General features: G+C 62.0%; 56 protein-coding genes (2 of these 56 only partly in view). 32 read left to right on the top strand and 24 right to left on the bottom strand.

Annotated elements, in window-relative coordinates; all coding sequences use genetic code 11:
* Positions 1–761, top strand: partial view of a KpsF/GutQ family sugar-phosphate isomerase gene (locus BW975_RS16510; RefSeq protein WP_244512623.1) — the 3' portion only. The gene continues 229 nt to the left of window position 1, outside the view; 761 of the gene's 990 nt are visible here — the last part of the coding sequence; its start codon lies beyond the left edge, outside the window; its stop codon occupies positions 759–761.
* 10 nt (positions 762–771) lie between these two features.
* On the opposite strand, the gene BW975_RS16505 is transcribed toward BW975_RS16510, so the two are convergent.
* A complete protein-coding gene (locus tag BW975_RS16505; protein ID WP_076535452.1) occupies positions 772–1,548 on the bottom strand; it encodes an IclR family transcriptional regulator in 777 nt (258 codons plus the stop codon).
* 211 nt (positions 1,549–1,759) lie between these two features.
* Between BW975_RS16505 and BW975_RS16500 the strand changes: the two genes are divergently transcribed.
* The 12 genes from BW975_RS16500 to BW975_RS16445 all read left to right on the top strand — a co-directional run bounded on the left by BW975_RS16500 (position 1,760) and on the right by BW975_RS16445 (position 17,467).
* A complete protein-coding gene (locus BW975_RS16500) occupies positions 1,760–3,250 on the top strand; it encodes an ABC transporter substrate-binding protein (protein WP_244512625.1) in 1,491 nt (496 codons plus the stop codon).
* Positions 3,251–3,349: 99 nt separating this feature from the next.
* Positions 3,350–4,267 (top strand): ABC transporter permease, encoded by a 918-nt coding sequence (locus BW975_RS16495; RefSeq protein ID WP_076535450.1) that lies wholly within the window; start codon positions 3,350–3,352, stop codon positions 4,265–4,267.
* Between the two features lies 1 nt (position 4,268).
* On the top strand, positions 4,269–5,171 hold the full coding sequence (locus BW975_RS16490) for an ABC transporter permease (protein ID WP_076535449.1): 903 nt from the start codon (positions 4,269–4,271) through the stop codon (positions 5,169–5,171).
* Positions 5,172–5,175: 4 nt separating this feature from the next.
* Positions 5,176–6,183, top strand: a complete 1,008-nt coding sequence (locus BW975_RS16485) for an ABC transporter ATP-binding protein (protein WP_076535448.1) — start codon at positions 5,176–5,178, stop codon at positions 6,181–6,183.
* A complete protein-coding gene (locus BW975_RS16480) occupies positions 6,180–7,169 on the top strand; it encodes an ABC transporter ATP-binding protein (protein ID WP_076535447.1) in 990 nt (329 codons plus the stop codon). The genes BW975_RS16485 and BW975_RS16480 overlap by 4 nt, the downstream gene beginning before the upstream one ends.
* 18 nt (positions 7,170–7,187) lie before the next feature.
* Entirely contained in the window at positions 7,188–8,756 is a 1,569-nt protein-coding gene (locus BW975_RS16475; RefSeq protein ID WP_076535446.1) for a gamma-glutamyltransferase, read from the top strand.
* A 3-nt stretch (positions 8,757–8,759) separates the two neighbouring features.
* Complete coding sequence (locus BW975_RS16470; RefSeq protein WP_076535445.1) at positions 8,760–10,148, top strand: M20 family metallopeptidase; 1,389 nt, start codon at positions 8,760–8,762, stop codon at positions 10,146–10,148.
* A gap of 67 nt (positions 10,149–10,215) precedes the next feature.
* Entirely contained in the window at positions 10,216–11,991 is a 1,776-nt protein-coding gene (locus tag BW975_RS16465; RefSeq protein WP_076535498.1) for an ATP-binding protein, read from the top strand.
* A complete protein-coding gene (locus tag BW975_RS16460; RefSeq protein ID WP_076535444.1) occupies positions 11,988–13,319 on the top strand; it encodes a sigma-54-dependent transcriptional regulator in 1,332 nt (443 codons plus the stop codon). The genes BW975_RS16465 and BW975_RS16460 overlap by 4 nt, the downstream gene beginning before the upstream one ends.
* Positions 13,320–13,527: 208 nt before the next feature.
* Entirely contained in the window at positions 13,528–14,511 is a 984-nt protein-coding gene (locus BW975_RS16455; protein ID WP_076535443.1) for a TAXI family TRAP transporter solute-binding subunit, read from the top strand.
* Between the two features lie 99 nt (positions 14,512–14,610).
* Entirely contained in the window at positions 14,611–16,872 is a 2,262-nt protein-coding gene (locus tag BW975_RS16450; RefSeq protein WP_076535442.1) for a TRAP transporter permease, read from the top strand.
* 121 nt (positions 16,873–16,993) lie between these two features.
* Entirely contained in the window at positions 16,994–17,467 is a 474-nt protein-coding gene (locus BW975_RS16445) for a flavin reductase family protein (RefSeq protein ID WP_076535441.1), read from the top strand.
* Positions 17,468–17,469: 2 nt separating this feature from the next.
* Here the strand turns inward: BW975_RS16445 and BW975_RS16440 are convergent, their stop codons facing one another.
* The 3 genes from BW975_RS16440 to BW975_RS16430 form a co-directional block, all read right to left on the bottom strand.
* Positions 17,470–18,840: a glutamate--cysteine ligase gene (locus tag BW975_RS16440; RefSeq protein ID WP_076535440.1), complete on the bottom strand. Its 1,371-nt coding sequence runs from the start codon at positions 18,838–18,840 to the stop codon at positions 17,470–17,472.
* A 77-nt stretch (positions 18,841–18,917) separates the two neighbouring features.
* Positions 18,918–19,448: a hypothetical protein gene (locus BW975_RS16435; protein ID WP_076535439.1), complete on the bottom strand. Its 531-nt coding sequence runs from the start codon at positions 19,446–19,448 to the stop codon at positions 18,918–18,920.
* On the bottom strand, positions 19,445–20,170 hold the full coding sequence (locus BW975_RS16430; protein ID WP_076535497.1) for a 16S rRNA (uracil(1498)-N(3))-methyltransferase: 726 nt from the start codon (positions 20,168–20,170) through the stop codon (positions 19,445–19,447). Before BW975_RS16430 ends, BW975_RS16435 begins: the two co-directional genes overlap by 4 nt.
* 12 nt (positions 20,171–20,182) lie before the next feature.
* Between BW975_RS16430 and ubiA the strand changes: the two genes are divergently transcribed.
* The 8 genes from ubiA (at position 20,183) to BW975_RS16390 (ending at position 29,675) form a co-directional block, all read left to right on the top strand.
* Positions 20,183–21,154 (top strand): 4-hydroxybenzoate octaprenyltransferase, encoded by a 972-nt coding sequence (ubiA, locus tag BW975_RS16425; RefSeq protein WP_076535438.1) that lies wholly within the window; start codon positions 20,183–20,185, stop codon positions 21,152–21,154.
* A 60-nt stretch (positions 21,155–21,214) separates the two neighbouring features.
* A complete protein-coding gene (locus BW975_RS16420; protein ID WP_076535496.1) occupies positions 21,215–23,131 on the top strand; it encodes an OmpA family protein in 1,917 nt (638 codons plus the stop codon).
* Positions 23,118–23,435 carry a hypothetical protein gene (locus BW975_RS16415; RefSeq protein WP_076535437.1) on the top strand — a complete coding sequence of 106 codons (318 nt, stop codon included), beginning with the start codon at positions 23,118–23,120 and terminating at the stop codon, positions 23,433–23,435. The genes BW975_RS16420 and BW975_RS16415 overlap by 14 nt, the downstream gene beginning before the upstream one ends.
* A gap of 344 nt (positions 23,436–23,779) precedes the next feature.
* Positions 23,780–24,613: a flagellar motor protein MotB gene (locus BW975_RS16410; RefSeq protein ID WP_076535436.1), complete on the top strand. Its 834-nt coding sequence runs from the start codon at positions 23,780–23,782 to the stop codon at positions 24,611–24,613.
* A 117-nt stretch (positions 24,614–24,730) separates the two neighbouring features.
* A complete protein-coding gene (locus BW975_RS16405; RefSeq protein ID WP_244512621.1) occupies positions 24,731–26,035 on the top strand; it encodes a flagellar hook protein FlgE in 1,305 nt (434 codons plus the stop codon).
* 63 nt (positions 26,036–26,098) lie between these two features.
* A complete protein-coding gene (gene flgK / locus BW975_RS16400; RefSeq protein ID WP_076535434.1) occupies positions 26,099–27,556 on the top strand; it encodes a flagellar hook-associated protein FlgK in 1,458 nt (485 codons plus the stop codon).
* Positions 27,556–28,563, top strand: a complete 1,008-nt coding sequence (locus BW975_RS16395) for a flagellin (protein ID WP_076535495.1) — start codon at positions 27,556–27,558, stop codon at positions 28,561–28,563. Before flgK ends, BW975_RS16395 begins: the two co-directional genes overlap by 1 nt.
* 62 nt (positions 28,564–28,625) lie before the next feature.
* Entirely contained in the window at positions 28,626–29,675 is a 1,050-nt protein-coding gene (locus BW975_RS16390; protein WP_092746271.1) for a flagellar basal body P-ring protein FlgI, read from the top strand.
* Positions 29,676–29,730: 55 nt separating this feature from the next.
* Here the strand turns inward: BW975_RS16390 and glpK are convergent, their stop codons facing one another.
* The 8 genes from glpK to glpD form a co-directional block, all read right to left on the bottom strand.
* On the bottom strand, positions 29,731–31,230 hold the full coding sequence (glpK, locus tag BW975_RS16385; protein ID WP_076535433.1) for a glycerol kinase GlpK: 1,500 nt from the start codon (positions 31,228–31,230) through the stop codon (positions 29,731–29,733).
* A gap of 67 nt (positions 31,231–31,297) precedes the next feature.
* A complete protein-coding gene (locus BW975_RS16380) occupies positions 31,298–33,022 on the bottom strand; it encodes an ABC transporter substrate-binding protein (RefSeq protein WP_076535432.1) in 1,725 nt (574 codons plus the stop codon).
* A 64-nt stretch (positions 33,023–33,086) separates the two neighbouring features.
* Positions 33,087–33,362, bottom strand: coding sequence for a DUF2160 domain-containing protein (locus BW975_RS16375; protein WP_076535431.1), 276 nt, complete (start codon positions 33,360–33,362; stop codon positions 33,087–33,089).
* A gap of 1 nt (position 33,363) precedes the next feature.
* Positions 33,364–34,161, bottom strand: coding sequence for a carbohydrate ABC transporter permease (locus BW975_RS16370; protein WP_076535493.1), 798 nt, complete (start codon positions 34,159–34,161; stop codon positions 33,364–33,366).
* 71 nt (positions 34,162–34,232) lie between these two features.
* Positions 34,233–35,105 carry a carbohydrate ABC transporter permease gene (locus BW975_RS16365; RefSeq protein WP_076535430.1) on the bottom strand — a complete coding sequence of 291 codons (873 nt, stop codon included), beginning with the start codon at positions 35,103–35,105 and terminating at the stop codon, positions 34,233–34,235.
* Positions 35,102–36,187, bottom strand: coding sequence for an ABC transporter ATP-binding protein (locus tag BW975_RS16360; RefSeq protein WP_076535429.1), 1,086 nt, complete (start codon positions 36,185–36,187; stop codon positions 35,102–35,104). The genes BW975_RS16365 and BW975_RS16360 overlap by 4 nt, the downstream gene beginning before the upstream one ends.
* Positions 36,188–37,270 carry an ABC transporter ATP-binding protein gene (locus tag BW975_RS16355; protein WP_076535428.1) on the bottom strand — a complete coding sequence of 361 codons (1,083 nt, stop codon included), beginning with the start codon at positions 37,268–37,270 and terminating at the stop codon, positions 36,188–36,190.
* A gap of 18 nt (positions 37,271–37,288) precedes the next feature.
* Positions 37,289–38,884, bottom strand: a complete 1,596-nt coding sequence (glpD, locus tag BW975_RS16350) for a glycerol-3-phosphate dehydrogenase (protein WP_076535427.1) — start codon at positions 38,882–38,884, stop codon at positions 37,289–37,291.
* Between the two features lie 256 nt (positions 38,885–39,140).
* Between glpD and BW975_RS16345 the strand changes: the two genes are divergently transcribed.
* Complete coding sequence (locus BW975_RS16345) at positions 39,141–39,926, top strand: DeoR/GlpR family DNA-binding transcription regulator (RefSeq protein WP_076535492.1); 786 nt, start codon at positions 39,141–39,143, stop codon at positions 39,924–39,926.
* Here BW975_RS16345 and fliP read toward each other — a convergent pair.
* The 4 genes from fliP to fliF are packed head-to-tail and all read right to left on the bottom strand — an operon-like array spanning position 39,917 to position 43,141.
* A complete protein-coding gene (fliP, locus tag BW975_RS16340; RefSeq protein ID WP_076535426.1) occupies positions 39,917–40,645 on the bottom strand; it encodes a flagellar type III secretion system pore protein FliP in 729 nt (242 codons plus the stop codon). The genes BW975_RS16345 and fliP overlap by 10 nt on opposite strands.
* Entirely contained in the window at positions 40,642–40,938 is a 297-nt protein-coding gene (locus tag BW975_RS16335; RefSeq protein WP_076535425.1) for a FliM/FliN family flagellar motor switch protein, read from the bottom strand. The genes fliP and BW975_RS16335 overlap by 4 nt, the downstream gene beginning before the upstream one ends.
* The gene (locus tag BW975_RS16330; RefSeq protein ID WP_139194258.1) at positions 40,938–41,528 is read right to left on the bottom strand and encodes a FliH/SctL family protein; all 591 of its coding nucleotides are present in this window, start codon (positions 41,526–41,528) and stop codon (positions 40,938–40,940) included. Before BW975_RS16330 ends, BW975_RS16335 begins: the two co-directional genes overlap by 1 nt.
* On the bottom strand, positions 41,525–43,141 hold the full coding sequence (gene fliF, locus BW975_RS16325; RefSeq protein ID WP_076535423.1) for a flagellar basal-body MS-ring/collar protein FliF: 1,617 nt from the start codon (positions 43,139–43,141) through the stop codon (positions 41,525–41,527). The genes BW975_RS16330 and fliF overlap by 4 nt, the downstream gene beginning before the upstream one ends.
* Positions 43,142–43,263: 122 nt before the next feature.
* On the opposite strand from fliF, the gene BW975_RS16320 reads away from it, so the two are divergent.
* From BW975_RS16320 to BW975_RS16275, 10 genes are all read left to right on the top strand, one after another.
* A complete protein-coding gene (locus tag BW975_RS16320; protein WP_076535422.1) occupies positions 43,264–43,764 on the top strand; it encodes a flagellar basal body-associated FliL family protein in 501 nt (166 codons plus the stop codon).
* A 9-nt stretch (positions 43,765–43,773) separates the two neighbouring features.
* The gene (locus tag BW975_RS16315; protein ID WP_076535421.1) at positions 43,774–44,139 is read left to right on the top strand and encodes a hypothetical protein; all 366 of its coding nucleotides are present in this window, start codon (positions 43,774–43,776) and stop codon (positions 44,137–44,139) included.
* The gene (locus BW975_RS16310; RefSeq protein WP_076535420.1) at positions 44,136–44,726 is read left to right on the top strand and encodes a MotE family protein; all 591 of its coding nucleotides are present in this window, start codon (positions 44,136–44,138) and stop codon (positions 44,724–44,726) included. The genes BW975_RS16315 and BW975_RS16310 overlap by 4 nt, the downstream gene beginning before the upstream one ends.
* Before the next feature lie 72 nt (positions 44,727–44,798).
* Positions 44,799–45,668, top strand: a complete 870-nt coding sequence (gene motA / locus BW975_RS16305; protein WP_076535419.1) for a flagellar motor stator protein MotA — start codon at positions 44,799–44,801, stop codon at positions 45,666–45,668.
* Positions 45,665–47,932 carry a hypothetical protein gene (locus BW975_RS16300; protein ID WP_076535418.1) on the top strand — a complete coding sequence of 756 codons (2,268 nt, stop codon included), beginning with the start codon at positions 45,665–45,667 and terminating at the stop codon, positions 47,930–47,932. The genes motA and BW975_RS16300 overlap by 4 nt, the downstream gene beginning before the upstream one ends.
* Positions 47,933–48,010: 78 nt before the next feature.
* Positions 48,011–48,799: a transglycosylase SLT domain-containing protein gene (locus tag BW975_RS16295; protein WP_244512620.1), complete on the top strand. Its 789-nt coding sequence runs from the start codon at positions 48,011–48,013 to the stop codon at positions 48,797–48,799.
* Entirely contained in the window at positions 48,796–50,880 is a 2,085-nt protein-coding gene (gene flhA, locus BW975_RS16290) for a flagellar biosynthesis protein FlhA (protein WP_076535416.1), read from the top strand. Before BW975_RS16295 ends, flhA begins: the two co-directional genes overlap by 4 nt.
* On the top strand, positions 50,877–51,650 hold the full coding sequence (locus tag BW975_RS16285; RefSeq protein ID WP_076535415.1) for a flagellar biosynthetic protein FliR: 774 nt from the start codon (positions 50,877–50,879) through the stop codon (positions 51,648–51,650). The genes flhA and BW975_RS16285 overlap by 4 nt, the downstream gene beginning before the upstream one ends.
* Positions 51,650–52,735 (top strand): EscU/YscU/HrcU family type III secretion system export apparatus switch protein, encoded by a 1,086-nt coding sequence (locus BW975_RS16280; protein WP_076535414.1) that lies wholly within the window; start codon positions 51,650–51,652, stop codon positions 52,733–52,735. The genes BW975_RS16285 and BW975_RS16280 overlap by 1 nt, the downstream gene beginning before the upstream one ends.
* Positions 52,732–53,169: a hypothetical protein gene (locus BW975_RS16275; RefSeq protein ID WP_076535413.1), complete on the top strand. Its 438-nt coding sequence runs from the start codon at positions 52,732–52,734 to the stop codon at positions 53,167–53,169. Before BW975_RS16280 ends, BW975_RS16275 begins: the two co-directional genes overlap by 4 nt.
* On the opposite strand, the gene BW975_RS16270 is transcribed toward BW975_RS16275, so the two are convergent.
* The 8 genes in view from BW975_RS16270 to flgC are tightly spaced (at most 39 nt apart) and all read right to left on the bottom strand, a layout consistent with a single transcriptional unit that may run on beyond the window.
* Positions 53,141–53,698, bottom strand: coding sequence for a flagellar basal body-associated FliL family protein (locus BW975_RS16270; protein ID WP_335743507.1), 558 nt, complete (start codon positions 53,696–53,698; stop codon positions 53,141–53,143). The genes BW975_RS16275 and BW975_RS16270 overlap by 29 nt on opposite strands.
* A gap of 5 nt (positions 53,699–53,703) precedes the next feature.
* Entirely contained in the window at positions 53,704–54,432 is a 729-nt protein-coding gene (flgH, locus tag BW975_RS16265; RefSeq protein ID WP_076535411.1) for a flagellar basal body L-ring protein FlgH, read from the bottom strand.
* Positions 54,433–54,443: 11 nt separating this feature from the next.
* Entirely contained in the window at positions 54,444–54,860 is a 417-nt protein-coding gene (flgA, locus tag BW975_RS16260) for a flagellar basal body P-ring formation chaperone FlgA (protein WP_092746270.1), read from the bottom strand.
* A complete protein-coding gene (gene flgG, locus BW975_RS16255) occupies positions 54,860–55,645 on the bottom strand; it encodes a flagellar basal-body rod protein FlgG (protein WP_076535409.1) in 786 nt (261 codons plus the stop codon). Before flgG ends, flgA begins: the two co-directional genes overlap by 1 nt.
* A gap of 10 nt (positions 55,646–55,655) precedes the next feature.
* Positions 55,656–56,375: a flagellar hook-basal body complex protein gene (locus tag BW975_RS16250; protein ID WP_076535408.1), complete on the bottom strand. Its 720-nt coding sequence runs from the start codon at positions 56,373–56,375 to the stop codon at positions 55,656–55,658.
* 2 nt (positions 56,376–56,377) lie between these two features.
* Complete coding sequence (locus tag BW975_RS16245; RefSeq protein ID WP_076535407.1) at positions 56,378–56,647, bottom strand: flagellar biosynthetic protein FliQ; 270 nt, start codon at positions 56,645–56,647, stop codon at positions 56,378–56,380.
* 4 nt (positions 56,648–56,651) lie between these two features.
* Positions 56,652–56,942: a flagellar hook-basal body complex protein FliE gene (gene fliE / locus BW975_RS16240; protein ID WP_076535406.1), complete on the bottom strand. Its 291-nt coding sequence runs from the start codon at positions 56,940–56,942 to the stop codon at positions 56,652–56,654.
* 39 nt (positions 56,943–56,981) lie between these two features.
* Positions 56,982–57,065: the 3' end of a flagellar basal body rod protein FlgC gene (gene flgC, locus BW975_RS16235; protein WP_076535405.1), read on the bottom strand. 306 nt of this gene lie beyond the right edge of the window; only the last 84 of its 390 coding nucleotides appear in the window; the start codon falls outside the window, past its right edge; its stop codon occupies positions 56,982–56,984.

Raw genomic sequence — 57,065 nt, 5'->3', positions numbered from 1 at the left:
CTTCCACCGGGACGCCAGCCTATTTCGTTCACGCGACCGAGGCGAGCCACGGCGATCTTGGCATGATCGGCTCGGATGACGCCTGCCTTCTGATCTCGAACTCGGGCGAGACGGCCGAGCTGCGCGATATCGTCTATCACACGCAGCGGTTTTCAATTCCGATGATCGGCATCTCGTCCAAGGCGGATAGCACCTTGATGAAAGCGGCAGATCACCGCCTGACCTTGCCGGCCTGTCCCGAGGCCTGCCCCATCGGCCTTGCGCCGACAACCTCGACCACGCTGACGCTGGCGCTGGGCGACGCGCTGGCCGTGGCGCTGATGGAGCGGCGCGGCTTTGCCCCGAAGGATTTCGGGGTCTATCACCCGGGCGGCAAGCTGGGCGCGCAGATGCGCAGCGTGGCTGATCTGATGCATTCTGGTGATGCGCTGCCGGCGCTGGACGAAAACGCACCGATGGCGGACGTGCTGCTGGCGATGACGTCCAAGGGGTTCGGCGTCTGCGTCCTGACGCGGGACGGCATCATCAGTGGCATCATCACTGACGGCGATCTGCGCCGCAATATGGATGGGTTGATGGAGCGCCGCGCCCTTGACGTCGCCACCAAGCAGCCGATCACGGTCGCGCCCGATTGCTCGGCGCCCGAGGCGCTGGCGATTTTGAATGGACGCAAGCGGACGGTGCTCATCGTGGCGGAAGAAGGCAATCGCCTCGTTGGCGTCCTGCACCTTCACGATCTGTTGCGCGCGGGCGTCGTCTAACGGTTCTGTCCTAACCGCGCATCTGCGGCGATATGGCATTGGCCGTATCCTGCAGCCACGGCAGGATTTCAGCGCGAATGCGCGTATCGTCCCAATGATGCGCCGAGACCGAGCAGTGCACCGCCGCCCAAGCGCGCCCGTCCGGGCCGCGGATCGCGCAGGCGATACCGACCTCGCCATGGATCATCTGGCTGTGGGTAATGGCGTATCCCGCCCGGCGTGCGGCCTCGACCTGATCCGCGATGACGGCGCGGTCCAGCGTCGTCTGGGGCGTATGCGGCGCGATATGCCAATCGCGGATTGCGGCGGCCCGCATGTCTTCGGGGTATGTCGCAAGGATTGTCTGACCCGCAGAAGTGATAAGGGCGGGCACCTGCCGCCCCGGTACAGAGGCGGCAAAGATCGTGCGCGTGCAAGGCAGGCGGGCGGCGTAAATGATGTGCTCACCCGACAGCTCGGCCAGGTTGACCGTCTCGCCCAGGCGCTGCGACAGATCTATCAGCTTGGGCATGGCGCGGGCGACCAGAGGGTCGGACCAATAGTAGGCATAAGCGAGGCGCAGCCATGCGTGGCTGGGCCGATAGCGGCGCGTGACGGGATCCTTGTCCAGCATTCCTTCGATGTGCAACGTATTGGCAAGGCGCTGAACGGCGCTTTTGTCGAGGCCAGTCGCATCGGCCAGAGCGCCCAGCGACATTTCGGTTCGTGTCTCATCGAAGGCGCGCAGGATGCGCAGACCTTTGGCCAATGATCCGACGAACAGCGTGTTTTGCTTGGGTTTGGTCATCAAATCTCGGGCCGTATAAAAGGCTTAGGTCGAAGGAGCGAAATTCGCGCTTGATTTCCGCGCAGGCGCAGGGTTCAAATAATTACATCGTGATCTAGTGTATTGCTATATGATATGCACTGGATTGCAAATGAAAACAGGAGACCGCAGCGCGCTGCGGCAGGGAGAGGTCCAAATGAAAGCCACGTTTTTGAAATCCACCGCACTTGCCATGGTGCTGGCAGTGGGCGCCGGCGGCGTTGCACTCGCCGACAAGGCCAGCGGCACGCTGAATGTCGCCTTCACCAAAGAGCTCGAGAACGTCGACAGCTTCTTCAACTCGTCGCGCGAAGGCGTTGTGATGCAGCGCGCTGTCTGGGACGGGCTAATCTACCGCGACCCCGAGACGAACGAGTACAAGGGCAACCTTGCGACGAGCTGGGAGTGGATCGACGACAAGACGCTGGAATTCAAGCTGCGCGAGGGCGTAAAATTCCATGATGGCTCGGATTTCACTGCCGATGACGTGGTCGCCACCGTCAATTTCGTCGCCAAGGAAGAAAGCGGCGTCAAGACGCAGCGCAATGTGAACTGGATGGAGAGCGCCGAGAAGATCGACGACTATACCGTGCGCATCACCACCAAGGACGTGTTCCCGGCGGCGATCGAATTCCTGTCCGGCCCCGTGTCGATGTACCCGTCCGACTATTACGAAGAGGTCGGCCCCTCGGGCATGGGCCTCAAGCCCGTCGGCACCGGACCTTACAAGGTCGTCTCGGTCGAGCCGGGCCAGCATTTCGTGCTGGAGAAATACGAAGACTATCACGACAGCCCCAAGGGCCAGCCTTCGATTGAGAAAATCGACATTCGCACGATTCCCGACGTCAACACGCAGCTGGCCGAGCTTTTCTCGGGCTCGCTTGATCTGATCTGGCAGGTGCCGGCGGATCAGGCCGAGAAGATGGCCTCGATGGATGATCGCTTTACCGTGTCGAACGAGTCGACCATGCGCGTCGGCTATCTGTCGATGGACGCCGCGGGTCGGTCCAGCATGGACCCCAACCCCTTCACCGACGTCAAGGTGCGCCAAGCCGTCAACCACGCCATCGACCGTCAGGCACTTGTCGACAACCTGCTCAAGGGCAAATCCAAGGTGGTCTCGACCGCATGCTTCCCCAGCCAGTTTGGCTGCGCGCAGGACGTGACCAGCTATGAGTACGACCCCGAGAAGGCGCGCGCTCTGTTGGCTGAGGCGGGTTATCCCGATGGCTTCACGACGGATTTCTACGCGTATCGCGACCGTGAATATGCCGAGGCGGTCAGCAGCTATCTGAACGCCGCTGGTATTCAGACCAACTTCAAACTGCTGCAGTATTCGGCCCTGCGCGAGCTGAACATGAAGGGCGAAGTGCCGCTGGCCTTCCTGACCTGGGGCAGCTACTCGATCAACGACGCCTCGGCGATGGTCAGCCAGTTCTTCAAGCATGGCAGCCTCGACGATGCCCAGGACGATCAGGTGCTGGAGTATCTGACTGTCGCCGACAGCTCGACCGACCCGGAAGAGCGCAAGGAGTTCTACCGCAAGGCGCTGCAGCGTATCGCGGATCAGGCCTACTGGGCGCCGATGTTCAGCTACAACACCAACTACGTCATGACCAAAGAGGTGGCCTATACCCCGACGGCGGATGAGGTGCTGCGCTTTACGGACATGACCTGGAACTGATCCGGTCCCATCGGCCCGGCGGGCGTGCGCGTCCGCCGGGCCATTGCCTTTTTCACTGATCGCCAACCAACCGCAATTCCGGCAGGGAGGTCGCAGCGCATGCTGCCATTCATACTCAAGAGGCTTGGCCTTGCCATCCTCGTGGCCTTCACGGTCAGCTTCATCAGTTTTTCGCTGCTTTTCCTGTCGGGCGATCCGGCTGCGGCCCTTGCCGGCGAGACGGCAAGTGGCGAGGATATCGAGGCACTGCGCCGCCTTTACGGCTTTGACCGGCCCATGCTGGTGCAATACGCGGAATGGCTTTGGAACGCGCTGCGCGGCGATTTCGGCGAGAGTTACTATTTCAAACTTCCCGTCGCCTCGCTGATCGGGGACCGGCTGTCGGTGACGATGACGCTCGGCGTCTGCGGCATTACATTTGCCCTCGTGACCGCCGTGCCGCTGGGCGTGGCCGCCGCGATCCGCCCCAATTCGATCATCGACCGTGTCGCGCTGTTCCTATCGGTCGCAGGTCAGGCGATGCCCAGTTTCTGGTTTGGCCTGATCCTGATCGTGCTCTTTGGTATCACGCTGGGCTGGCTGCCGCCCTCGGGCGCGTCCAGCTGGCGGCATTTCATCATGCCCACCATCGTGCTGGGCTATTACGCCATGCCGGCGATCATGCGCCTGACGCGGGCCGGTATGCTGGAGGTTCTGAATTCTGACTATATCCGCACCGCGCGCGCCAAGGGCGCGGGGGAATGGCGCGTCCTGTTCAAGCATGCCCTGCGCAACGCGATCATACCGGTCGTCAGCCTTGCCGCGGTTCAGATGGGCTTCATGCTGGGCGGCTCGATCGTGGTCGAGTCGGTCTTTGCGCTGCATGGCGCGGGCTATCTGGCGTGGGAGAGCATCGCGCGCAATGATCTGCCGACGGTGCAGGCGCTGATCCTGATCTTCTCGATGTTCTACATCATCTTCACCTTCTTGGCGGACGTGCTGAACGCATGGCTCGACCCCCGCATGAGGAGCTCGTAACATGGCCGTTCACAAGACAGTCGATCCTCTGCTGGAGGAAATCAGCGGCCCGACCCCGCGCCAGATTCTGCGCAAGCGGGTGACGGGGCATACCGGCCTTCTCTTTGGTCTGGGCGTTGTTTTCCTTCTGGTTCTGGTGGCGATCCTCGCCCCCGTTCTGGCCCCGCACGATCCCTATGCCCAAGAACTGACCAAGCGGATGATCAAGCCCGTCTTCATGGGCGGCACGTGGGAGCATCCGCTGGGCACCGACCATCTGGGCCGCGATTACCTGTCGCGCCTCATCTACGGTGCGCGTGTGTCGCTGTTGATTGGCGCGGTGGCCGCGCTGATTTCGGGCGTGATCGGCACCGCGATGGGCGTCGCCGCGGGGTATTTCGGCGGCAAGGTGGATGCGGTCGTGACCTTTCTGATCAACGTGCGCCTCGCCATGCCTGTTGTGCTCGTGGCGCTGGCGGTCGTCGCTATCCTGGGCGGCTCACTTCAGGTGGTGATCGGCGTGCTGGGCCTGTTGCTATGGGATCGCTTTGCAGTTGTCATGCGCGCCTCTACGCTTCAGGTGCGGCGGCGCGAATACGTGCATGCAGCACAGGCAATCGGCGCCTCGACCACCCGTGTCGTGCTGTCCGAGATCATGCCGAACATCGTCAACAACCTGATCGTGATCGTCACGCTGGAGATGGCCCACGCGATCCTTCTGGAGGCCGCGCTGTCGTTCCTGGGCCTCGGCGTGCAGCCGCCCACGCCCAGCTGGGGCCTCATGGTCTCCGAGGGCAAGAACATGATGCTGTTCGAGCCGTGGCTGGTGCTGATCCCCGGCGTTGTCCTCTTCGTGCTGGTACTGGCGATCAACCTCATGGGCGACGGTCTGCGAGACGTCACCGCCCCCGAAAACCGGAGCTGACGCGATGAGCCAAGACACTGCAAAACCGCTCCTGTCGGTGCGGGGCCTGACACTCGACATTCCGCTGTCCAGCGGGATGCTGCACGCCGTGCGCGGCATCGACTTCGATCTGCACCGAGGCGAGACGCTCTGCATCGTCGGCGAGAGCGGGTCGGGCAAGTCGCTCACCTCGCTCGCGATCATGGGTCTGCTGGACAAGAATATCCGCCGCTCGGCAGAGCGCATGGATTTCGACGGGACAGAGCTGACCACCGCCTCGCGGCGCAAGATGCGCAGCCTGCGCGGCGACCGGATCGCGATGATCTTTCAGGAGCCGATGACATCGCTCAACCCGGCCTACACGATCGGCGACCAGCTGATCGAGGCGCTGCAACTGCACCGCAATGTCAGCCGCGACACTGCGCGCAATCGGGCGATCGACCTGCTGGAGAAGGTCGGCATCACCGCCGCCGCCAGCCGCCTTGGCCAGTATCCGCACCAGCTTTCGGGTGGTTTGCGCCAGCGCGTGGTGATCGCCATGGCCCTCATGTGCGAGCCGGAACTGATCATCGCGGACGAGCCGACAACAGCGCTCGACGTGACCATTCAGGCGCAGATCCTCCGCCTTCTGGTGGATCTGACCAAGGAGATGAACGTCGCGATGATCCTGATCACGCATGATCTGGGTGTCGTGGCCCGCGTCGCCGATCATGTCGGCGTCATGTATGCGGGCGAGCTGGTCGAGACCGGGCCGGCGAGTGACGTGTTCGGCAGGCCGCTGCACCCCTATACGCGCGGGCTGCTGCATTGCATCCCGCAGCCCGGCAAGACCGAGCGCGGTGCCGAGCTGGGCACCATTCCCGGTATCGTGCCGTCGTTGGTGGGCGACGTACAGGGCTGCGCGTTTCGCACCCGCTGCCCCCACGCGGTGGATGCCTGTCGCGACGCGATCCCCGAGCGGGGCGAGGCGCCCCATCAATTTCTGTGCGTGCATCCCGATGGTGCCCGCGCCGCCGAAGGAGAGCCCGCATGAGCGCGCCCGTATTGGAGCTGAAAAACGTTGCCAAGACCTACCGCGTCAAGCAGGGTCTTTTCGGCAAGGCCAAGCCTCTGACGGCCGTTAATGATGTGTCGCTGACGCTGGGCCGCGGCGAGGTACTGGGCCTTGTCGGCGAGAGCGGTTGCGGCAAGTCCACGCTGGCCAAGATTCTGCTGGGCCTTGAGGCGCCGACATCGGGCAAGGTTCTGGTCGATGGCGAGGAGATTGGCGGTCAGAACCGCCTCGCCCTCGCCCGGCGTATTCAGCCGATCTTTCAGGATCCCTATTCGTCGCTCAACCCGCGCAAGACCATCGCGGACATCGTGTCGCTGCCCTTGCGCGTGCATGGCATCGGCGATGCCGCCAGCCGCGCCAAATCCGTGCGCGAGACGCTGGAACTGGTCGGTCTGCCCGCGCGCGTCCTGAACACCTATCCCAGTCAGATGTCCGGCGGTCAGCGCCAGCGCGTCGCCATTGCCCGCGCTCTGATCATGCGCCCCGAGATCGTCATCTGCGACGAGCCGACCTCGGCGCTCGATGTGTCGGTGCAAAGCCAGATCTTGAACCTTCTGAATGATCTGCGCGAAGAGTTTGGCCTGACCTATCTTTTCATCAGCCACGATCTTGCGGTGGTCGAACACCTCGCCACGCGCGTCGCCGTGATGTATCTGGGCCGTATCGTCGAGGAGGCGCCAGTGGGCGGGCTTTTCGATGCGCCGCGCCATCCCTATGCGCGTGCGCTGCTCAACTCTGTGTTGACGCCCGACCCAAGCCTGGGCGTGCCCGACACACAGCTGGGTGCGGCCTATCCCAACCCGATCGCGCCGCCCTCCGGATGCCATTTCCACCCGCGCTGCCCCTTTGCCGAGGATGAGTGCAAGGCCAAGGCGCCGCGCGCCGTAGAGCGTGATGGCGGTCTGGTCGAGTGTCATCTGCACGACCCGGATAGCAAGATGTATCGCCCTGATTTCACTGTCTAATCGTTAAGGAGCGCCCTCATGGCCTCGTCTTTGTCGCGCACCGCGCACACCCGCAAGCACGTTGTCGAGACCAAAGGCGGCGTCGTCGCGTCCCAGCACCGCCTCGCCGCCGAGGCGGGGGCCGAGGTGCTGCGCGCGGGCGGTGATGCGGTGGATGCTGCCATCGCCACGTCTTTTGTCGTCGGCGTGCTTGAACCATGGATGAGCGGCCCCGCGGGCGGCGGCGCCATGATGCTGTGGCGTGCGGGCGAGGAGAAGGCCGTGGCGGTCAATCACGGCATGCGCTCGCCCAAGGGCCTGCGTGTCGAGGATTATCCGCTGTCGGGCCGGGGCGTTGCCGGAGATCTTTTCCCGTGGGAGCATGTGACCGGCGACGTCAACGTGCAGGGCGCCAAGGCGATTGCCGTGCCGGGCGTCGTCGACGGGCTGGGGCAGGTGCATGAGGCCTATGGCCGGATGCCTTGGTCCGATCTATTGGCCCCCGCGATTGCCCACGCCCGGCAGGGCATGCTGGTCGATTGGTACGCTGCGCTGGTCATCGCCTCGACAACCCGTGCGCTGGCCGAAGATGCGGATGCGGCGGCCCTCTTTCTGGAAGACGGGCAATGGCCGACTATTTCGGGCTGGACTGCGCTGGCCGAGAAACGTTTGGACCAAGCCAGCATGGCCGCAAGCCTCGATATCATCGCACGAGACGGCGCGCGCGCGCTCTATGACGGCGATCTGGGCGCGGCGCTGGCGAAGGACGTGCAGGACAAGGGCGGGTACCTCAGCCATGATGATCTGCGCAGCTACCGCGCCTCGATGCAGAAACCGCTCAGCATCTCCTACCGGGATGCCCGCTTTCACCTCGTGGACGGGCTGACCGCCGGGCCGACCTTTGCCCATGCGATGGGTGATCTGGAGGGCCGCGATCTGAGCGCCAAGCCCGATGCGTTCGCCGCCTATGCCGAGGCGCTGAATGGCGCATATGCCGCGCGCCTGGGCACGATGGGCGACACTGGCGAGAGCCCCGAGGCCCCCGGCTGTACGACGCATTTTTCGGTCGTCGACCGGGAGGGCAACATGGTCAGCCAGACGCAGACGCTGCTCTCGATCTTCGGCAGCCGGGTCGTCTCGCCTTCGACCGGTTTTTTGATGAACAACGGCATCATGTGGTTTGACCCGGTGCAGGGCCGGCCCAATTCGCTTGGCCCGGACAAGCGGTGCTTGATGAATGTCTGCCCCGTATTGGGCGAGCAGGGTGACCGCCGCTTTGCCTTCGGCGCCTCCGGTGGCCGCAAGATCGTTTCGGCCATGACCCAAATGGCCTCTTTCGTGACCGATTTCGGCATGGATATCGAAGAGGCGTTTCACCATCCGCGCATCGACGTGTCGGGCGGGCCGAAAGTGGTCGCAGACGAGGCGCACGGCAATGACGTCCTCGCCCGCCTGCGCGAGGGCAACGATGTCGCGCTCGCCCCGCGCACCGTCTTTCCCTTTGCCTTCGCCTGCCCGGCGGGCGTGATGCGCAAGGGCGATACCAACACCGGATGCACCGAGATCATGTCGCCCTGGGGCGATGCCGCGCTGGAAGAAGAGGACTGAGCCATGAGCCGCGAGACCGCCATCGACACCATTACGGCCTATTTCGACAAGGGCGTTTTCCAATCCGAGCTGGCCGACCTGGTCAGCTACCGCACCGAAAGCCAGAAGGAAGGCACCGGTCCCGAGCTGCGCCGCTATCTTGCCGAGGCGATGGAGCCGCGGCTGGCCAAGATGGGCTTCGTTTGCGAGATCATCGACAATCCCGACCCGCGCGGCGGCCCGCTGCTGATCGGCGAGCGGCGCGAGGGCGACGATCTGCCGACCGTGCTGACCTACGGCCATGGCGACGTGATCCGCGCGCAGGAGCGCATGTGGCGCGAGGGGCTGGCGCCTTTCGATCTGGTCGAGGAGGGCGACCGCCTCTACGGGCGCGGCACGGCCGACAACAAAGGCCAGCATCTGATCAACATCGCCGCTTTGGAAGCGGTTCTGGACGCGCGCGGCAGCCTCGGCTTCAACACCCGCATCGTGCTGGAGATGAGCGAGGAAGTCGGCTCGAGCGGGCTGGCCGAGGTCTTCCATAGCCACAAGGACCGGCTGACCGCCGACGTGCTGATCGCCTCGGACGGCCCGCGTCTTCAGCCCGAAGTGCCCACGGTTTTCATGGGCTCGCGCGGGGGCGTGACGTTTGATCTGACACTGACCTTGCGCGAAGGTGCGCATCATTCGGGCAACTGGGGCGGGCTTCTGGCCGACCCGGCGATGATCATGGCACATGCGCTGGCCACCATATGCGACCGGCGGGGACAGATCCAGATTCCCGAATGGCGTCCCGACAGCCTGACCGATGACGTGCGCGCGGCGCTGGACGGCCTGCCGGTCACCGGAGGCGAGGGCCCCGAGGTGAACGAGGATTGGGGCGAGGAAAGCCTGACCCCCGCCGAGCGGGTCTACGGCTGGAACAGCTTTGCGGTGCTCGCCATGACCAGCGGCGTGCCCGAAGCGCCGGTCAACGCCATTTCCGCATCGGCCCGCGCCACCTGCCAGCTGCGCTATGTCGTCGGCACCGATCCCGAGGACATCATCCCCGCGCTGCGCCGCCATCTCGACAAGCACGGATATGAGCAGATCGAGATCGTCCCGCATGATCGCGGTTTTTTCGCCGCGACGCGGCTGGATCCGGGGCATCCCTGGGTGCAGTTCGTCACCGGCTCGATCGAGAAGACAGCCGGGAAGGCGCCCCATATCCTGCCCAACCTGGCCGGATCGCTGCCGAATGACAGCTTTGCTGATATCCTGGGCCTGCCTACTGTCTGGGTGCCGCATTCCTATCGCGGCTGCTCGCAGCATGCGCCGGATGAGCATGTGCTGAAATCGCTGAGCCGTGATGCGCTGCGGGTCATGGCGGGCGTCTTCTGGGATGTGGGCGCGGGTGGCACGCCAGCAAGCTAACGCGTGTCGCTGACCCATCTGGCGCAGCGTCCCGACGCGCGCTAACCTCTGCGGCATGTTCGCGCGCATGTCACAGATTTCGGCCGGATGGCGGCTGGCCCTGCAACTGGGGCTGGCCGCGCTTATCCTTGCGACGCTTGTCTGGCCCCGGGTCGAGCGGTATTTCCTGCGCGACGCCGCCCAGCAAAACCGTGTGACGCTGCAATTGGTCAGCGATGGCCTGCGCGCCGCGCTGGACCGGTATGCGCCGTTGCCCAATCTGATCGCGGCCAAGCCAGAATTGGCGCGCCTCTTGCAAGATCCGGATGACGCGCGGCTGACGGAGCGGGTCAATGACCTGCTGCTGAATACGGCGATTTCGGTGACCGCCTCGGATGTCTACCTTATGGACATGGACGGGCTGACGCTCGCCGCCAGTTCCTATCGCAAGGAGCGGTCCTTCGTCGGGCGCAACTTCAGCTTTCGGCCCTATTTCACTCAGGCTGCCGCTGGCGGGCTGGGGCGTTACTTTGCACTCGGGATCACATCGGGCGAGCGGGGGTATTTCTTTGCGGCGCCGGTGCGGGACGGACCGCGCATCCTGGGCGTGGTTGCCGTGAAGTTCACCGTCGAGCCGTTCGAGGCGGGGTGGCAAGCCGCGTCGTCCAACATCCTGGTCACGGACAATGCAGGCATCGTCTTCATGGCAAGCCGCCCCGATTGGCGTCTGCGCGCGACTGTGCCGCTGACGCCTCGCGCGCTGAGTGTGATCCGCGCGAACCAGCAATATCCAGCGGATCGGCTGGCCCTGCTCGACATCGGGCGCCGTGATGAGGCAGGTGTCGATATGGCGGTGATTAACGGCACTGAATACATCGCGTCGTCCGGTGACGCGCTGGCCAGCGCGGGTTGGACCGTGACGGCACTGCGCCGGGCTGCCCCCGCGCGGCTGCAGGCGGGCATGCTCTTTGCCGCCATCGCGCTGCTGGTCATCCTTGCGATTTGCGTCGCCTCGTATCTGCGCCACCGCGCCGCGCAGCGGGTGCAGGTGCACAAGATGCTGGAACAGCGTGTGGAGCAGCGCACATCGGCCCTGCGTCATGAGATAGAGGAGCGCCGCCGCACCGAAGAGAAGCTGCGCCGCACGCAGGCGGGGCTGGTGCAGGCAGGCAAGCTGTCGGCGCTTGGCCAGATGTCGGCGGCGCTCAGCCACGAGTTCAACCAGCCTTTGCAGGCGGTCAAGGCCTATGCCGAGAACGCGCAGACCTTCCTCGACCGGGGCGAGACGGGCGAGGTGCGCGACAATATCGGGCGTATCAGCCGCATGGCAGACCGCATGGCCGCCATCTCGCGCCATCTGCGCAATTTCGCGCGCCGCCCCGGCGAGGCCATTGGACCAGTGCCGCTGAACATTGTCATCGACGATGCGCTGGCCGTCAGCGCGCCCAAACTGAAATCGAGCGATGTGGTGCTGGATTACACGCCAGCCGCGGATGCGCCCTGGGTCATTGGCGGGCATGTTCGGCTGCAACAGGTTGCAGTCAATTTGATCTCGAATGCCGTTGATGCGGTGGGTGGCAGGGGCCGCATCGAGCTGCGCGCCGCGCGGCACGGCGAAGGCTGGCGCGTCACGGTCCGGGACAACGGCCCCGGACTGCCCGAAAATGCGAGTGAGCAGATGTTCGATCCCTTCTTTACGACAAAGCCGATGGGGCAGGGGCTGGGCCTTGGGCTGAGCATTTCCTACAACATCGTGCGCGATTTCGGTGGCACCCTATGGGGTGAGACCCACCCCGACGGCGGAGCGATCTTTGGCATCGATCTGATCGCGGCCGAGGTTCCGATGACTGAGGCGGCGGAATGAAGGACGAGGTACTTTTTGTCGACGACGAGGAGGAGCTACGCTTCTCCGCCGCGCAAACGCTCAAGCTGGCCGGGCTGACCGCCTCGGCGGTGGGCGACGCCGAATTGGCGCTGGCGCGTCTGGCCCGTGATTTTCCCGGCGTTCTGATTACAGACATCCGCATGCCCGGCATGGATGGCATGACCCTGATGCGCCGCGCGCTGGAAATCGATCCGTCGCTGCCCGTAATCATCGTGACCGGTAATGGCGACGTCGAGCTTGCCGTCCAAGCGATGCGGGACGGCGCCTATGATTTTCTGGAAAAGCCATATGATCCCGCGCATCTGGTGCACGTGGTGCGCCGTGCGCTGGAGAAACGCCGCCTGACACTGGAGAACCGAAGCCTGCGCAATCAGGTGGGCGGGCGCGATGTGATCGAGGCGCGGCTGATCGGGCGCTCGGACGTCATGGTACGCCTGCGCGAGCAGCTGCGCGCGGTTTCTGCCACCGAGGCGGATGTATTGATCACCGGCGAGACGGGCACCGGCAAGGAGGTCATCGCGCGCGCGCTGCACCGTGCCTCTGCACGCCAGGGTAAGCCCTTCGTGCATATCAACTGCGCCGCCCTGCCGCGCGATCTGGTCGAGATCGAGCTCTTTGGCCACGTCGCCGGCGCCTTTGCGGGCGCGCATCGCACGCGATACGGCAAGTTGGAGCATGGGCGCGGCGGCACGGTTTTCCTCGATGAAATCGACAGCCTTGATACAGGCGTGCAGGCGAAGTTCTTGCAAGCGATCCAGAGCCGCCAGATCACGCCGCTGGGCTCGAACGATCCGGTCGATTTGGACGTACGCTTTGTCGCGGCGTCCAAGGACCGGCTGGAGGATGCGGTCGAAGAGGGACGGTTTCGCAGTGATCTGTTTTATCGATTGAATGTCGTCACACTGCGCGCGCCCGCCTTGGCCGAGAGGCGCGCGGATATTCCGCTGCTTTTCGTTCACCTCGTCGGCGAAGCGGCGGCGCGTTACAAACGGCCCGTGCCAGATGTGGACCCCGCCATGCTGGCGGCCGCCGCGGCGCGCGACTGGTCTGGAAATGTGCGCGAACTGCGCAACGCCGCCGACCGCTACGTTCTGGGCCTGCCCGCCGAAACCGCGCCCGGCGCGGCCTCGGCGCCCGCGGGATCTCTGCCTGCACAGATGGCGGCGCATGAGCGGGCGCTTATCGCCGCGGCCCTTGGCGCCAACAACGGCGCGCTCAAGCCGACCTATGAGGCACTGGGGATCAGCCGCAAGGCGCTTTATGAAAAGATGCAAAAGCACGGTCTGGATCGGGGCACATATTCATAAGGGCGGATGCCGCCACTGAAATGTGCATCAATCGATACACGCATCGCGGCAGATGTACCCTTTTCGACCCATTGCGCGCCGTTTTCCGGGGGCTGCGGCACTTGGCCCGTTTAATTTACTTGCCGAATTGCACCGCGCCCCGGTCTAGTCGCGCATGGTCGCGGCGCCGGGAGGGGCCGTACTCAAATCATGACTTAGGGAGAGAGACATGAAACTTACTGCAATCCTTGCATCCACAACGATCATCGCAGCAGGCGCGGCCTTCGCGCAGGATGTTGATAAATCCGATTGGCCCAGCAGCTTTACCGTCGGCACAGCCAGCCAGGGCGGCACGTATTTCGCCTATGGCTCGGGCTGGGCGAACCTGGTGGCCGAAGAGCTGGGCATCACCGGTGGCGGCGAAGTCACGGGCGGCCCGATGCAGAACATGGCCCTGGTGCACACCGGCGAGGCCGCGTTCGGCATGACGACGATGGGCCCGGCGGCAGAATCCCTGGCCGGCACGAACCCCATCGCACCCGGCCTGGAAATGACGCAGGCTTGCGCGATGTTCCCGATGTATCAGACGCCCTTCTCGGTGACGGCGCTCGCGTCCTCGGGGATCGAAAGCGTCAGCGATATTCCCGATGGCGCCAAGATCGGCTTTGGCCCCGCAGGCTCGACCTCGGACACCTATTTCCCGCGCATGATGGACACGCTGGGCGTCAACTACGAGCGCCGCAATGGTGGTTGGAGCGATCTGGGCGGTCAGCTTCAGGATGGCCTGCTCGATGTGATCGCCTTTGCGGCGGGTGTGCCCGTGCCCGCCGTCAGCCAGCTGGAAGTGCAGACCGACGTGAACATCATCGAGTTCACCGAAGAAGAGCAGGCCAAGCTGATCGAAGCCTTCCCGGTGTCGGATTTCTCGATCAAGGCCAGCACCTACAGCACGCTGGAGGAGGATGCACGCTCGGTCTCGATGTGGAACTTCTCGATCGCGAATTGCGATCTGCCGGCTTCCTTCGTCAAGGCCGCCGTAGATGTCGTCATGTCCGATAACGAGCGCATGACCGGCATCCACAAGGCAGCAGCCTCGACCCTGCCCGAGAACTGGGACAAGAACAAAGTCCTCAAGTGGCATCCCGGTGCCGCCGAGTGGTTCATGGAAAATGCTGGCGCGGATATTCCGGCCGACATGATCTACGGCAACTGATCGCGCACCACTGACACGCATGCCGCCCCCAAAAGCCGGGGCGGCATGATATACTTGGGCGCCGCAGGTTTGCGGTGACACTCCGGGGAGGGGGTTTCAATGTCGGACCAACTGAAAAGCGAAGCCGAAGAGATCGATCCGCAAGGTCCGATCGTTGTCGAGGGTGTCGATGAAGAGCCGATAGAGGCCAACCGCCGCCTTTTTTCAGGACGCGGCTATCTGGTCGTCGCGGCCTTGTCTGCGATCTACGCTTTCTTTCACGTGGCTGCGCTCAACGGCATGTCGATCGAGGCCTGGACCGGGATCAGCATCCCCTTCCTGCCGACCTTCCCGATGGAGACCTGGAATTTCCGCATCGTCCACGTTGCGGGTGCGCTGATCCTTGGCTTCACGCTCTATTCCGCGCGGGCCTTTCTGGACGAGGGTCAGGGCGGCAGGGCGTTGCGTCATCCGCTCGACCTTCTGACCTTGGTATTGATCCTGCCCGCGCTGTATTCGATCTACATCGCGTTCGACATCGCCGCCCAGATTTCCAGCGGCGTGATGTGGAATGGCATGAGCCCCGAGTTCAAGACGCTCGAGATTTACCACTACGGCCTGCCTCTGATCGTGGCGACCGCCGCGGGCATTGTCATCGGCTGGGTGCGCGGACGCGAGCGCGGGCAGGTGGCCATCGCTGATCTGCTGCTATCGCTTTGCGCCATTTCGGTAGCGGTCTATCTGATCACCATGTACGGCACGCTCATGCGCAACTCGACCGGCACGCCGTTCGCGCCCATCGGGATCTCGCTGGCGGCGGTTGCGGGCACCGCACTGATCATGGAGATGACGCGCCGTGTCGCGGGTCTTGCCCTGATCGTGATCGCCGGAATTTTCCTTGTCTACGTTTTTGTCGGTGACTTGCTGCCCGGTTTCCTGAATGCGCCCAATATCCAGTGGACGCGTTTCTTCAGCCAAGTCTACACCGACGCGGGTATTCTTGGGCCGACAACGGCGGTTTCGTCCACCTACATCATCCTCTTCATCATCTTTGCGGCCTTCCTGCAGGCGTCGAAAGTGGGCGATTATTTCGTCAATTTCGCCTTCGCGGCCGCGGGCCGCGCGCGTGGTGGCCCGGCCAAGGTCTCCATCTTCGCGTCGGGCCTCATGGGCATGATCAACGGCACGTCGGCCGGCAACGTCGTGGCCACCGGATCGCTGACGATCCCGCTGATGAAAAAGGTGGGCTATCACAAGAAGACGGCAGGCGCGGTCGAGGCCGCAGCCTCGACGGGTGGGCAGATCATGCCGCCCATCATGGGCGCGGGCGCCTTTATCATGGCCGAGATCACGGGTATTCCCTATACGGATATCGCCATCGCGGCGATCATCCCGGCCATCCTCTACTTCGTCTCGATCTACTTCATGGTCGATTTCGAGGCGGCCAAGCTGGGCATGCGCGGCATGCGCGAGGATGAGTTGCCGAAATTCCGCGACATGGTGCGGCGCATCTTCCTTTTCCTGCCGATCGTCATTCTGATCGTCGCGCTTTTCATGGGCTATTCCGTGATCCGCGCAGGTACGCTGGCAACGGCTGCGGCGGCGGTCGTGTCGTGGCTGACGCCCTACCGCATGGGCATCCGCAGCATCGCCCGCGCGTTCGAGCTGGCCGGGATCATGTCGATCCAGATCATCGCCGTTTGCGCCTGCGCGGGTATCATCGTGGGCGTGATCAGCCTGACCGGCGTCGGCGCGCGCTTCTCCTCGGTCCTGCTCAACCTTGCCGATGCAAGCCAGCTCTTGGCGCTCTTCTTTGCGATGTGCATCTCGATCCTTCTGGGGATGGGCATGCCGACCACGGCTGCCTATGCGGTGGCCGCGTCGGTTGTCGCGCCGGGCTTGGTGCAGCTGGGCATTCCGCAGCTGACGGCGCATTTCTTTGTCTTCTACTTCGCGGTCGTGTCGGCCATCACGCCGCCTGTGGCGCTGGCCAGTTACGCGGCGGCGGGAATATCGGGCGCGAACCCGATGGAGACATCGGTGGCGTCGTTCAAGATCGGTATCTCTGCCTTCATCGTGCCGTTCATGTTCTTCTACAACGGGGCGATCCTGATGGACGGCACCTGGGTCGAGGTGATCCGGGCAGGCGCGACGGCGATCTTCGGAGTGTACCTGCTATCCTCGGGCGTGCAGGGGTGGTTCGCGGGGACGATGGTGGCGTGGTTCATGCGATTGGGCCTGATCCTGGCGGCGCTCTGCATGATTTCGGGCGGATTGATCACCGATCTGGTGGGCATTGGCCTGACTGTGTTGCTCTACTTTGTGCAGCGCCAATTCAGCCCTGCGGCGGATGCGCAGATCGCGGTACGCGGCAGCGACTGAGCTTGCTGACTGCGCGCTCTTGCAAGGGGGTGCACCCTCGGGCATGGAAAGGTAGACAGGGCGCGTGCCAATCGCGGTGCGCGCCCTACCTTTGTGCCAAGATCCAAACGCCGGAGCGTTCATGACCGTTACAGATACCCGCGCCCTGCGTGATGCGTTTGGCCGCTTTGCCACCGGCGTCACCGTGATGACGACGCGCGAGGGCGATGGCACACCGCGCGGCTTCACCGCCAACTCGTTCAGCTCGGTGTCCCTGGACCCGCCTTTGGTGCTGGTCTGCATCGGCAACAATGCCCATAGCGGGCCTGCCTTTCGCGCGGCGCCGCACTTTGCCGTCAATGTGCTGGCGGATGCGCAGCGGGACGTGGCCAAACTCTTTGCCTCGCGCAGCGAAGATCGATTTGACCGAACGGAGTGGCACGCAGGCCCGCATGATCTGCCGCTGCTGCCAGGATCGCTGGCAACACTGATATGCGCCCAGCACAAGCTGGTCGAGGCGGGCGATCATGTCGTCCTCATCGGTGAGGTTCTGGAGACGCAGATCAGTGACGGACCCGCCCTCGGTTATCACCGGGGCGAATTCATCACCATCTAGGCCTAGTAAGAATACTCGGCGTAGATACGGCTCAGATCGCCGTTCCAGTCGCCGTTATAGTGCGCCAAGAGCTCGTCCGCTGGCGTCTGGCCCGACTGGACACTTTCGCGCAAGGCGTTCAGAAAATGCGTCTCGTCCGGTATAAGCCCTTCGGCGCCGGGGCGCGCGCGTGCCTTGAGGCCCGCCTCGGAGATATCAAGGACTTGGCGCGCCAGCTCGTGCATGTCGATCCCGTCCACGCGTGCCTGAAGGGCATCGACGCTGGCAGCGACGCGAAGCGCCTCGCGCTGCTCGGCGCTCCAGCCCTTGACCAGATCCCATGCTGCATCAAGGCTGCTGGCGTCATACATGATGCCGGTCCAGAAGGCTGGCAGCGCACAAAGGCGGCGCCACGGGCCACCATCGGCGCCGCGCATCTCCATGAATTTCTTGATGCGCGCCTCGGGAAAGGCGGTGGTCAGGTGATCCGCCCAATCGGACAGCGTGGCCTTTTCACCCGGCAGTGCCGGCAACTCACCGCGCAGGAAATCGCGGAACGACATCCCCAGCGCGTCGATATATTTGCCGTCGCGGTAGACGAAGTACATCGGCACATCGAGTGCGTAATCGACATACCGCTCGAACCCCATACCGTCCTCGAAAACGAAGGGCAGCATGCCGGTGCGGTCGGGGTCGAGATCGCGCCAGACGCGGCTGCGCCATGACTTATGGCCGTTCGGCTTGCCTTCGAAGAAGGGCGAGTTGGCGAAAAGCGCGGTCGCGACCGGCTGAAGCGCCAGGGCCACGCGAAATTTCTGCACCATGTCCGCCTCGGACGAGAAGTCCAGATTGACCTGCACGGTGCAGGTGCGGCGCATCATGACCCGGCCCATCGTGCCGACCTTCTGCATGTAGCTGTCCATCAGCTTGTAGCGGCCCTTGGGCATCAGGGGCATGTCCTCATGCGTCCACTCGGGCGCCGCGCCGAGGCCGATGAACCCGACGCCGACCTTGTCGGCGACATCCTTGACCTCGCGCAGATGCGCGTTCACCTCGTCGCAGGTGGCGTGAATCGTCTCAAGCGGGGCGCCGCTCAGCTCAAGCTGGCCGCCCGGCTCCAGCGAGACATTCGCGCCGTTCTTCTCCAGCCCGATCAGGTTGCCATCCTCAAGGACGGGCGACCAGCCGTGGGCATCGCGCAGCCCTTCCAGCACCGCCGAAACGCTGCGCTTGCCGTGATAAGGGATGGGCTGATGCGTGTCCTTGCAATAGCCGAATTTCTCGTGCTCGGTGCCGATGCGCCAGTCCTGCTTGGGCTTGTTCCCTGCCGAGAGGTATTCGGCCAACTGGCTGTGATGTTCGATCGGGCCGCCGCCTGACTGAGGAATGGACATGGGCAGAGCCTCCGCTGAAATTCAGACCTCAGTAGGTGGCGCGGGTGCAGGGGGGTGTCAACCCGCCCTGCGCAACTTCACGTCAGGCGCAGATGCGGCGCGGCGGTGCCGGGACGCTGCCACAGGAGGGTGCGGCCCGCGTCCTTGCGGCGCATTTCGGCCAGCATCCGCTCGGTCTTCATCCCCGGCAGTGCGGCAAAGACATCGAACAGTGCATCGGCCCCCGCAGCGGTCAGGGGGATCATCACGTCGTCCTGATCGGGTTGGCTCAGCGCCCAATGCGCGGGCTTGCCCGTGCGGTCGAGCGCCAGCGACGTCATCTCCGAGCGCGCGATGACGCCGCCGCCCAAGGGGCCGAAATAGCCAATCGCGCCCTCGTCGATCTGCACGACGCCCGGACCGCCGGTGCCCGCGGCAAAGCGCATCCGCTGGGCCGCCGCGATGAGTGAGACCGCGCCGCCAAGCGCGATGGCGCAGCCCAGCCAGAAGGTGATGCCGTAGCTGCCAAGCGCAATCACCCCGCCAACCGCGAGGATAGCGGCGCTGATCAGGATACCTTGCCACCGGGTCAGTGTGCGTACGGCCTCGGGGCGCAAAAAGCGGCTCATGCCCAGTCGCCCATCGTGGTTTGCCAAAGGGTCAGCGCGGCCACGGCGGCCGTATCGGCGCGCAGGATGCGCGGGCCCAGTCGGGCGGCATGGGCATGGGGCAGCGCGGCGAGGCGCGCCCGCTCGGCCTCGGAAAATCCGCCTTCGGGGCCGATGAGTATCGCCCATGGTCCGCCATCCCGCGGCATATCGCGCGCGGCGCCGCCTGCCAGCGCCTCGTCGCAGAAAAGGATGCGGCGGGCGGGATCCCATCGATCCAGCAGGGTGCCCAGCTTGGCCAGATCATCGACCGGCGGCACAAACGTTCCGCCGCACTGCTCGGCCGCCTCGATGGCGTGGGTCTGAAGGCGGTCCTGCCGCACCCGTTCGGAATTGGTGAAATCGGTTTGCACGGGACAGATGCGCGCGGCGCCCATCTCGGTTGCCTTCTCGACGATGAAATCGGTGCGCGCCTTCTTGATTGGAGCAAAGAGCAGCCAGAGGTCGGGTGGCATCTGCAAAGGGCGCGTTTGCGTGCGGCATTCCAGCGCGCCCGCCTTCTTGCCCGCCTCCGTCACCTCGGACAGCCATTCGCCATCAATGCCGTTGAACAAAGCGACAGGCGCGCCAACGGTCTGCCGCATGACACCAAAAAGGTAATGCGCCTGATCGCGGTCCAGACGAACCGTTTGCCCCGGCCCCAATGGCTGCTCTACATACAATCTGATCTTGGCCGTATTCATGAGGCGCACCATATGACCCCAGCCAACCCGAGACCAGAGGGCACCGCGCAGGATTCTGTCGCCGATTCCGTGCGCGGCAATTGGGTGGATCGCTATGCGCCCGCTGCCACGCGGCCCTATCTGCGGCTGAGCCGGGCGGACCGTCCAATCGGGACTTGGCTCTTGCTGCTGCCCTGCTGGTGGGGGCTGGTTCTGGCGATGCTGCACGATGGGCAGGCGCGGTGGTTCGATCTGTGGATCTTTGGTGGCTGCGCGATTGGCGCGTTTCTGATGCGCGGCGCGGGCTGCACCTGGAATGACATCACCGACCGGCATATCGACGGCAGTGTCGCGCGCACCGCGTCGCGGCCCATCCCGTCGGGGCAGGTCAGCGTGCGTGGCGCGCTGGCATGGCTGGTGGTGCAGGCGCTGGTGGCGTTTTGCATCCTGCTCAGCTTTCCGCCGACGGCGATTGCGCTGGGAATATTGGCGCTTGCGCCCGTCGCCATTTATCCTTTTGCCAAGCGGTTCACATGGTGGCCGCAGATTTTTCTGGGGATCGCGTTCAACTGGGGCGCGCTTTTGGCGTGGACCGCCCATACCGGGCAGCTGGAGTGGCCAGCTGTCATCCTCTACCTTGCCGGTATCGCGTGGACATTGTTCTATGATACGATCTACGCGCACCAAGACGCCGAGGATGACGCGCTGATCGGGGTGAAGTCCACCGCGCGCCTTTTCGGGGATCGCTCGCCCCTGTGGCTGCGCCGGTTTCTGGTGGCGACCGTCGTGCTGATGACGGCCGCGGTGATTCTGGCCAGCCGGGGCGGGGATCCCATTGCGTTGTTGATCGCGCTACTTGGCCCCTGGGCGCTTGGCCTGCATCTGGTCTGGCAGATGACACGGCTGGACGTGCAAGATATGCAGGGTCTTCTGAGGCTCTTTCGATCAAACAGGGACGCGGGCCTGTTGCCCTTGCCGTTTTTCGCCGCTGCCCTGCTGGTGTGATTGAATAACCGGGGGCAGGGGCATAAACACGACAGAGTTTTCACAATGATCGGGCCGTCCATGCGCCTCTCTGCCATCTTTGCCATTGTCGGGACTTTCGCGCTTGCCGCTGTTCTTTGCCTCGTTGCCGCCAGTTTCACGGTGCGGGTCATCGAGGATAACGCACGTCATTCGGTGCGCAGTGAGCTGGATAAGGAAGGCATGACCTGGACCGAAGTCGATGCTGATGGACTTCAGGTTTTTCTGGCGGGCAGCGCCCCCAGCGAGGCCAAGCGTTTTGCCGCGCTGACTGTCGCCGGACGCATCGTGGATGCGGCACGGGTGATCGACCAGATGCTGGTCGAGGACAGCGCCGAAATCGCGCCGCCGCGGTTCTCGGTCGAGATCCTGCGCAACGATCATGGTATCTCGCTGATCGGGCTGGTTCCAGCAGCGATGGACCGCGAGGCCTTTACCGAACAGCTGGCCACCATCGCCGATGAGGCTGAGGTCATAGACCTCCTCGAATCGGCGGATTACCCGGTCGCCGGCAGTTGGGACTCGGCGATCGACTATGCGCTGAGGGCGCTCGCGCAGCTGCCGCGCGCCAAGATATCGGTGGATTCGGGCCGCGTGGCGATCATCACCATGGCCGACAGCCCCGAAGAGAAAGTGGCGCTGGAGCGCGATCTGCGCCGCCGGGTGCCATCCAACCTGCGCGTGTCCGTCAATGTCTCGGCACCGCGTCCGGTCATCACGCCCTTCACTTTGCGTTTCCTGATCGAAGATGGGGAGGCGCGCTTTGATGCCTGCTCCGCCGACACACCAGAGGCGCAGCGGCGCATCCTCAATGCCGCGCGCCAGGCGGGGCTGGAAGGCGATGTGGATTGCATCATCGGCCTTGGTGTGCCGACACCGGAGTGGGGTGAGGCCGCAGCACTGGCCATTGCGGCGCTCAGCGATCTGGGGGGCGGCAGCATTACCTTTGCCGATGCCGATATCGCGCTGATCGCGCCACAAGGCACCGAAGAGGCCAAGTTTGACGATGTCGTCGGTGGTCTCAACAGCGACTTGCCCGATGTCTTTGCCCTGAAGGCCGTTCTGCCGCCGCCCGAGACCGAAGGCGCGCCCGTCATTCCCGAATTTGTGGCCACCCTGTCGCCCGAAGGCCTTGTCCAATTGCGGGGCAAGCTGGGCAGCCAGCGCCTGCGCGACACGGTCGATAGCTTTGCCAAGGCACGCTTTCGCTCGGACGCGATCTATAACCGCACACGGATGGTCGAAGGACTGCCCGGTGATTGGCCGGTGCGCGTGCTGACGGGTCTTGAGGCGCTGGGATTTTTGGCACACGGAGCCGTCGTGGTCACACCGACGCAGCTGAGCGTCACGGGCAAGACCGGCCGCAAGGAAGCGGGAGCGCAGATCGCAGGCCTTCTCGCCGAGAAGCTGGGTGAAGCATCACAGTTCGATATTGATGTCGAGTACCAAGAGGCGCTGGATCCTGTCGCGGGCTTGCCGACCCCTGAGGAGTGCATCGCGCAGATCGAGGCGATCCAGGGCGATCGCAAGATCAACTTTGAGCCGGGATCGGCAACGATCGACGGCAATGGCGCGGCGATCATGAACGATATCGCGGATATCCTGGACACATGCGGTGAGATTCGCATCGAGATCGGTGGTCATACCGACAGCCAGGGTCGCGAGGAGATGAACGAAGAGTTGAGCCAAGCGCGTGCCAATGCCGTTCTGGACGCGCTGCGCGCGCGCCGTGTTCTGACCTCGAGCTTTACCGCCAAGGGCTATGGCGAAAGCACCCCCATCGCCGGCAATGATACCGAGGAGGGCCGCGAGGCAAACCGTCGGATCGAATTCAAGCTGATCAAGGCCGAGCCATTGCCCGACCCCGAAAATTCCGGGCTTGAAAGCTTGGAGGAAGAGGGGCAGGAAGAAGAGGCAAGCGGCGCAGGGGAAGAAGGCTCGGGCGATGAACAGAACTGAATTCATCATCGCCACGGCGATCATCCTGTTCGTCGCCTTCGCCCTGGGATGGTTTGCCAATTGGCTGGTGCATCGGTTTATTCGCGTGTCGCATTCCGATGTGGGTGAGCTGGACCGTATGGCCCAGGAGCTGCATGAGGCCGAAGAAACCCGCGATCAGGCGATCACGTATCTCCAACAGCGTGAGGCCGAACTGACCAATCAGCTGAGTCAGACCGAGGCCGAACTGGCCGCGACGATGGATGGTCTGCGGGAGGCGCGCCAAGAGGCCGAACATATGCGCGCCCATTACGAGCGAGACTGAGCGCAAAGCAGGCCAAGTGGTCGCGTGCGGCCAATCTTGTATTGAGTATTTCCGGAACAGTGAAAGACGCTGGGCCGCGCGGGGCCCGACAGGTTTTTCCTCGCATCCAACGCGGCGCTTTCGCATCGATCAGATCTGACGAAGCGCTTCCTCAAGCGATTGGGCCTCGCCACGCCGGAGGAAAAGTCATCTGCGTCTTGCTCATTGGACTTGCGCTTGCTGTCCGGTCCTGGGCCGGTACCGGGGCGCCGAGCGCAGCTGAAACACTTACAAGTCGAAGTATTAACGCGCTGTAAGGGGTTCGCCTGCTATCCCATGTCTTGGGTGAGTTAAGAGGTGGTGAGATGAGCGCGCAAGGCAATGCGGCGCCAGTCATCATCAAGAGAAAGAAAGTTGTCGCCGGGGGCGGGCACCATGGAGGTGCCTGGAAGGTCGCGTATGCGGACTTTGTCACGGCGATGATGGCCTTCTTTTTATTGATGTGGCTGTTGAACGCGACAACGGAAAAACAACGCAAGGGCTTGGCTGATTATTTCAGTCCCGTCGTTCCGATCAGCCGTGTCTCCAGCGGTGGCGATGGCCATTTCGGCGGCGAAAGCGTGATGGCCGAGGACACGTTGTCCTCCGAAGGCGTTGGCGCCTCGAGCCTGCGTGCCACCGAGGCGCGCATGGCGCGTGGACAAACCGGCACGAGTGCCGATGCCGGTCTTGAAGAGTTGCAACGCAAGATCGATGAGGCGTTGACTGCGAGCTCTGGAGAAAGCACCGTGGCCTCCGAATTGCGGCGTCACATCATTACCCGCGTCACCGACGAGGGGCTGGTGGTTGAATTCTTTGACGTGGCCCAAGCGCCGCTTTTTGCCGAAGGTGGTGCCGTGGCGGCACCAATTCTGACACAACTCGCCAAGCTGTTGGTCGATGTGGGCGCGATGGTCACCAATGCGGTCGCGATCGAGGCGCATACGCGGGCGGCGCCGATAGTGTTGAAGGAAAACCGTGACTGGGACATCACGACCGAGCGGGCGCAGGTGATGCGGACACTCTTGAAACAACAAGGGCTGGCCCAGGATCGGGTAGCGCGCGTGACGGGTCATGCAGATCGCGATCCCGCAGTGCGCAATCCGATGGCGGTGCGCAACAACCGTATCGAGGTTATTTTTCTGCGCCAGGCGGAGTGAAAGCACGCATCCCGTCTGCACGGCGATTGAATTGGATTTTATCTGTTAGTCGGATGTTAAAGGAGCGCGCGTAAGTCTGGTCTTCGACAATGGTCGATGCAGCAGAAAGGCGTATCCATGACAATTTCTTCCTCGCTTAACGCGGGCGTTGCGGCGCTCGCCGCGAATGCCAACCGCTTGGCGGCGATTTCGGACAATATCGCGAACTCGGCGACCTACGGCTATAAGCGGGTAGAGACCGACTTCCAGTCGATGGTCATCAGCGGCTCGGGGGGCAGCTATTCTGCTGGCGGAGTTCGGTCCATGACTCAGCGCCTGATCGACCAGGGCGGCTCACTCACCACCACCTCCAATGCGACCGATCTGGCCGTGCGCGGACGCGGTATGCTGCCGGTCGCACGATCCAGCGAGGTCGCGCTCGGAGGTAACAGTCAGCAAATGCTGCTTACAACCACTGGGTCGTTCCGTACCGATGCCAACGGTATTCTCAAGACGCAAAGCGGCCTCGTCCTTTTGGGCTGGCCGGCCAATCCCGACGGCACCGTGCCTGAATTCCCGCGCGATACCGCTGACGGGCTGGAGCCGGTGCGCATCAACGTCAATCAATTGACGGGTGAGCCGACCACATCCATCAACCTTGGCCTTAACCTGCCCGCAGTCGATACGAACGCCGGTGCCAGTGGTGATCCGCAGGAGTTATCGGTCGAATACTACGACAATCTTGGCAAGTCCGAGAATGTCGGCATCGAATTTTCGCCGACTATTCCCGGCGCAGGCAATTCGAACGAATGGACCATGACCTTGCGCGATTCGGCTCAGGGCGGCGCCATCATCGGACAGTACACCCTGAACTTTGACGATTCGCGCGCGGCGGGCGGCACCCTTATGGGTGTTTCCCCGGCGGGCGTCGGCGGCGCCTATGACGGGGCGAGGGGATCTGTCATCGTCAATGTCGCGGGGGGGCCGATGGAGGTTAATATCGGCAAGCTCGGCGCACCCGACGGCCTCACTCAGCTTTCCGACAGCTTTGCGCCGCTTTCGATTTCCAAGGACGGCTCGCCGGTTGGCAATATGACCTCGGCCAAGGTGGATGAAAACGGATTTGTCCATGCCTCCTACGACACGGGCATTACGCGTGTCATCTACCAGGTACCCTTGGTTGATCTGCCCAACCCGAACGGCATGGTCTCGCTGGATCAGCAGACCTACATGCCCTCGCCAGATAGCGGATCATTCTTCCTCTGGGATGCGGGCGATGGTCCCACCGGGGATGTCGTCGCCTTTGCTCGTCAAGAAAGTGCGACCGATGTCGCGGGCGAATTGACCGATATGATCCAGACGCAGCGCGCGTATTCGTCGAACGCGAAGGTCATTCAGACCGTCGACGAGATGCTGCAGGAAACGACCAACATCAAGCGCTGATAGAGCGCAGGCCCGGGCGCGTGGTCGCGCCCGATACCACGTATCCGATAGAGAGACGCAATCATGAGCATCACCTCGGCCCTGTCCAGTGCCCTTTCAGGCCTCGCGGCCAATTCGCGGGCTGCGGGCGTTGTCTCGGCAAACTTGGCCAATATTCAGACCGAAGGATACGGCCGGCGGGAAATCGCTCTTTCCCAAGACGCCGTCGCGACAGGCGGCGGTGTTCGGGTGTCAGGCATCATCCGGCATGTCGATAGCGCTGTACTGTCGGACCGCAGGGCGGCTGATAGTGATCTGGCGCAATCGCAGACTCGCGCCAATTTTCTGAAGGGTGTTCAGGCCAGCATCGGCACGCCCGATTCGAACGGCTCGCTTTCGTCTCTGATGTCTGCACTAGAGGCATCACTCGTCACGGCCGCCAGCCGGCCAGAGGCGACTGATCGGTTGCAGCAGGTCAGTTTGCGGGCTGCCGAAGTCACTGGCGCTTTCAATGACATTTCGGACAGCATTCAAAACCAGCGTATGCGCGCTGAGGAGCAGATCGAGGCGTCGGTGCGTGGTCTTAATTCTGACCTTGAGCAGGTTCATCGGATCAACATCCAGATCCAGATCGCGCAGCGTAAGGGTGCGGATACGTCCGGTCTTCTGGATCATCGACAGGTCGTGGTCGACCGTGTCGCCGAACTGATCCCGATCCGCGAAGTCGCACGCGACGATGGTGCTATTGCCTTGATGACCCCCGGGGGGACGCTCTTGGTCGACAGCGGCAGTGCGAGACTCGAATTCACGCGTACAAACGTGATCGCGCCCCACATGACACTTGAGGGGGGACTTCTTTCGGGTCTGCGCATCAACGGTGAACAAGTCGCGCCCGCGGGTATGCGCAGCCCTATTGAAGGAGGTCGGCTGTCGGCAATGTTCGACGTGCGCGATACGCTGGCTGTTGATGCGCAAAGGCAAATCGATGCCTTGGCCCGTGACGTGATCGAACGGTTTCAGGATCCCGCCTGGGACACGACCGTCGGTGCCGCCGACCCTGGGCTCTTTACCGACCAAGGTGGGCGTTTTGACGTGGCGTCTGAGACTGGAATTGCAGGGCGGATGGCGCTCAACCTGGCAGTCGATCCAACCAAGGGTGGCGACCCGCAAAAATTGCGCGATGGTCTGGGCGCGGTTGCTTTGGGGCCGGTGGGCAATGCCGCGCGTCTACATGGCCTGGCCGATGCATTTGCTGCCCGCTCCAGCATGGCGTCAGGTGATCTAGGCGGTGCGGCGGGTTCCGCTTCGCAACATATCGCCAGCATGGTCTCGCAATTGTCGCAAACTGTGCTTGCCGAAGATCGCGTGAGCAGCTTCGCCGCGGTGCGACAATCCGGCCTCGCCGAGGCGTTGGCACAGGACGGAGTGAATTCGGATGATGAAACCGCGCGGCTTCTGCTGATCGAACAGGCGTATGCGGCAAATGCGCGGATGATCCAGACTTTGGATGAAATGATGGATACCCTGCTGAGGATTGGATGATGATGTTTCACGCGATAGGTGATCTGGCGCAATCTCTCACCCTGCGCAGGCAGAGTGCTGCAGCGCAATCTGATGTGATGCGCCTGACCCAAGAACTTTCTTCGGGCCGTGTCGCGGATTTGGCCCAGCACTTGCAGGGTAGTTTCGGCCAGCTTGCCAATATGGAGAACCAGCTGGCCGTAAACGCGGCGCAGCGCACCGCAAGCACCGAGGCACAAGTACAGGCGACTGTCATGCAATTGTCGCTGGAAGCGGTTCAGACTCAACTGGGCTCACTTTACGAGCGCGCATTAAGCGTTGGTGATGCGCCGACCAATCTGGCCCTCGCCTCTTTGGGAGCTAACGCGGAAGAAGTGCTGGGCGGCATCATGTCGGCCCTGAACAAGGGCGTGGGCGGCAGGCCGGTATTCGCGGGGAACGCACTGGATGCATTGCCTCTGACCGGCTCCGCCCAATTGCTGAGCGCCGCACGAACTGCGATCGCGGGCGCAACGGATGCGGCGGGTATCGCCGCAGCGCTGAACGTGTTTTTTGACACTCCCGGCGGCGCCTTCGAAACGGATATCTACCGCGGCGCGACTGAGGATATGGCGCCCCATCGGCTTGGCGGTGGCGAAGAGGTCGGTCTTTCGATCCGCGCGGACGATCCAAAACTGCGCAGCGTTTTGAAAGATGCGATCATGGTGGCGCTCGCGGGTGACGAAAACCTGGGCTTGCCCCGCGAGGTGAGGCAAAACCTCTTGCGCAGTTCCGTGACGTCCATGGGCGGGTCCATCGACGCAATCATCGGGCTTCGATCGGACCTTGGATTTGCCGAAGAGCGTATCGACCAGTCAATCACGCGTAATTCAGCCGAGCGTGCCTCACTCGAGATGACGCGCAGCGACCTCATATCGGCGGATGTCTTCGACACAGCCAGCGCGCTCGAACAAGCGCAACTGAGGCTCGAGACCATTTACACCCTTACCGCGCGGACGCAGCGCCTGAATCTGGTGAATTTCCTTTGATACAGATTATCTCCGGTTTTCTTTGCGCGGCTGCGTTTATTCTGTCGAGCCTTGGGCCGGCCATGGCCGGTCCCATCCGGATCAAGGATCTGGTGGAGTTCGATGGGGTCAGGGGCAACGACCTGGTCGGGTATGGGCTGGTCGTGGGCCTGAACGGTACGGGGGACGGGCTGCGCAACGCGCCCTTTACCGAAGAGATCATGTCCAACATTCTGGAGCGGCTTGGCGTCAACGTTTCGGGTGAGCAGTTTCGCCCCAAGAATGTCGCGGCCGTTTTGGTGACTGCCAGCTTGCCTGCATTCGCACGCGCGGGTGGGCAGATTGACGTCACCGTGTCGGCCATCGGAGATGCGAGCAGCCTCTTGGGCGGAACGCTCATCATGACACCTCTCAACGCGGCGGATGGGCAGATCTATGCGGTGGCGCAGGGCACGATCATAGCGGGTGGGGCCGTTGCCCAAGGTGACGCGGCAGCCGTGGTGCAAGGCGTGCCAACCTCCGGCTCGATCCCCGCGGGTGCGCGTGTCGAGCGAGAAATTGCGTTCGAGTTAGGTTCGCTGGATCAACTGCGCCTTGCATTGCGCGAGCCGGATTTCACCACGGCGGGCCGGATTGAAAACGTCATCAACAGCAACTACGGCCGCGCGGTGGCCGTCATGCTTGATAGCGGGACAGTGCAACTTGATATCGGGCGCACGCGTGCGCCCTCACCGGCGCATGCGTTGGCTCGAATCGAGAACTTGCTGGTTGAGCCTGAGAGTAAGGCGCGCGTCGTCGTTGATCAAAGGTCCGGCACTATCGTGATGGGGCAGGACGTGCGCATTAGCCGTATCGCGGTGTCGCAGGGAAATCTTACCTTGCGTGTCGAAGAGGCGCCCATTGCGGTTCAGCCGAATCCGTTTGCCGAGGGCGAGACCGTCGTCGTTCCGCGCACCAACGCCCAGATTGAAGAGGAGGCCGGGTTTGGTTTGGCCGAAGTGCCGCCCGGCACAACGCTATCCGAGGTGGTCGCGGGTCTGAACGCGCTGGGCGTGGCGCCGCGCGACATGATCGACATTCTTAAAAGCATCAAAGCTGCCGGGGCGCTGCATGCGGAGTTCGTGGTACGGTAGCAAAGCAAAGGGCCGGGCAGGCATGAGGCATGGTCCATTCCATCGCATCAATGCGTCAGAACTTCTGCGCGGCATCTACGGCGCGGCGCCACGCCTGATACTTGCGATCGCGAAGGTCGCCTGACATCTGGGGGGTAAATGTGCGCTCCAATGCCCACATCTCGGAAAAGCTTGCCTGGTCGGGATAGAGGCCCGCGCGCAGACCGGCGAGCCAGGCGGCCCCCATGGCCGTCGTCTCAAGGGTCGCTGGCCGATCCACCGACGCGCCAATGATGTCGGACAGGAACTGCATCGTCCAATCCGATGCGCTCATCCCGCCATCGACGCGGAGCGTTGCTTCCTTGGCGCCTGAGTTGGTCTCCCCGCTCCAATCGAGATGCATCGCATCCAGAAGGTCGCGCGTCTGATAGCCGACGGATTCAAGTGCGGCGCGGGCCAGCTCAGCAGGCCCCGAATTACGTGATAGACCAAAGATCGCGCCGCGGCATTCGGCCTTCCAATACGGCGCGCCCAGCCCGGTAAACGCGGGAACAAGGACGACATTCTGGCCGGCATCTGCGGCCTCGGCCAGAGGCTGTGTCTCGGCGGCGTGGCGGATCATCTTGAGCCCGTCGCGCAGCCATTGCACCACAGCCCCGGCAACGAATATCGAACCTTCCAGCGCGTAGGTCGGTGTACCGTCCAACTGGTAAGCGATTGTGGTCAGCAACCGATTTTTTGAACGCACGGGTGTGGCGCCTGTGTTCAGCAGCGCAAAGCAGCCGGTGCCGTAGGTGGATTTCAGCATGCCGGGCTGGAAACAGGCTTGTCCGATGGTCGCCGCTTGTTGATCTCCGGCGACGCCCAGGATTGGAATGGCGCGGCCAAAAAGATCGTCGCGCGTCACGCCGAAATCCGCGGAGCAATCACGGACTTCGGGCAGCATACTCGTCGGAATGTCCAGTAGATCGCAGATTGTCCGGCTCCACCGTCCCTTGCGGATGTCGTAGAGCAAGGTCCGTGCCGCGTTGGTGGCGTCCGTCACGTGGGACGTTCCACCGGTCGCCTTCCAGATAAGGTAACTGTCGACGGTTCCGAAAAGAAGCTCGCCCGCCTTCGCTTTGGCGCGGGCACCTTCGACATTGTCGAGGAGCCATTTCAGCTTGGTTCCGGAAAAATAGGGATCGAGAAGCAAACCTGTCCGCTCGCTTACCATGTCCTGATGGCCTTCATCGCGCAGGGCATTGCAAATGGCGGCGGTGCGCCGATCCTGCCAGACGATGGCGTTGTGGATTGGCTGTCCCGTATTGCGGTCCCAAACTACCGTCGTCTCGCGCTGGTTGGTGATGCCGATAGCGGCGACGTCGGTGGCGGTGATCCCGGCGCGCTCGATGACCGCGCGGCAGGTGCCGGCCACGGTCGACCAAAGATCGGCGGCGTCATGCTCGACCCAGCCGGATTGCGGGTAATGCTGGGGGAATTCCTCTTGGGCAATCGCTGAGACCTGCAGCGCCTCGTCGAAGAGGATTGCGCGGCTGGAGGTGGTGCCTTGGTCGATTGCCAGAATGTATTTCATGTCGGCCCGAAGTTTCGGAAGAGGAATAGCCGGGGCGCGGCAGATGAGCGCCCCGGCATGATTTGCATTATTCCGTCCAGGATTTCACCAGCTCATCATAGCTGATGGTCTGGGGCTCTTCATCCTCGTTCTCCAACTTGGGCTTGGGCGCGCCCGGCTGCTCGAGCCAGTAGGAAGGATCCTGCTCCTCATTGAGGACCGGGCCCAGATCGCCCTGGATACCGGCACGCTCAAGGCGGGCCATCACGTCCTCCATATCGGCGCAAAGCTGGTCCAATGCCTCTTGCGAGGTTTTGGCGCCGGACATGGCGTCACCGATATTCTGCCACCAGAGCTGTGCCAGCTTGGGGTAGTCAGGCACGTTGGTGCCGGTCGGCGACCACTGCGTGCGCGCGGGCGAGCGGTAGAACTCCACGAGACCGCCCAACTTGTCCATGCGATCGGTGAAATGATCCGACTGGATGGTGGATTCGCGGATGAAGGTCAGGCCGACATCGGCCTTCTTCACGTCGACCGTTTTGGAGGTGACGAACTGCGCATAAAGCCAGGCGGCCTTGGCGCGGTCCTCGGGCGTCGAGTTCATCAGTGTCCAGCTGCCTACGTCCTGATAGCCGACCTTCATGCCGTCCTGCCAGTAAACGCCGTGCGGCGAGGGGGCCATGCGCCATTTGGGCGTGCCGTCCTCGTTCATGACGGGCAGATCGGGCGTCACGGTCGCCGCGGTAAAGGCGGTGTACCAGAACATCTGCTGCGCGATCGAGCCCTGTCCGGGGAACGGGCCAGCCTCGCCGAAAGTCATGCCGGCAGCGGCGGGGGGCGAGTATTTTTGCAGCCACTCGATTGCCTTGTCGACTGCATAGACCGCTGCGGGCGAGTTGGTCGCACCGCCCCGCGCCACGCAGGCGCCGACGGGCTGCGATTGCTCGTTCACGCGGATGCCCCATTCGTCGACGGGCAGGCCGTTGGGCTCGCCCACGTCGCCCATGCCGGCCATGGACATCCACGCATCGGTGTAACGCCAGCCAAGTGATGGGTCTTTCTTGCCGTAATCCATGTTGCCAAAGACTTCGCCCTCGACGCCCAGATGGCTGAGGTCGCGCCCGGTAAAGAACTCGGCGATATCCTCGTAGGCCGACCAGTTGACCGGCACGCCGAGGTCGTAGCCATAGGCTTCCTTGAAGTCAGCCTTGTTCTTTTCGTCGTTGAACCAGTCGTAGCGGAACCAATAGAGATTCGCGAATTGCTGGTCCGGCAACTGGTAGAGCTTGCCATCGGGCGAGGTGGTGAATTCGGTCCCGATAAAATCCTCGAGGTCGAGCGTGGGCGAGGTCACGTCCGCGCCCTCGTTCGCCATCCAGTCGGTCAGGTTGCGGACCTGGCCATAGCGGATATGCGTGCCGATGAGATCGCTGTCGTTGACATAAGCGTCGTAGATATTCTCGCCCGACTGCATCTGCGTCTGCAGCTTCTCGACGACGTCGCCTTCGCCGATCAGGTCATGCGTGACCTTGATGCCGGTGATCGCGGTGAACGCGGGGGCCAGCACCTGAGCCTCGTATTCATGGGTGGTGATGGTCTCCGAGACCACGTTGATTTCCATGCCGTCGAAGGGCTGGGCCGCATCGATGAACCATTGCATCTCAGCCTCCTGCTCCTCACGGGTCAGGGTGCTGATGCCATTGATCTCGTCATCGAGGAAGCTCATCGCCGCCTCCATGTCGGCGATCGCCGGTCCGGCGATCAGCCCGAGGGCCAGCGCCATCGCGGTGGATGATCTGAGTGTGACGTTCATTGTAGGTTTCCTCCCTTTGGTTGAACGATATTATCTTGGCGCGCCCGCCTTTGGTGTCATTCCTTCAGACCCAGCGAAAGACTGCCGCAGCATAGCCGAGGCAGACAAGCAGCGCGAAGTATTGCGGCCCGAACCCGAGACCGAGCCATGCGATATTGATGAAAGCCGAGCCCAGCAGCGTGATGAAAAGCCTGTCGCCCCGCGTCGTCTCGATCCGCAGGATACCTGTGCGCGGTGTTTCGGGATACTTGATCGCAAGAATCGTGAAGGTGATCAGCAATGCGGCGATGACGCCGAAGAATGCGGCGGTCGGCCAAGTCCATGCCATCCAATCAAGCATATCAGACCCTCCCCAGGGCAAAGCCCTTGGCGATGTAGTTGCGCACGAAATAGATCACCAGCGCGCCGGGCACGATGGTCAGAACACCTGCCGCAGCCAGCACGCCCCAGTCGACGCCCGCCGCGCCGACGGTGCGGGTCATGGTGGCGGCGATGGGTTTCGCGTCGACAGAGGTGAGCGTCCGGCTCAGCAGCAGCTCGACCCATGAGAACATGAAGCAGAAAAAGGCTGCGACCCCGATGCCTGAGGCAATGAGCGGCGTGAAGATCTTGATGAAAAACGCGGGAAATGAGTAGCCATCGATATAGGCCGTCTCGTCAATCTCGCGCGGCACACCCCGCATGAAGCCTTCCAGGATCCAGACCGCCAGCGGCACGTTGAACAGGCAATGCGCCAGCGCGACGGCGATATGCGTGTCAAAGAGATTGATGGACGAGTAGAGCTGAAAAAACGGCAGGGCGAAGACGGCTGGCGGCGCCATGCGGTTCGTCAGCAGCCAGAAGAAAAGATGCTTGTCCCCCATGAAGCTGTAGCGGCTGAACGCGTAGGCGGCGGGCAGCGCCACGGCGAGGCTGATGACGGTATTCATAACGACGTAGATCAGCGAGTTGACGTAGCCCATGTACCAGCTCGCATCCGTCAGGATCTTGGCGTAATTCGCGAACGTCAGGTCCTGCGGCCAGAGTGAGAAGGTGCCGAGGATCTCGGCGTTGGTCTTGAGGCTCATGTTCAGCAGCCAGTAGATCGGCAGCATCAGGAAGACGAGATAAATCGCCATCACGATGGCCGAGCCGTTCATCCGCAGCTTGCGGCGGCGCGGTGCGGTGATGCCGGGATCGGGCGATAGATCGGGTGTGGCGGGGCGGTTCATCAGCTGCCATCCCTTTTGTCGAGCGTGGTCATCACGGTGTAGAAAACCCAAGAGATCGCAAGGATCACCAGGAAATACATCAGGCTGAATGCGGCGGCGGGGCCGAGATCGAACTGACCCAGTGCCATCTTGACCAGATCGATGCTGAGGAAGGTGGTGGCATTGCCGGGGCCGCCACCGGTGACAACGAAAGGCTCGGTATAGATCATGAAACTGTCCATGAAGCGCAGAAGGATCGCGATCATCAGCACGCCCGCCATCTTGGGCAGCTCGATATAGCGGAAAACGGCCCAGCGGCTGGCCTGGTCGATCTTGGCCGCCTGATAATAGGCATCGGGGATCGAGCGTAGGCCCGCAAACGCCAAGAGCGCGACCAGTGAGGTCCAGTGCCAGACATCCATGACGATCACGGTCACCCATGCGTCCACGGTGTTTTGCGTGTAGTTGTACTCGATGCCCAGCGCCTCGAGCGTGTAGCCCAGAAGGCCGATATCGACCCGGCCGAAGATCTGCCAGATCGTGCCGACCACGTTCCACGGAATCAGCAGCGGCAGAGACATCAGCACGAGGCAGAAGGACGACCAGAAGCCGGATTTCGGCATGTTCAAAGCCACGTAAATTCCCAGCGGGATCTCGATGGCGAGGATGATGCCCGAGAACATCAGCTGACGGCCAAGCGCGCTCCACATCCTGTCGGAATGAAGCATGTCATCGAACCAGTCGAGGCCCGCCCAGAAGAACTGGTTGTTGCCGAACGTATCTTGCACTGAATAATTTACCACGGTCATCAGTGGGATCACCGCCGAAAAGGCGACGAGAACGAGGACCGGCAGGATCAGGAACCATGCCTTTTGATTGACGGTCTTGTTCATGCTGCGGCCTCCCCGGCCGGCGCGACGCGCCAGTCATCCGCGTAGATGTTGACGCCGCCTTCGGCAAAGCGGATCCGGTCGATACTCGTTGGAATTTCTTCGCCCTCGCCCGCGATGGCGCTGACGGGGGTGCCGCCCGCATCGAGCCGCACGATCTTGTGGCGGCCCACATCCTCAACGCGTGTGACGCGGGCGGGAATACCCTCGCCGCCGGAGTGGAGCGTGATGAATTCGGGGCGCACGCCGATCTGAGTGCGGCCCTTGGCGTCATAATCCCGCCCGAGGTCGATGGTGGCGCCGGCGACCTGGGCTTGGCGCCCGTCGATCTTGGCGTCCAGAAGGTTCATCCCGGGCGAGCCGATGAAATAGCCGACAAAGGTATGCGCGGGACGCTCAAACAGCTCTTGCGGCGTGCCGATCTGCACGACCCGCCCGTCATGCATCACGACAACCTTGTCGGCAAAAGTGAGCGCCTCGGTCTGGTCGTGCGTCACGTAGATCATCGTATGGCCGAAATCGGCGTGCAGTTTTTTCAGCTGCGTGCGCAATTCCCATTTCATGTGCGGATCTATGACGGTCAAAGGCTCGTCAAAGAGGAGCGCGTTCACATCCTCGCGCACCATGCCGCGCCCAAGGCTGATCTTCTGCTTGGCATCCGCGGTGAGGCCGCGCGCCTTGCGGTTCAGCTGATCTTCCATGCCGATCATTGCCGCCACTTTCTGCACGCGGCGGGTGATTTCGGCCGTGTCCATGCGGCGGTTTTTCAAAGGAAAGGCCAGGTTCGCTTCGACGGTCATCGTATCGTAGACCACCGGAAACTGGAAAACCTGCGCGATGTTACGATCCGCCGTCGGCGCATGTGTCACGTCCTGCCCATCGAAGAGGACGCGCCCTTGCGACGGGATCAAGAGGCCCGAGATGATGTTGAGCAGGGTGGACTTGCCACAACCCGACGCACCCAGCAGAGCGTAAGCCTCGCCGTCGGTCCAATCGTGGTTCAGCTCCTTAAGCGCGAAATCATCCTCGGATTTCGGGTTGGGCATGTAGGAATGTGCCAGATTGTCGAGTGTGATCTTGGCCATCTACGCGGCCTCCGCATAGGCCGCCGACGCGACCAGTGCGCCGTTCTGGGCAAAGAGATAGATGCAGGACGGATCCAGATAGACCGGCAGTGCCTGTCCCGATTTCAGATCACGCAATCCGTGGATCAGCCCGACCCATCGGGCCGCCCCGTGATCAAGATGCACGAAAGTTTCCGAGCCGGTAATCTCGGTCACGTTCAGCACCGTATCAAAGCGGATCGCGCCCTCGGACGCCTCGAGTTTGAGATGATTGGGCCGAAATCCCGCCATATATGTTCCATCGGGAAGGTCGCGGCCAAGGCTCGCGGCGCTGAAATCGTCGCGATCGTGGCGCATCGTGTCGCCACGTTTTTCCAATGTCAGGAAATTCATCGGCGGATCGGAAAAGACGCGCGCGGTCGTGGCGTCTGCGGGTTTGCGGTAAACCTGCGCCGTTGGGCCAAATTGGGTCACGCGCCCTTCCCAAAGCGTCGCGCAATTGCCGCCTAGTAGCAGGGCCTCTTCGGGTTCGGTCGTGGCATAAACGAAAATGGCGCCGGACGCTTCGAAGATCCGCGGAATCTCGGCGCGCAGTTCCTCTCGCAACTTGTAGTCCAAATTGGCCAGAGGCTCGTCCAGTAGCACGAGGCCCGCATTCTTGACCAATGCGCGGGCCAGTGCGCAACGCTGTTGCTGGCCGCCCGACAATTCGAGCGGTTTGCGCTTAAGCATTGGGCCGAGTTGCATCAGATCGGCAGTCTCGCGGACGCGGCGGTCGATCTCATCCTTGGCGATGCCCATCAGCCGCATCGGCGACGCGATGTTGTCATAGACTGACATCGACGGATAATTGATGAATTGCTGATAGACCATGGCGATCTTGCGGTCCTGCACACGCTGGCCGGTCACGTCATCACCGTTCCAGATGATGCGGCCCGATGTCGGCTGATCAAGGCCCGCCATCAGGCGCATGAGCGACGTCTTGCCGGCAAGGGTTGGGCCAAGCAGCACGTTCATTGTGCCCTTCTCAAGCGTTAGCGACGTCTCGTGAATATGGGCGCGCCCGCCGACCTCATGCGTCACCTTGTCGAGCTCGAGTGTCACGATCGGTTCTCCCTTGGATTATTCGGCGGCTGCCGAAGCTGCGCGGACGCTGCGGCGGGTCATGTAATCCTGCAATGCGGTAGACTGTTCCTTTGACAGGCGCAGGCCCAGCTTGGTACGGCGCCAAAGCACATCATCGGCGCTGCGCGCGTATTCTCGATCCATTAGCCAGTCGACCTCGGCTGCCGTCAGCGTCGCGCCGAAATCCTGGCCAAGATCGGAGCGTTGCTTGACCGCGCCTAACACTTCTTGCGCCTCGGTTCCGTAGGCGCGGATCAGGCGGCGGGCCCATGCGTCGCTCAGGAACGGATTGGCACGGGCCAGATCCGAAATCCGGCTCTCTACCTCGGAGACGGCGAAATCGCCGCCAGGCAAAGCGACGCCCGCGGTCCATGCGGGTGCGAGATCGGGGACTTCTTCGCCCACCAATTCCATCACGCCCTCAGCGAGACGGCGATAGGTGGTGATCTTGCCACCAAAGATGTTGATGACCGGAGCGCCAGCGCTGTGATCCATTTTCAAGGTATAGTCCCGTGTCGCGGCGGTCGCCGAGGACGCGCCATCGTCGTAAAGCGGACGAACGCCAGAATAGGTCCAGACGATATCGTCAACCGAGATTGGATCGGCCAGGTACTGGTTCACGAAGCTGACCATATAGTCCTTCTCGGCTTCGGTGCAGACGGGCGGCTGAGTAGGATCTTCGTGCTCCTGATCTGTGGTGCCGATGAGGGTGAAATCCGTTTCGTAGGGGATGGCGAACATGATACGCCCGTCGGTGCCCTGAAAGAAGTAGCACTTGTCGTGATCGAAGAGCCGGCGCGTCACGATATGGCTGCCGCGCACGAGGCGCACGCTGTCTTTGCTGTGTGAATGCACCGTATCGCGGATGACGTCACCTACCCAAGGGCCGCCCGCATTGACAATCATGCGGGCGCGCGTGACGCGCGTCTTCTTTGTGTCCGCGTCCTCGGTCGTGATCGACCAGATGCCATCCTCCTGCTTTGCCGAAACAACGCGCGTGCGGGTCATGATCCGAGCGCCGCGCGCCTCGGCATCGCGGGCGTTCAGCACGACGAGGCGCGAGTCCTCGACCCAGCAATCGGAATATTCATAGGCTTTGGTAAACCGCTCTTGCAGCGCGCGCCCTTCGGGGGACGACATCAGGTCGACCGTTGATGTGCCGGGCAGGATTTTGCGCCCGCCCAGATGATCATAGAGGAACAGCCCCAGCCGGATCAGCCAAGCGGGCCTGCGCCCGCGCATCCAAGGCATCACGCCGTTCAGCAGTTTCGACGTTGGCGTGTCGCCTTCGAAGCGCATGTCTTTGTGGTAGGGCAGCACAAAGCGCATTGGCCACGAGATGTGCGGCATGGCACGCAACAGCGTCTCGCGCTCGATCAGGCTTTCGCGGACAAGGCGGAATTCGAAATATTCGAGATAGCGCAGACCGCCATGAAAAAGTTTGGTCGAGGCCGAGGACGTGGCAGACGCCAGGTCCGACATCTCGGCCAGCGTTACGGTCAGGCCACGGCCCGCAGCGTCGCGGGCGACGCCGCATCCGTTGATGCCGCCGCCGATCACGAACAGATCGCAGACCTCCTCCTCGCGAACCACGTATCCCCCGCATCTCGCCACAGTTCGATGCAGCCTAGCAAAGGGGTGCGAAAAGAACAGGGCTTGCCTTCGCTTTTTTTCGATTTCGATCAATCGATGAATTAAATTTTGCTTGAGGTCCCAATTCAACCGGGTTGACGTGTTTTCATGCTGAAAACGGCCCGCTCCGACGCACCGGAAGCCCGCTCTTCGCGCATCTTGCGGATAACAGTGTAAAAGCGCACATTTACGCGCAGTGGCCAAATCGGAACCGCAGATGTCCCAGACGATACGTTACCCCGAAATCCTTGACCTCGCGCGGCGGGACGGCAAGGTGACGGTCGAGCATCTGGCCGAGTATTTTGGCGTCACGCTTCAGACCATCAGGCGCGATCTATCGGATCTCGCGGATGCGGGCCGGCTGGAGCGGGTGCATGGCGGCGCGGTGCTGCCGTCGGGCACGGTAAATATCGGCTATCAAGAGCGGCGACGCATCAACGCGGATGGCAAGCGCGCCATCGCTCGCGCCTGCGCGGCGCAGATTCCAGAGGATTGTGCCATCTTCCTGAATATCGGCACCAGCACCGAAGCGGTTGCCGCCGAACTGATACACCACCGCAACCTGCTGGTCGTCACGAACAACATGAACGTGGCCAATATTTTGGCACAGAATACCGATTGCGAGGTCATCGTCACGGGCGGCTCGTTGCGCCGTGCCGATGGCGGTTTGATCGGTGACATCACCAAGGATGCGATCCTTCAATTCAAGTTCGATATCGGCATCATAGGCTGTTCAGCCATCGACCCGGATGGCGATATTCTTGATTTCGACGTGCAGGAGGTCGGCGTCAGCCACGCGGTCCTCGCGCGCTCGCGGCACAGGATGCTGGTTGCCGATCAGAGCAAGTTCAAGCGAACGGCACCGGCGAGGATCGCGTCGCTTGAAGAGATTGATCAGTTGTTTACGGACATCGCACCGGCCGCGCCGCTGGCAGCGCGCTGCGCCGGCTGGAATACCCAAATTGTCGTCGGTGCGCAGAAGAGCGAGCTAGCTCAGAAATAGCCCCTCACCAGACTGCCCGCGATAAGGGACCAGCCATCCGCGATGACGAAAAACGCCAGTTTGAAGGGCAGCGACACGATGGCGGGCGGGACCATCATCATGCCCATGGACATCAGGATGGCCGCGACAACGAGGTCGATGATCAGAAAGGGCAAAAAGACCAGAAAGCCGATCTGGAACGCCCGCGCGATTTCAGACAGAAGAAAGCTGGGAATCAGCACCGACAGGGGGGCGTCGGGGCCGGGCGCGATGCCATTCGCATCCGGCCTCAAGGCGGCCATGGCGGCAAATGTATCTCCGTCGAGGCGCCCTGCCATGAATGTGCGAAACGGCTCGAGCGTTCTGGTGACGGCCTCCTCGACCGCAATCGTCTCATTAAGCAAGGGCTCGATCCCCTGCTCCCAGGCGATCATGAAGACGGGCTCCATCACGAAATAGGTGAGAAACAGCGCAAGGCTGACGATCAGCATATTTGGCGGCGACTGCTGAAGCCCGATGCCTTGGCGCAGGATGCCCAAAACCGTCACCATGAACGGAAAGCAGGTGATCATGATCGCCAGCCCGGGCGCAAGACTGAGAACCGTGATCAGTGCAAGCAATTGCAGGGTCCGCGCCGAGAGGGAACCATCGCCGTCGAGCGACAAGGACAAGTCTTGCGCGGCTGCGGGACCAGCTAAGACCGCCAGCGTGATTGTCGCCAGCGCGAGGGCTCTCATCATGCGATGCCGTCCTTTAGATCGGCGACTTCGGTGAGGCGTACCGCAAGCTGGCCCTTCTGATCGCCCTCCAGTTCCTCCAACTCGCCACGCGCGATCAGGCGGTCGCCGACATAGAGCTCGACCGGATCGTCAACGCGCTTGTCCAGCGGTAGCACGGCGTCCTTGCCCAGCTTGAGCAGGTCGCGGATCAGTGGGCGCGCCTTGCCGACCGAGATCGTGATCTCGATCGGAACCGACGAAAACGGGTTTGTCGCCTCGGGCTGGCGGCTTGGGGAATCGGTGGAGCTATCCATCATGCAATGTCCTTTTGGTGTTCTTCGAAAAAGCCGGAGAGAGCGGTGTCGATCTGCGCCAGGACGGCGTCCAGATCGATCTCCTGCTCACTACCAGTCGCCCGGATGTGGATCTGACCTTCACCCAGTGACGGCTCGATCTCGACCGTGGTGTCAGTCATCTCGCGGTCTTCGATCAGGGTCTGCAATGCGTCGGCATTTCCAGGCGCCGTCACCAGTCGCAGTGGGCCCTGCATCGCGGTCTGGGCCATCCGCTCGATCGTTTGAACGACGTGATCGCCAATGGTGCGATGTGCCAAATGCGGCAGGACGCTTTCGACCATTCCGGTAAGGAGCGGGCGCAAGGTGGCCAGCAGATCGCGCTGAGCCTCGGCCAAGGTGAATGAGATATCCTGCAGATTGCCTGCAAAATCCGAACCGACGCGATCGGCATCTTCGCTAGCGGCCTTGACGGCATCTTGCCAGCCTGCCTTGTAACCGTTTTCATAAGCGTCGATGCGCTCTTGTTCGAGTGTGGCATCGCTGATCGTAAGAGATATATCGCCAAGTTCCGTTCCGAAATCTTCCAGCAAATGGGCGATGCTCATCATGCGCTCTCCTCTTCGCCTTCAAGCCATGTACGCAGGATTTCGACAGTTTCTTCCTGGCGGCCCGAAATCATACCGCGCAGGCGCGCGACCGGATCCTCACCTGCTGCCTGACTGGCAGTGATGGCGCTGCGGCCCGACACGACCGGCAAGCTCGCCTCGTCCATGTCCGAAGTGTCGATCTCGCCGGTGAGCGAAGCTTGCGGAGCCTGCTCTTTGGCGTCGGGTGCAGCCTGGTTGGCTGTCCCGGGGGCCGCGAGCGCCGGCGTGCTGGCCGTACGCGGTGGTGACAGGATGGGCCGAATGACAAAGAGGCCGAGGATCAGTGCCACGATTGCCAGAACTGCGGCCTGAATCAGGGACAGCACGTCGAGTCCAAGTGTGCTCCAAAAGGACGGAGCCGCGGCGGTCCCGGACACTGTCAGCGGCTCGAACTGAAGAGATTTCAGGGTTATCACGTCGCCGCGCGTCTCGTCATATCCCACGGCGGACGCGACCAGATCGCGCAGCGCTTCCATTTCGGCGTCCGAGCGCGGCTGAAAATTCTCTGCGCCGTCCGCGCCTGCTGCGACCGTCCCGTTTACGAGAACCGCAACGCTTAGGCGTTTGATCGCGCCAGGCGCTTGCGTGATCTCGCGCTCGGTCTGAGAGACTTCATAGTTGATCCGCTCGCGTGTCTCGTTGGTCTGACTGCTGGAGCCATCGCCGCCCGCGCCGTCACCATCGGGCAGATTCGACGCAACCGTCACGTCGCCGCCGCCTTCATCAGATGCGGAGTTCGTGCGCTCTTCGGTATCGATGCTGATGGCAACGCGGCTGTCTGGATCGATGGTCTTTTCGCGGATCATTTCTGTCGTCTTGACGGTGTCCACGCTGACCTCGACGACAGCGTTTCCTGGCCCTACGCGCGCTTCCAGCAAACGCTGCACACGTTGTCTCAGCGCGTCCGAGCGATCCTCGCCCGCGTTGCTCGGAGCCTCTTCCGCGCCGCCGATCAAACCGCCGCTGCTATCGATGATCGACACGTCATCGGCAGTAAGTCCGGCGACTGCGCTGGCCACCAGAAACTTGAGCGCTTGCGCCTGTTTCGCGGGTAAATCGCCCCCCGCGGAAGTGATCATGACCGAGGCGGTCGAACGCACGTCCCGCTGAAATGGGTTTGAGCCGGTATTGGCGATATGTACCCGAGCGGCCACAATCGCGGGGTTTGACACAATGGTCCGCGCCAATTCGCCCTCTTTCGCGCGCCAATAAGCCGCGTCGAACATCTGCGAGGTCGTGCCAAACCCGGACAGGGTATCGAGCAACTCGTATCCCTGGCTGGAATTGCTGGGCAGTCCCTCGCTGGCCAGTGTCATGCGAAGCGTGTCGCGCTGAGCCGAATCGACAAAGATCGCGCCGCCGCGCACTTCATATGTGACGCCACGCTGCTCCAGCGCCCGCACGACCTCGCCCGCGGGGCCGCTCTCCAGACCCGCGTAGAGCAGGTTGAGCGAGGGCGCCGTCGCCATGCGGGACAGACCCAGAACCGCCGCGAACATCGCGATCCCTGCCAAGATGATGATGATGCGTCTGCGCGGATCCAGAGTGGTCCAAAGGGTCGCGATATTCTGCAATTTCTTTGCCTCCTCATGTCCCGCGTTCTGCCGGACGTTGGGGTCATGTTTCGCTTATCAGCCTTAATAATCGGTTAGTGCCTGACGGTTATGTTGGTTCGGACATGAATGAGGTTCAGACAATGGCGGTGACCAAAGAAGACACGGGCGAAGCTCCGGTAAAACGCTCTAAAAAGCCCTTGATCATCGGGCTTGTGTTGGCGCTGGCAGGTGCTGGCGGCGGATTTTATGCGGTGTGGTCGGGCCTGATCATGGGCGCCGAATCGCTTGCTGCATCAGTGCCCGCGGAGACGGACGCGCAGGCGAGCGTCGAAGATTTGCCGGACGTAGAATACGTGGCGATTGAGCCGCTTGTGATCTCGTTGGGAAACGGTGCCACAGGCAAGCATCTGCGATTTCGCGCACAGCTTGAAGTGACGCCCGCCTACCGAACGGATGTCGAGCATCTCATGCCGCGCGTTGTCGACGTTCTCAACTCGTATCTGCGCGCGCTGGAGCTGGCTGATTTGACGGACAAAGCCGCGCTGGTCCGATTGCGCGGGCACATGTTGCGGCGTGCGCAGATCGTAGTGGGAGAAGGGCGGATCAACGATCTGCTGATCATGGAATTCGTACTTAACTGAGGGCCTAACATGGAACTGATTGCCGATATTCTGCTCGTGGCGGGTGCATTGGGTGCTGCATTTTACTGCTTCATTCTCGGGCGGCGGCTAAGCCGCTTCAACGATCTTGAAACCGGTGTCGGGGGCGCTGTCGCGGTCCTTTCGGCGCAGGTGGACGATCTGACCAAGACTTTGGAGGCCGCTCAAACCACCGCCGGAGCATCGGGTGAGGCGCTTGAAACGTTGACCGAACGGGCAGAAGCCGTGTCCAAACGGCTCGAATTGATGGTCGCGTCGATGCACGATCTTCCAGCCCAGTCCGAAAAATCGCCCGAGGCGAAGTCGCCCTTGGGGCCGATTTTTCGCCGCCACAACCCTGCTGGAGCGTCGCAATGAGCAAAAGAGCGCGCCGCAAACGCGGCAGGATGATGCGCGGAGCGCTAACGATGCTGACAGGCCTGCTGGTGCTATCGGCGGTTTTGCGGCTGGGCGGCGATGTCGGGGGCGCATGGGCGCGCGCATTGGATGCACCTGAGATTGAAGGTCTTGCATCGGCTGAGGCGTGCACCACGGAGGACGATCTGCATGACATGCTCAAGAGCTTTCAGACGCGCGAGGCACAGATCCGACAACGGGAGATCGAGATCACCACGCGCCAGCAAGCGCTGCAAGCGGCTGACAGACAACTGGAGGCAAAGCTGGCACAGTTGAAATCCGCAGAAGAGCAACTGCGCCAGACGCTGACGATCGCGGATACTGCAGCCGAGACCGACATCGATCGTCTGACGCGGGTTTACGAAAACATGAAGCCCAAGCAGGCCGCCGCACTCTTTGAAGAGATGAATCCCGAATTCGCTGCCGGATTTCTTGGCCGAATGAAGGCCGAGGCTGCGGCGGGCATCATGGCAGGGCTCAGCCCTGGTGCGGCCCACAGTTTTTCCGTCGTCCTCGCGGGACGGAACGCAGGTGCGCCCAAAGAGTGAGTCTTTCGGCGGTCAGCTAATCTTAACCCGCAGCGCGCAAGATGGCGCTGGAATCGTTTTCTGGAGAGCAACATGATCGGGCTGATCGGTATCGTCGTCATATTTGTGATGGTTTTCGGCGGCTACCTTGCGGCGGGTGGCAAGCTGGGCATCATCCTCAAATCCCTTCCCTTCGAAATGATGATGATTGGCGGTGCGGCGACGGGTGCGTTTTTGCTGAGTAACGACATGGCCGGCGTCAAACACACGCTCAAGGATGTTGGCAAAGTCTTCAAAGGAGCCAAATGGAAGCAGGGTGATTACCGTGACCTGCTGTGCCTCCTCTTCGAGTTGGTACGCCTTGCGCGGTCTAATCCGGTGGCGATCGAAGAGCATATCGAAGCGCCGGAAGCGTCTTCGATCTTTGGGAAATATCCAAGAATACTGGCCGATAAGGAGGCGGTGGCGCTCATCAGTGACACTTTGCGTTCGGCATCCATGAACTATGATGATCCGCATCAGGTGGAAGAAGTGCTTGAAAAGCGGATGGATGCGACCCTTTCACATGCGCTGCATTCAAGTCATGCACTTCAGACCATGGCCGATGGTCTGCCCGCTCTTGGTATCGTGGCGGCTGTTCTCGGTGTCATCAAGACGATGGCCTCTATCGACCAGCCCCCGGAAATCCTGGGCAAGATGATTGGTGGTGCGCTTGTCGGGACTTTCCTAGGCGTGTTTCTGGCCTATGGCTTGGTAGGACCGTTCGCGGCCAAGGTGAAGGCCGTGGTCGAAGAGGATGCACATTTCTATCACCTAATTCGTGAGGTTCTTGTTGCTAATCTGCACAATCACGCGACCAACATTTGCATTGAGGTCGGCCGTCAAAACACACCAGCGCATTGCAGGCCCTCCTTCGGCGATCTGGAAGAAGCACTGAAGTCGGTCAAGCAGGACGCCGCATGATGTGGAGTGGAAATTATCTCGTTGCGGCGCTTGCGGTGCTCTTAATCGGCGACGTTGCCTGCGCGCAGCAGGCAACGGTCCGGTCTGGCGAGCACGATGGTTTTTCGAGATTGGTGGTAGATGTACCAAAACGATTTCCTTGGTCCGTAAAGGAAGATGGCCGCAGGCGAACCATTGCGATCCAAGGCTTCGAAGGAACCTTCGATCTTGACCAAGTTTTCGATCGTTTGTCCGCAAATCGCTTGGCGCGCGTGAATGTTGCCGATCAAGTTGGGGCAATGGAAATCGAGATGAATTGCGATTGCCGCGTCGACATCAGCTGGGCTGGGAATTCGATGCTGGTAATCGACATTCTAGGCGCGCCGCGTGGCCCCGATGAACCATCGACTGCGGAAGCGGCGCTGAATCGCGACCACCCACACACGTCCGGTTTGCCCGTGTCAGCTGCCCTGATTGCATCATCCCGGCCCGTTACAGCAGGCCGACTCGCAAGTTCGCGCCTCGCCGCATTGATGAAAGACCAACCCAAAGTAGTGGATCAGACTACCGATTTTTTGAGACCTGCACGGAAAGCCATTGCGCAAGACATAACGATCGCCGCCTCAATGGGTTTGCTAAAGGTCGAGAACCATCGGACTATCAACACCTCCGAGGACAGGGGAGGCCTCAGTGCTACCGATCCACTGAGGGTGGACGGCGCCGATACGCAACCGGACGTTTCAAGGCATGTCAGCTTCGGAACCCTAAGCGCGACCGAGCTCGATCCGAATTCGACTATACCGGATCAGGCGCACACTGCTGCGGGCTGGGCCTGTTTGCCGGACGAGCAACTCGCCATTGATCTATGGGGCACCGACCGGTCCTTTGCGCAGCAAATGAGTGCAGCGCGGCTGGGATTCGTGGAGGATCTTGATGTTGTATCGCCCGCGGCCGCTTTGAGGCTTGCGCGTCTTTACGTATACTTCGGTTTTGGAAAAGAGGCGCAGCAGTTGGTCGAGTGGATCGAGGATAGCGAAACCGCTGAGATCCTGAACGCCATGGCTCTGATCGTCGAGCAGGAGACTTACGACATATCGGTTTTTAACCGACAAATCGAATGTGACGGGGCCGTTGCTCTTTGGTCGGCGCTAGCACAGTCCGGTGACCTGCTTGATCAGCTTCCCAACGTGAATGCGATGCTACGCACTTTGTCTAGCTATCCAATTCACTTGCGTGAATTACTTGTGCCTCGTTTGGCGGTGAAGTTTACGGATTGGGGCCGCGCGGACGACTCTGCTCGTATCATGAAGCTGCTAGAATGGGCTCCCAGAACCGCCACCGACGCTGAGGTCATGGCTCGCGCCCTCGCAGAAGCTCGGGCGGATAATCCCGCTGACGCAGCCAAGCTTTACGAGGACGTCGTCAATCAAAACAACGCGCATTCGGCCGCTGCGGTATTGGAGATGGTTTGGGCGCAAATTGATTCGAAGAAAGCTGTTGATTCCGCCACGAAGTCGTTGATCGAAAGCCACGCGCAGGAGCAACGAGGCGGTCCCCTGGGGGTGCAACTCGTGGATGCTAGTATCGCAGCAGCGGCCTCTGCCGGCCTTTATGATGAGGCAGTGGCCGGCCTGCTTGAGCGGGCCGCGAAAAATGCATCACCATCCGAGCAGCGAGCCATCGCGGCGGTTGCAGCACTTATCGTTCGCGGCAGTAGTGATTTGCAGTTCCTGAAACAATTTTTGCCAGAAAATGGTGTGAAATGGTCTGCAGCGAGCGGTCAGGTCCTATTCGAAATAGCGCGCCGTATGCTGGATTTGGGATTTCCTGATGAAGCGCGAAGATATTTGAGCGCATCGAAATCCTGGGGGCTGACCGAACGGGCCCGATATCTGGAGGCCGAGATTGACTTGGCCAGCGGGCTGCCGGAGGCGGCACTGGCCGGGCTCATGGGGCTGGAGGGCGAGGAGGCGCAAATCTTACGGGCAAAGGCATACGGGATGAAAGGCAATCACGTATCCGCACATCACGCCTACTTGGCGGCGGGCCGTTCAGACGACGCGCTGCGCGAGGCGCTTCTCGCCGAGGCTTGGGACGCTGCAAGTGAAATCGCCGGCCCGGCCCTCGGCAACGTTATCGATCAAACTGAAGATGTTGAGGCGGCACTTGATTCCCGCCAACTTCAGCGTGGCAAGCAGCTCTTGGAGCAGAGCGAAGGCGCCAGGTCAGATATTGCCAAGCTGCTAAGCGAGACCGGCATCATCGGCGTGAATAACGCCGAATGATGGCTGTCGGTCAGTTTTTGTAAAGAATTCGACGCTAATTTCGATCTCGAACTACAGAACGTAAGAAGGGGTCGCGTGTTGGATAGAATCGGCTGCATCGCAGGTGGAGATCAATTCTGCCGAAGCGGAGCCAGCGCAATGTCGGGTAGCGTTGCAACGGCGTTGCGCAGGATCGTTTGCGCGTTGGTGGTCTGTCTCCCCGCAAGCACCTCGGCAGCCACATCCGAAATCTGTGATCAGGCGGCGCGGGCTGCATCATCGCAAACGGGCGTTCCTTTGGACGTCTTGCTGGCTATCACGCGCAGCGAGACGGGGCGGGCTGTCGAAGGTCGTCTTACTCCATGGCCCTGGACCGTGAACATGGAGGGCGCTGGTAAGTGGTTCGCATCCCGCGCTGAGGCACTCGCATACGTCTCGCGGCATCACGGAATTGGTGCGCGCAGCTTTGATGTCGGGTGTTTTCAGGTGAATTACAAATGGCACGGACATCATTTCTCGTCCATTGACGAGATGTTTGATCCGCAATCCAATGCGCTCTATGCGGCTGAATTTCTGCAGGCCCTGCGCCGCGAAACGATTGATTGGTCTGCCGCGGCGGGCGCCTATCATTCGCGCACGCCGAACCATTCGGACCGATACCGCGCGCGGTTTGATAAAATTATCGCGTCGTTGGATCCTCGAAGCAGCGGGCAGTCCAATTTGGCGCAAGCGGCATCGGATCAGAGCAGTGCACCGGTGACGCGCGACAACCCATATCCGTTTTTAAAGACCGCCACGGTCGCGTCGCGTTTCGGCTCGCTCGTGCCGCTGGGCGGAGCCGCACAGTCGAGACGGCCTCTTTTTGCGAAAAAGGACACTGCGCAATGAGCCGGTTCTCCGTCCGCGATGTTTTTCAGCCAACCGTCCTTCTGGCCCTCGCGCTTATGGCGATCATCGTCATGATGATCTTGCCGGTCCCCGCCTGGGTGCTGGATGTGGGGCTCGCGGCGTCATTCGCGCTGGCGATTCTCATCTTTACCGTCACGCTCTTTATCGAGCGCCCATTGGATTTCTCAGCGTTTCCTACGATCCTTCTGGCATCTCTGATGTTACGGCTTTCCCTAAACGTGTCATCGACAAAGCTGATCATCGGGCAGGGGCATACCGGGACGGACGCCGCCGGCGATGTCATTGAGGGATTTGCCAGTTTCGTGATGAGCGGGAGCGTGTTTCTGGGCCTCGTGGTCTTTGGCGTTCTGCTGATTGTGAACTTCATGGTGATTACCAAAGGTGCGGCTCGCATGGCAGAGGTGGGCGCGCGCTTCGCGCTGGACGGCATGCCGGGCAAGCAGCTGGCGATCGACAGCGATATGTCCGCCGGAGCGATCGATCACCGACAGGCACGCGAGAGACGGGAGCGCGAGCAACAGGAAACGACCTTCTTTGGCTCGCTCGACGGCGCGTCGAAATTCGTCAAGGGAGATGCGGTCGCCGGTCTTTTGATCACGCTTTTGAACCTCGTGATGGGCTTGATCATGGGTATTGTCGTGCATGACATGCCCCTGGGCACGGCCTTCGAAACCTACACGATTCTGACGGTCGGAGATGGTCTGGTCACGCAAATCCCCGCGGTGATCATCTCGATCGCCTCGGCCCTTTTGCTCGCACGTGGGGGCAGCACCGGTGCAACGGATCTTGCGCTGACGGCGCAGCTGGGGCGTCACCCGGCGGCGATGGGGACGGTCGCTGTGCTCATGGTGATGTTTGCGCTTGTTCCCGGACTGCCTTTCATCCCGTTCATGATCGGTGGGATCAGCTTGGGCGCGATTGCGGTTCTGTCTTACCGGAAGGCACAGGCGGCGGCTCTTGAAAAGCCGTTGCAGGAGACTGAAGAAAAGCCGCGCGAGAAATCATTGGGCGATGTTCTGGAGCTTGACGACATCCATGTTGAATTCGCGCCAGATCTCGTCAACCTCGTGCTCGATCCGGGTACAGGCCTCGACGCGCGGATCGCAAATATGCGCACCCATGTGGCCACGCGATACGGGCTGATCCTGCCGGAAATACGCCTGACTGATGATCCGTCACTCCCCGGAGGAAGTTATGCCATTCGCATCCAAGGGGTCGAGCAGGGGCGTGCGCGACTGCGGGTCGATCAGGTTCTGCTTCTCGATCCCGGGTCGGTCGCAGATCTGCCGCCGGGCGAAAAAGTGACCGAGCCTGTCTATGGCGCCCCAGCGCGATGGATCTCGACCGAGGACCAAGAGCAAGCCGCGCTGTCTGGCGCCACGATCGTCGCGCCGACCGAAATTTTGGCTACCCACCTGCTCGAAGTTATTCGGCGCAATCTCAGCCGTCTTTTGACCACGAAAGCGATGCGGCGCCTTCTCGACGAAATGGTTAATCTCAGCGATCCGGCCCGGTCCGAGGCCAATCGCAAATTGCTGGATGAAATGATTCCTGATCGCGTCCCGGCCGACCTTCTGCATGCGGTGCTGCGGCTGCTTCTGGCCGAGCAGGTTTCGGTGCGAAACCTGCCCCTAATCCTCGAAGCGACGGCCGAGGCGCGCCAGATCGTGCAAGGTCCGGATGCGATTTGCGAGCAAGTCCGTCAGAGACTGGGTTTCCAGCTGGTGGCGAATTTGCAGCGCGACGATGGCACGCTGCCGCTGATTCAGCTGGCGCCGGAATGGGAGGACACGTTCCAGACCTATCAGATGGACGGCGATCGTGGGCGGCTTGACGTGGCGCTGCCGCCCGAGCTCTTCAACACGCTGACCAGCTCGGTTTCGGGCGAGGTTGCACGCGCTGCGGATATGGGGATCTACCCGGCGATCGTGACATCGACCGCACGGCGCCGCTTCCTCCGCACGGTGCTGGCGGCGCGCAATATCGGAAATCCAGTTTTGTCTTTCGAGGAAATCGGCACTGATGCGCAGCCTTCCTTGATCGGCGTCGTCGCGGCATGACGGGCCTGGCGCAGCTTTTGCAAATCAGTCAGGAGGTATTCTGGCTGCATGCAATTGTGTTTCTGCGCGTGGGTCCGATTGTGGCGCTCTTTCCCGGCTTTGGTGAGCAGACCGTGTCGGTGCGGATCAAACTGGTCGCGACCCTGGCCTTCACCGTGATTGTGGCGCCCTCCGCTGCCGCGGATGTTCCCGTCACGTCCATGCCCGGCACATCGATCTGGATGATCATCCTTACTGAAACAGGGATCGGCCTGATGCTGGGTATTGGGCTGCGGCTATTCCTGCTGGCGCTTCAGACGGCGGGTTCAATGGCGGCGCAGGCGACGTCGCTGTCGCAGATCCTTGGCTCGGCTGGAGCAACTCCCCTGCCTGCGATGGGGCATTTGCTGACGATGGGCGGCATTGCACTGGCGATGATTCTAGACCTGCACGTCCACGTCGCGTCCATGATCATCACGACATACAAGGTATTCGCGGTTGGCGCTCTGCCCGCCGCTCCAGCCGTGTCGCAATGGGGGATTGCGCAAGTCTCGGGTGCCTTCTCGCTAGCATTTCGTCTTGCGGCGCCCTTCGTGCTGATATCCGTCCTCTATAATTTGACTCTCGGGATCATCAATCGGGCCATGCCGCAGCTCATGGTGATCTTCGTTGGTGCCCCGGTGATCACGCTCGGTGGGCTGATGCTGCTCTTCTTGCTGGCCCCCATCATGCTTAGCGTCTGGGCCGAAGCCTTGCAGGGTTATGTCATCAATCCCTTGGGAGCGCGCTGATGGCCGAGCAGCAGGATGACAGCGAAAAGACCCACGAGCCGACACAGCACAAGCTGGATGAGGCCCGCAAAAAGGGTGAACTTGCCCGCTCTGCCGATCTGACGGCGGCCGCAGCCTATTGGGGATTTCTGATCACCGGGCTCATTGCCGGCTCGTACTCGATCACCCATCTCAGCACGCAGCTGATGGTCATGATCGATCAGGCTGACGGCATCTCGCAGATGATGTTCGCCGGGCATGCGACCGCGCCCGTGGGCGGCATGATCGCCGAGGTATTTATGGGCCTTTCAGCTTGGTTTTTCTTGCCTGCCGGCCTCGCCCTCTTGTCTCTCTTCGCGACGCGGACCATGGTTTTTTCCCCGAGCAAGCTGACATTCAAGGCATCGCGGATCAATCCGATCCCGAACGCCAAGAACAAGTACGGCCTCAGTGGGCTTTTCGAATTTGGCAAAAGCGCGGTCAAGTTGATCGTTTATTCGGTGGTCCTCGGGATCTTTCTCAAGGTGCGCCTCCCCGAGCTTGAGGGCTCGCTCTATGCTGATCCGGGCGGGATCGGGGCGTTGCTGGGGGATGTTCTGATCGACTTTATGCTGGTCGTCTGCATCGTGGCGCTGGCCATCGGTGGAATAGATTTCTTGTGGCAGCATTTCGACCACCTGCGCAAGAACCGGATGTCGCACAAGGATATGCGTGACGAGGCCAAGCAGCAGGAGGGCGATCCGCATATGAAAAACGAGCGCCGCGCACGCGGTGCGCAGATCGCGTCCGAACACATGATGGCCGATGTGCCGACCGCGGACGTCATTCTGGTCAACCCGACGCATTACGCCGTTGCACTCAAATGGAGCCGCGCGCCCGGCGCCGCACCGACATGCGTGGCCAAGGGAGTCGATCACATGGCGCTTGCCATCCGCGAGCTGGCGGCAGAGCACGGCGTGCCCATCCGCCACGATCCGCCGACCGCGCGGGCGCTCTATGCCACGACCAAGATCGGCGAGCAGATCGACCCCGATCACTATCGGGCCGTGGCCGCCGCCATCCGCTTTGCCGAGACGATGCGCCGCCGGGCAAAGGGGCGAGTATGACGGACCGCGTGCAACTGAGCCAGGCCATGGAGGCGGCGTATCAGGCGGCGCAAGCCGCTATGCAGGATATTCGCGCCGAAGAGACCGCGCTTAGGCAGTCCCTCGCTGAACTCGATGCACAACGCATGGCCTCCCGTGCGCTGCCGCTCGAGCAGTGGGCTGCGCCGCGCGCCATCGGCGCGGATCTCCTGTGGCAAGGTTGGACACAGCGCACGCGGCAGGAGCTGAACGTCAAGCTGGCGCAGGTTCTGGTGCGCAAGGCCGAGAAGCTGGCTGCACTACGCCATGCGTTTGGCCGAGCTGAGGCTGTTCGGCGCATCATCGAAGATGAAAGAAAGGCCCGGCGCAAGGCTGCGCAGGGCCGTGATCTGGAGCGTGACCAGTACTTGGCGCTGATGAACGGCCCTACATCTGCTGGCGGACAAAATCGGTGATCAGGATGCTGTTAACACCATCCCCGAGAACCGTTGTCGCCACTTCGTAGAGGGCTGAGCGCAGCAGATTGAGCTTGGCGGTGTCTGTGAAAATACCGGCGAATCCTCCCATATTGGCGTGGTCGAACATCACCTGCAAAAACGCATCGCGCAGCTTGGGCTCGTGCAAATAGACCGCCTCGGAGCGTCCTGACGGCACTTCGAGGCTGAGGGACATCACGATCACTGCTTCGATTGAATCGCGCGTGACGATCGGCACAACGAACTGGTTGTTCAGCTTGATATATTCCGAGCCTGCGCTGGCCTCGTGATCATCTTCGCCGTGGCTGTCGTCGGCGTGCTCTTTGGATCCATGGGTGTCGTCTGCAGCATCGCTGGCGGCAGCTTCTGCGCCGTCCGGTGCATCAGGCGTGGCCATCTCGTCGGCATGGCTGGCCGGGGCGGGGCGCAGGGCAAGGCCGGCTCCGACGCCCCCGCCTATACCGACGAGCAGAAGAATGAGGGGAAGAAGCATTTTCATGCGGTACATGCCTTTCAGAAGGGGAGGATGGCATCCAGCACCTGCTGGCCATAGCGCGGCTGCTGCATGTCGGTGATCTGGCCGCGCCCGCCGTAGGAGATTCGCGCCGAGGCGATCTTGTCATAAGTGATCTCGTTCTGGCGGCTGATGTCTTCGGGCCGCACGTAGCCGGTCACCAGAAGCTCGCGCATCTCGTAATTGACGCGCACTTCCTGGCTGCCCTGAATCGACAGAACGCCGTTGGGCAGCACCTGCATGATGGTGGCCGCAACCCGCAGTGTCAGCTCTTCTCGGCGGCTGACGGATCCATCGCCATCCGACTTTGTCGAGGAGTTGATCGACACCGCATCTCCCAGGCTCGCGCCCTCCGGCAGCTTGCCGTCAATGCGTTGGGGCAGGCCGAAGAGCTGCGGTATCCCGAGGCTTTCGCTGCCGGATCGCGAGCGCGAGGTGGAGTTCGAAATTTCTGCCTCATCGTCGATCTCGATCACGACTGTCAGGATATCGCCGCGCTTCATCGCGCGTCGGTCGCCCAGCAAGGATTGCTGGCCCGCCGTCCAGAGGGATGCCTGATCGGCGCGGCGTGCATAGGTGGTTGTTTCGGGCAGGCCGGGACTGAACATCGCGGCCTGCTCGGGCGACTCGTTCATTGGCGTGAAATCCGGGGCCTTGCCGATATGGTTCGCACGCGAGCAGGCAGCCACGCCGAGAATGAGGCAAAAACCAAGGAAACTGGGGCGCATAACTGGGCCTCCTAATAGGATACGAGGACGCGGCCGTCGGGCATGACCTGCCCCGAGACGGTAATCCGCGAAGAAAGGTTCATTACCCGCACCGTCTCGCCCGGACCGGCGCGCGACAGCGAGCGACCCTCGGCGGTGATGCTGAGGCCGGATTGATCGTAAATCAGCGAGATGATCTGGTTGCGCTCGACGAGGGCAGGCGGGCCGACATCGCCGGGCCGGATGGGCCGCCCGGCATAAAGCGCGACGCGCGCCTCCTGGCCCGCGATCAGCGCGGGGTCGGAAATGGCGCCTATTACATCGACATCCTTGACCACCAGATCCTGCGGCGAGATCAGCGTCTGCGCACGAATTGTCCGGGCGGCCAGAACCGTATCGGCGGCGGCCGGCGCGGCCATCAGGCAGGCGGCGATTGCGAGATACCGCATCAGCGCACCTGTGTCGTCGCGCCGAGCATCTGGTCGGCGGCGGAGATGACCTTGGAATTCAGCTCGTAACCGCGCTGCGCCTCGATCAGTTCGGTGATCTCGCGCACCGGATCGACCGAGCTGTCCTCGAGATACCCCTGGCGCAATGTGCCAAGGCCGTCTTGGCCGGGCGTCGTGCTGAGCGCGGGGCCGGATGCTTCGGTTTCGGTGAAAAGATTGCTGCCGCGCGCCTCGAGACCCTTTGGATTGGTGAAATTGGCAAGACTGAACTGGCCCAGAAGCTGCGCGTCTGCGGTGTTCTGAAAATAGGCGTAGACCTCGCCCTCGCCATTGATCGAGATGCTTCGGGCGTCGTCGGGAATCACGATTTCGGGCGCGACGGGAAAGCCGTCGGAGGTGACGATCACACCCTCGGCCGAGCGTTTGAGCGCGCCGTCGCGGGTATAGCCGACCTCGCCCGAGGGCAGCTGGACCTCGAGATACCCGTTGCCCTCGATCGCGAGGTCGAGATCGCCATTCGTCGCCGAGAGAGAGCCTTGCGACAGATGGACCGACACTGCGGCAGGCCGCACGCCGAGGCCGAGCTGGACCCCGGTGGGCAGGACGGTACCGTCGGCTGAATTGACGCTGCCCGGACGGCTGAGCTGCTGATAATGCAGATCGGCGAATTCGGCGCGCCGGGCATTGTAGCCGGTAGTGGACATGTTCGCGAGGTTGTTCGAGATCGTCTCGACCCGCATTTGCTGGGCCGCCATGCCTGTGGCGGCGATCTTGAGGGCACGCATGTGCTGTCTCCTATCTGGATTGAATGAAGGTCTGGACCGCGGATCTTATCCGCTTGTCCTCGCTGTCGAGAAAGCTCTGGCCCATTTCGTAGGCGCGCTGAATTTCGATCATGCGGGCCATCTGGCCTATGGGATCGACATTCGCGCCCTCAAGAAAGCCCTGGAGAATGCGCCCGTTCTCTGAGGGCTCGTATCCGGCCTCTGAGCGAAACATCACCCCGTCCTCCCGGATTAGGCCGACGCGGTCGACGGGCTGGACGAGGCCGATTTGTGCCAACGGACGGCCATCATGGCTGACGGTGCCATCCGGTGAGACGTTCAGATTGCTGGCGTCGGGCGGGATGAACACGGGGGCGCCGCCCGCATCGAGCACTCGGTAGCCGTCATTGGTCACCATGTCGCCCTCGGCCGAAATCGAGAAGCTGCCCGCGCGGGTCAGCCGCTCGCCCGCAGGGGTTTCGATCAGGAAAAAGCCATCTCCCTCGACCGCAAAATCCAGCGTTCCGCCGGTCTGGGTGATCGCGCCCTGGATCATGGACGTGTTGCGCACGTTGGCCTTGGCCATTGACAGGGAAGGACCCTCCTCCATCCGGGCGACATGCTCGGAAAAGATCAGACCTTCCTGCCTGTAGCCAGTGGTCGCCGTATTGGCGATATTGTTGGCAACAACCTGCATCTCGCGCAGCAGACCCGATTGACGCGTCAGCGTGGTATATCCGGCGTTTTCCATGGCTAGCCTCCTATGATGAGCGGGATCAGGCGATCTTGGAAAAACGACACAAGCGTTGTGGTCATGAAGCCCATGGTCACCCAGAAAACGGCAACAATCGCAGCCAGTTTCGGCACGAAGGTGAGCGTCATTTCCTGGATCGACGTCAGCGCTTGAAAGAGCCCCACCGTGAGGCCCGCCAGTAGCGCGACCGTCAGAATGGGGATCGAGATGACGACGGCCACCCAGAGCCCCTGGCGCAGCGTGTCGTAGAAGATCACTTCGTTATGCATTGGCCTAGACCGGCATCCGCAGAATTTCCTGGTAGGCTTCGACGACCTTGTCGCGCACTGTGACAGCGGTCTCTACCGCCAGCTCGGTCTGCGCCAGGGCCTGTACCAGAGCATGCGGGTCGGCACCTCCGGACATGGCCGCTGTCGAGATCGCCTCGCTCTCCTGCAAGGTGGCGGCAAAGTCGCGGGCCAGGTTCGCGGCCAGTTGCGACGGGCCGCCAGTGCCGGGTGCCGCTTCGGTCGCGGGGCGTGCGGCGGCGTAGCGGCCTGCTGCACTAAGGGCTGAAAGTTCCATTCTGGAAATCCTCTCGGTTGGTTTGGGGTGTCAGGGTGGTCAGCGGCGCAGCAGATCCATGAGGGATGATGACATCTGCCGTGCCTGATCGAACATTTTGAGATTGGCCTCGTAGCTGCGCTG

Origin of the sequence: Roseovarius nanhaiticus (genome assembly GCF_900156535.1) — a bacterium.
Classification (GTDB): Bacteria; Pseudomonadota; Alphaproteobacteria; order Rhodobacterales; family Rhodobacteraceae; genus Roseovarius; species Roseovarius nanhaiticus.
Note: the sequence above shows the minus strand (reverse complement) of the source record. Positions and strands in the feature narration are given on the sequence as shown.

Bases quoted from the DNA above. Each gene is read 5' to 3' on its own strand.
- BW975_RS16505 (WP_076535452.1), bottom strand. From the start codon at position 1,548: ATGACCAAACCCAAGCAAAACACGCTGTTCGTCGGATCATTGGCCAAA.
- BW975_RS16500 (WP_244512625.1), top strand. From the start codon at position 1,760: ATGGTGCTGGCAGTGGGCGCCGGCGGCGTTGCACTCGCCGACAAGGCC.
- BW975_RS16495 (WP_076535450.1), top strand. From the start codon at position 3,350: ATGCTGCCATTCATACTCAAGAGGCTTGGCCTTGCCATCCTCGTGGCC.
- BW975_RS16490 (WP_076535449.1), top strand. From the start codon at position 4,269: ATGGCCGTTCACAAGACAGTCGATCCTCTGCTGGAGGAAATCAGCGGC.
- BW975_RS16485 (WP_076535448.1), top strand. From the start codon at position 5,176: ATGAGCCAAGACACTGCAAAACCGCTCCTGTCGGTGCGGGGCCTGACA.
- BW975_RS16480 (WP_076535447.1), top strand. From the start codon at position 6,180: ATGAGCGCGCCCGTATTGGAGCTGAAAAACGTTGCCAAGACCTACCGC.
- BW975_RS16475 (WP_076535446.1), top strand. From the start codon at position 7,188: ATGGCCTCGTCTTTGTCGCGCACCGCGCACACCCGCAAGCACGTTGTC.
- BW975_RS16470 (WP_076535445.1), top strand. From the start codon at position 8,760: ATGAGCCGCGAGACCGCCATCGACACCATTACGGCCTATTTCGACAAG.
- BW975_RS16465 (WP_076535498.1), top strand. From the start codon at position 10,216: ATGTCACAGATTTCGGCCGGATGGCGGCTGGCCCTGCAACTGGGGCTG.
- BW975_RS16460 (WP_076535444.1), top strand. From the start codon at position 11,988: ATGAAGGACGAGGTACTTTTTGTCGACGACGAGGAGGAGCTACGCTTC.
- BW975_RS16455 (WP_076535443.1), top strand. From the start codon at position 13,528: ATGAAACTTACTGCAATCCTTGCATCCACAACGATCATCGCAGCAGGC.
- BW975_RS16450 (WP_076535442.1), top strand. From the start codon at position 14,611: ATGTCGGACCAACTGAAAAGCGAAGCCGAAGAGATCGATCCGCAAGGT.
- BW975_RS16445 (WP_076535441.1), top strand. From the start codon at position 16,994: ATGACCGTTACAGATACCCGCGCCCTGCGTGATGCGTTTGGCCGCTTT.
- BW975_RS16440 (WP_076535440.1), bottom strand. From the start codon at position 18,840: ATGTCCATTCCTCAGTCAGGCGGCGGCCCGATCGAACATCACAGCCAG.
- BW975_RS16435 (WP_076535439.1), bottom strand. From the start codon at position 19,448: ATGAGCCGCTTTTTGCGCCCCGAGGCCGTACGCACACTGACCCGGTGG.
- BW975_RS16430 (WP_076535497.1), bottom strand. From the start codon at position 20,170: ATGAATACGGCCAAGATCAGATTGTATGTAGAGCAGCCATTGGGGCCG.
- ubiA (WP_076535438.1), top strand. From the start codon at position 20,183: ATGACCCCAGCCAACCCGAGACCAGAGGGCACCGCGCAGGATTCTGTC.
- BW975_RS16420 (WP_076535496.1), top strand. From the start codon at position 21,215: ATGCGCCTCTCTGCCATCTTTGCCATTGTCGGGACTTTCGCGCTTGCC.
- BW975_RS16415 (WP_076535437.1), top strand. From the start codon at position 23,118: ATGAACAGAACTGAATTCATCATCGCCACGGCGATCATCCTGTTCGTC.
- BW975_RS16410 (WP_076535436.1), top strand. From the start codon at position 23,780: ATGAGCGCGCAAGGCAATGCGGCGCCAGTCATCATCAAGAGAAAGAAA.
- BW975_RS16405 (WP_244512621.1), top strand. From the start codon at position 24,731: ATGACAATTTCTTCCTCGCTTAACGCGGGCGTTGCGGCGCTCGCCGCG.
- flgK (WP_076535434.1), top strand. From the start codon at position 26,099: ATGAGCATCACCTCGGCCCTGTCCAGTGCCCTTTCAGGCCTCGCGGCC.
- BW975_RS16395 (WP_076535495.1), top strand. From the start codon at position 27,556: ATGATGTTTCACGCGATAGGTGATCTGGCGCAATCTCTCACCCTGCGC.
- BW975_RS16390 (WP_092746271.1), top strand. From the start codon at position 28,626: ATGGCCGGTCCCATCCGGATCAAGGATCTGGTGGAGTTCGATGGGGTC.
- glpK (WP_076535433.1), bottom strand. From the start codon at position 31,230: ATGAAATACATTCTGGCAATCGACCAAGGCACCACCTCCAGCCGCGCA.
- BW975_RS16380 (WP_076535432.1), bottom strand. From the start codon at position 33,022: ATGAACGTCACACTCAGATCATCCACCGCGATGGCGCTGGCCCTCGGG.
- BW975_RS16375 (WP_076535431.1), bottom strand. From the start codon at position 33,362: ATGCTTGATTGGATGGCATGGACTTGGCCGACCGCCGCATTCTTCGGC.
- BW975_RS16370 (WP_076535493.1), bottom strand. From the start codon at position 34,161: ATGAACGGCTCGGCCATCGTGATGGCGATTTATCTCGTCTTCCTGATG.
- BW975_RS16365 (WP_076535430.1), bottom strand. From the start codon at position 35,105: ATGAACAAGACCGTCAATCAAAAGGCATGGTTCCTGATCCTGCCGGTC.
- BW975_RS16360 (WP_076535429.1), bottom strand. From the start codon at position 36,187: ATGGCCAAGATCACACTCGACAATCTGGCACATTCCTACATGCCCAAC.
- BW975_RS16345 (WP_076535492.1), top strand. From the start codon at position 39,141: ATGTCCCAGACGATACGTTACCCCGAAATCCTTGACCTCGCGCGGCGG.
- fliP (WP_076535426.1), bottom strand. From the start codon at position 40,645: ATGATGAGAGCCCTCGCGCTGGCGACAATCACGCTGGCGGTCTTAGCT.
- BW975_RS16335 (WP_076535425.1), bottom strand. From the start codon at position 40,938: ATGGATAGCTCCACCGATTCCCCAAGCCGCCAGCCCGAGGCGACAAAC.
- BW975_RS16330 (WP_139194258.1), bottom strand. From the start codon at position 41,528: ATGATGAGCATCGCCCATTTGCTGGAAGATTTCGGAACGGAACTTGGC.
- BW975_RS16320 (WP_076535422.1), top strand. From the start codon at position 43,264: ATGGCGGTGACCAAAGAAGACACGGGCGAAGCTCCGGTAAAACGCTCT.
- BW975_RS16315 (WP_076535421.1), top strand. From the start codon at position 43,774: ATGGAACTGATTGCCGATATTCTGCTCGTGGCGGGTGCATTGGGTGCT.
- BW975_RS16310 (WP_076535420.1), top strand. From the start codon at position 44,136: ATGAGCAAAAGAGCGCGCCGCAAACGCGGCAGGATGATGCGCGGAGCG.
- motA (WP_076535419.1), top strand. From the start codon at position 44,799: ATGATCGGGCTGATCGGTATCGTCGTCATATTTGTGATGGTTTTCGGC.
- BW975_RS16300 (WP_076535418.1), top strand. From the start codon at position 45,665: ATGATGTGGAGTGGAAATTATCTCGTTGCGGCGCTTGCGGTGCTCTTA.
- flhA (WP_076535416.1), top strand. From the start codon at position 48,796: ATGAGCCGGTTCTCCGTCCGCGATGTTTTTCAGCCAACCGTCCTTCTG.
- BW975_RS16285 (WP_076535415.1), top strand. From the start codon at position 50,877: ATGACGGGCCTGGCGCAGCTTTTGCAAATCAGTCAGGAGGTATTCTGG.
- BW975_RS16280 (WP_076535414.1), top strand. From the start codon at position 51,650: ATGGCCGAGCAGCAGGATGACAGCGAAAAGACCCACGAGCCGACACAG.
- BW975_RS16275 (WP_076535413.1), top strand. From the start codon at position 52,732: ATGACGGACCGCGTGCAACTGAGCCAGGCCATGGAGGCGGCGTATCAG.
- BW975_RS16270 (WP_335743507.1), bottom strand. From the start codon at position 53,698: ATGTACCGCATGAAAATGCTTCTTCCCCTCATTCTTCTGCTCGTCGGT.
- flgH (WP_076535411.1), bottom strand. From the start codon at position 54,432: ATGCGCCCCAGTTTCCTTGGTTTTTGCCTCATTCTCGGCGTGGCTGCC.
- flgA (WP_092746270.1), bottom strand. From the start codon at position 54,860: ATGCGGTATCTCGCAATCGCCGCCTGCCTGATGGCCGCGCCGGCCGCC.
- flgG (WP_076535409.1), bottom strand. From the start codon at position 55,645: ATGCGTGCCCTCAAGATCGCCGCCACAGGCATGGCGGCCCAGCAAATG.
- BW975_RS16250 (WP_076535408.1), bottom strand. From the start codon at position 56,375: ATGGAAAACGCCGGATATACCACGCTGACGCGTCAATCGGGTCTGCTG.
- BW975_RS16245 (WP_076535407.1), bottom strand. From the start codon at position 56,647: ATGCATAACGAAGTGATCTTCTACGACACGCTGCGCCAGGGGCTCTGG.
- fliE (WP_076535406.1), bottom strand. From the start codon at position 56,942: ATGGAACTTTCAGCCCTTAGTGCAGCAGGCCGCTACGCCGCCGCACGC.